The 57,671-nt window shown below is 32.9% G+C and carries 52 protein-coding genes, 5 tRNA genes, 1 rRNA gene and 1 riboswitch (1 of these 59 running past the window's edge); of the genes, 35 read left to right on the top strand and 23 right to left on the bottom strand.

Features of this window, described 5'->3' with window-relative positions:
- Nucleotides 1–16 precede the first annotated feature (16 nt).
- Nucleotides 17–132: ribosomal RNA gene (gene rrf, locus ACZ5EP_RS08000) — 5S ribosomal RNA — on the top strand.
- Between the two features lie 535 nt (nucleotides 133–667).
- On the opposite strand, the gene ACZ5EP_RS08005 is transcribed toward rrf, so the two are convergent.
- The 5 genes from ACZ5EP_RS08005 to ACZ5EP_RS08025 all read right to left on the bottom strand — a co-directional run bounded on the left by ACZ5EP_RS08005 (nucleotide 668) and on the right by ACZ5EP_RS08025 (nucleotide 6,432).
- Nucleotides 668–1,432: an ABC transporter ATP-binding protein gene (locus ACZ5EP_RS08005; RefSeq protein ID WP_464508687.1), complete on the bottom strand. Its 765-nt coding sequence runs from the start codon at nucleotides 1,430–1,432 to the stop codon at nucleotides 668–670.
- Complete coding sequence (locus ACZ5EP_RS08010; RefSeq protein WP_464508688.1) at nucleotides 1,432–2,412, bottom strand: FecCD family ABC transporter permease; 981 nt, start codon at nucleotides 2,410–2,412, stop codon at nucleotides 1,432–1,434. Before ACZ5EP_RS08010 ends, ACZ5EP_RS08005 begins: the two co-directional genes overlap by 1 nt.
- Nucleotides 2,409–3,434: an ABC transporter substrate-binding protein gene (locus tag ACZ5EP_RS08015; protein WP_464508689.1), complete on the bottom strand. Its 1,026-nt coding sequence runs from the start codon at nucleotides 3,432–3,434 to the stop codon at nucleotides 2,409–2,411. Before ACZ5EP_RS08015 ends, ACZ5EP_RS08010 begins: the two co-directional genes overlap by 4 nt.
- Entirely contained in the window at nucleotides 3,382–5,181 is a 1,800-nt protein-coding gene (locus ACZ5EP_RS08020) for a radical SAM protein (RefSeq protein WP_464508690.1), read from the bottom strand. The genes ACZ5EP_RS08015 and ACZ5EP_RS08020 overlap by 53 nt, the downstream gene beginning before the upstream one ends.
- Before the next feature lie 96 nt (nucleotides 5,182–5,277).
- Nucleotides 5,278–5,398: riboswitch (molybdenum cofactor riboswitch) on the bottom strand.
- Nucleotides 5,399–5,478: 80 nt separating this feature from the next.
- Nucleotides 5,479–6,432, bottom strand: coding sequence for an agmatine deiminase family protein (locus ACZ5EP_RS08025; RefSeq protein ID WP_464508691.1), 954 nt, complete (start codon nucleotides 6,430–6,432; stop codon nucleotides 5,479–5,481).
- A gap of 98 nt (nucleotides 6,433–6,530) precedes the next feature.
- Between ACZ5EP_RS08025 and ACZ5EP_RS08030 the strand changes: the two genes are divergently transcribed.
- The 5 genes from ACZ5EP_RS08030 (at nucleotide 6,531) to pgaD (ending at nucleotide 12,998) form a co-directional block, all read left to right on the top strand.
- Nucleotides 6,531–7,004 carry a rhodanese-like domain-containing protein gene (locus tag ACZ5EP_RS08030; protein ID WP_464508692.1) on the top strand — a complete coding sequence of 158 codons (474 nt, stop codon included), beginning with the start codon at nucleotides 6,531–6,533 and terminating at the stop codon, nucleotides 7,002–7,004.
- Between the two features lie 139 nt (nucleotides 7,005–7,143).
- On the top strand, nucleotides 7,144–9,345 hold the full coding sequence (pgaA, locus tag ACZ5EP_RS08035; protein WP_464508693.1) for a poly-beta-1,6 N-acetyl-D-glucosamine export porin PgaA: 2,202 nt from the start codon (nucleotides 7,144–7,146) through the stop codon (nucleotides 9,343–9,345).
- The gene (gene pgaB / locus ACZ5EP_RS08040) at nucleotides 9,346–11,265 is read left to right on the top strand and encodes a poly-beta-1,6-N-acetyl-D-glucosamine N-deacetylase PgaB (protein WP_464508694.1); all 1,920 of its coding nucleotides are present in this window, start codon (nucleotides 9,346–9,348) and stop codon (nucleotides 11,263–11,265) included.
- A 1-nt stretch (nucleotide 11,266) separates the two neighbouring features.
- On the top strand, nucleotides 11,267–12,532 hold the full coding sequence (pgaC, locus tag ACZ5EP_RS08045; protein WP_464508695.1) for a poly-beta-1,6-N-acetyl-D-glucosamine synthase: 1,266 nt from the start codon (nucleotides 11,267–11,269) through the stop codon (nucleotides 12,530–12,532).
- 1 nt (nucleotide 12,533) lies between these two features.
- On the top strand, nucleotides 12,534–12,998 hold the full coding sequence (pgaD, locus tag ACZ5EP_RS08050) for a poly-beta-1,6-N-acetyl-D-glucosamine biosynthesis protein PgaD (protein WP_464508696.1): 465 nt from the start codon (nucleotides 12,534–12,536) through the stop codon (nucleotides 12,996–12,998).
- On the opposite strand, the gene leuC is transcribed toward pgaD, so the two are convergent.
- The gene (gene leuC / locus ACZ5EP_RS08055) at nucleotides 12,995–14,272 is read right to left on the bottom strand and encodes a 3-isopropylmalate dehydratase large subunit (protein ID WP_464508697.1); all 1,278 of its coding nucleotides are present in this window, start codon (nucleotides 14,270–14,272) and stop codon (nucleotides 12,995–12,997) included. The two genes, pgaD and leuC, sit on opposite strands and share 4 nt — an antisense overlap.
- 104 nt (nucleotides 14,273–14,376) lie before the next feature.
- On the opposite strand from leuC, the gene ACZ5EP_RS08060 reads away from it, so the two are divergent.
- The 4 genes from ACZ5EP_RS08060 to amrA are packed head-to-tail and all read left to right on the top strand — an operon-like array spanning nucleotide 14,377 to nucleotide 15,939.
- A complete protein-coding gene (locus ACZ5EP_RS08060; RefSeq protein WP_464508698.1) occupies nucleotides 14,377–14,586 on the top strand; it encodes a DUF2905 domain-containing protein in 210 nt (69 codons plus the stop codon).
- Nucleotides 14,583–15,053, top strand: coding sequence for an RNA 2',3'-cyclic phosphodiesterase (gene thpR / locus ACZ5EP_RS08065; RefSeq protein WP_464508699.1), 471 nt, complete (start codon nucleotides 14,583–14,585; stop codon nucleotides 15,051–15,053). Before ACZ5EP_RS08060 ends, thpR begins: the two co-directional genes overlap by 4 nt.
- A complete protein-coding gene (locus tag ACZ5EP_RS08070) occupies nucleotides 15,028–15,309 on the top strand; it encodes an EscU/YscU/HrcU family type III secretion system export apparatus switch protein (RefSeq protein ID WP_464508700.1) in 282 nt (93 codons plus the stop codon). Before thpR ends, ACZ5EP_RS08070 begins: the two co-directional genes overlap by 26 nt.
- A 57-nt stretch (nucleotides 15,310–15,366) precedes the next feature.
- On the top strand, nucleotides 15,367–15,939 hold the full coding sequence (amrA, locus tag ACZ5EP_RS08075; protein ID WP_464508701.1) for an AmmeMemoRadiSam system protein A: 573 nt from the start codon (nucleotides 15,367–15,369) through the stop codon (nucleotides 15,937–15,939).
- Here amrA and ACZ5EP_RS08080 read toward each other — a convergent pair.
- The 7 genes from ACZ5EP_RS08080 to ACZ5EP_RS08110 form a co-directional block, all read right to left on the bottom strand.
- Nucleotides 15,909–16,766: a nucleoside recognition protein gene (locus ACZ5EP_RS08080; protein ID WP_464508702.1), complete on the bottom strand. Its 858-nt coding sequence runs from the start codon at nucleotides 16,764–16,766 to the stop codon at nucleotides 15,909–15,911. The two genes, amrA and ACZ5EP_RS08080, sit on opposite strands and share 31 nt — an antisense overlap.
- A gap of 72 nt (nucleotides 16,767–16,838) precedes the next feature.
- Nucleotides 16,839–18,422 carry a GGDEF domain-containing protein gene (locus ACZ5EP_RS08085; RefSeq protein ID WP_464508703.1) on the bottom strand — a complete coding sequence of 528 codons (1,584 nt, stop codon included), beginning with the start codon at nucleotides 18,420–18,422 and terminating at the stop codon, nucleotides 16,839–16,841.
- Nucleotides 18,423–18,454: 32 nt separating this feature from the next.
- On the bottom strand, nucleotides 18,455–20,143 hold the full coding sequence (gene ilvD / locus ACZ5EP_RS08090) for a dihydroxy-acid dehydratase (RefSeq protein WP_464508705.1): 1,689 nt from the start codon (nucleotides 20,141–20,143) through the stop codon (nucleotides 18,455–18,457).
- A gap of 89 nt (nucleotides 20,144–20,232) precedes the next feature.
- Nucleotides 20,233–20,748: a hypothetical protein gene (locus tag ACZ5EP_RS08095; RefSeq protein ID WP_464508706.1), complete on the bottom strand. Its 516-nt coding sequence runs from the start codon at nucleotides 20,746–20,748 to the stop codon at nucleotides 20,233–20,235.
- Complete coding sequence (locus tag ACZ5EP_RS08100; protein ID WP_464508707.1) at nucleotides 20,745–21,713, bottom strand: MlaD family protein; 969 nt, start codon at nucleotides 21,711–21,713, stop codon at nucleotides 20,745–20,747. The genes ACZ5EP_RS08095 and ACZ5EP_RS08100 overlap by 4 nt, the downstream gene beginning before the upstream one ends.
- Nucleotides 21,710–22,459 carry an ABC transporter ATP-binding protein gene (locus ACZ5EP_RS08105; RefSeq protein WP_464508708.1) on the bottom strand — a complete coding sequence of 250 codons (750 nt, stop codon included), beginning with the start codon at nucleotides 22,457–22,459 and terminating at the stop codon, nucleotides 21,710–21,712. The genes ACZ5EP_RS08100 and ACZ5EP_RS08105 overlap by 4 nt, the downstream gene beginning before the upstream one ends.
- Entirely contained in the window at nucleotides 22,456–23,526 is a 1,071-nt protein-coding gene (locus tag ACZ5EP_RS08110) for an MlaE family ABC transporter permease (protein ID WP_464508709.1), read from the bottom strand. The genes ACZ5EP_RS08105 and ACZ5EP_RS08110 overlap by 4 nt, the downstream gene beginning before the upstream one ends.
- A 59-nt stretch (nucleotides 23,527–23,585) precedes the next feature.
- On the opposite strand from ACZ5EP_RS08110, the gene ACZ5EP_RS08115 reads away from it, so the two are divergent.
- Nucleotides 23,586–24,683, top strand: a complete 1,098-nt coding sequence (locus ACZ5EP_RS08115) for a hypothetical protein (protein ID WP_464508710.1) — start codon at nucleotides 23,586–23,588, stop codon at nucleotides 24,681–24,683.
- On the opposite strand, the gene ACZ5EP_RS08120 is transcribed toward ACZ5EP_RS08115, so the two are convergent.
- Complete coding sequence (locus ACZ5EP_RS08120) at nucleotides 24,661–26,364, bottom strand: ABC transporter ATP-binding protein (RefSeq protein ID WP_464508711.1); 1,704 nt, start codon at nucleotides 26,362–26,364, stop codon at nucleotides 24,661–24,663. The genes ACZ5EP_RS08115 and ACZ5EP_RS08120 overlap by 23 nt on opposite strands.
- 21 nt (nucleotides 26,365–26,385) lie before the next feature.
- On the opposite strand from ACZ5EP_RS08120, the gene ACZ5EP_RS08125 reads away from it, so the two are divergent.
- The 3 genes from ACZ5EP_RS08125 to ACZ5EP_RS08135 are packed head-to-tail and all read left to right on the top strand — an operon-like array spanning nucleotide 26,386 to nucleotide 31,013.
- Nucleotides 26,386–26,766 (top strand): rhodanese-like domain-containing protein, encoded by a 381-nt coding sequence (locus ACZ5EP_RS08125; protein WP_464508712.1) that lies wholly within the window; start codon nucleotides 26,386–26,388, stop codon nucleotides 26,764–26,766.
- Nucleotides 26,767–29,514: a DEAD/DEAH box helicase family protein gene (locus ACZ5EP_RS08130; RefSeq protein WP_464508713.1), complete on the top strand. Its 2,748-nt coding sequence runs from the start codon at nucleotides 26,767–26,769 to the stop codon at nucleotides 29,512–29,514.
- Complete coding sequence (locus ACZ5EP_RS08135) at nucleotides 29,511–31,013, top strand: hypothetical protein (protein WP_464508714.1); 1,503 nt, start codon at nucleotides 29,511–29,513, stop codon at nucleotides 31,011–31,013. The genes ACZ5EP_RS08130 and ACZ5EP_RS08135 overlap by 4 nt, the downstream gene beginning before the upstream one ends.
- 83 nt (nucleotides 31,014–31,096) lie before the next feature.
- Here the strand turns inward: ACZ5EP_RS08135 and ACZ5EP_RS08140 are convergent.
- The 8 genes from ACZ5EP_RS08140 to folE form a co-directional block, all read right to left on the bottom strand.
- Nucleotides 31,097–31,181 (bottom strand) — tRNA-Leu (locus ACZ5EP_RS08140).
- A gap of 11 nt (nucleotides 31,182–31,192) precedes the next feature.
- A tRNA-Arg gene (locus tag ACZ5EP_RS08145) sits at nucleotides 31,193–31,269 on the bottom strand.
- 25 nt (nucleotides 31,270–31,294) lie between these two features.
- Nucleotides 31,295–31,371, bottom strand: a tRNA-Arg gene (locus ACZ5EP_RS08150).
- Between the two features lie 17 nt (nucleotides 31,372–31,388).
- Nucleotides 31,389–31,465 (bottom strand) — tRNA-His (locus ACZ5EP_RS08155).
- A gap of 44 nt (nucleotides 31,466–31,509) precedes the next feature.
- A tRNA-Pro gene (locus ACZ5EP_RS08160) sits at nucleotides 31,510–31,587 on the bottom strand.
- 44 nt (nucleotides 31,588–31,631) lie between these two features.
- Nucleotides 31,632–34,112, bottom strand: a complete 2,481-nt coding sequence (locus ACZ5EP_RS08165; RefSeq protein WP_464508715.1) for an EAL domain-containing protein — start codon at nucleotides 34,110–34,112, stop codon at nucleotides 31,632–31,634.
- A 30-nt stretch (nucleotides 34,113–34,142) separates the two neighbouring features.
- Nucleotides 34,143–35,441: a flagellar protein export ATPase FliI gene (gene fliI / locus ACZ5EP_RS08170; protein ID WP_127681918.1), complete on the bottom strand. Its 1,299-nt coding sequence runs from the start codon at nucleotides 35,439–35,441 to the stop codon at nucleotides 34,143–34,145.
- Nucleotides 35,442–35,502: 61 nt separating this feature from the next.
- A complete protein-coding gene (folE, locus tag ACZ5EP_RS08175; protein WP_127681916.1) occupies nucleotides 35,503–36,081 on the bottom strand; it encodes a GTP cyclohydrolase I FolE in 579 nt (192 codons plus the stop codon).
- Nucleotides 36,082–36,131: 50 nt separating this feature from the next.
- Between folE and tig the strand changes: the two genes are divergently transcribed.
- The 9 genes from tig to ACZ5EP_RS08220 all read left to right on the top strand — a co-directional run bounded on the left by tig (nucleotide 36,132) and on the right by ACZ5EP_RS08220 (nucleotide 44,684).
- A complete protein-coding gene (gene tig, locus ACZ5EP_RS08180) occupies nucleotides 36,132–37,418 on the top strand; it encodes a trigger factor (RefSeq protein ID WP_127681914.1) in 1,287 nt (428 codons plus the stop codon).
- On the top strand, nucleotides 37,418–38,008 hold the full coding sequence (gene clpP / locus ACZ5EP_RS08185; RefSeq protein ID WP_127681912.1) for an ATP-dependent Clp endopeptidase proteolytic subunit ClpP: 591 nt from the start codon (nucleotides 37,418–37,420) through the stop codon (nucleotides 38,006–38,008). Before tig ends, clpP begins: the two co-directional genes overlap by 1 nt.
- A complete protein-coding gene (locus ACZ5EP_RS08190; RefSeq protein WP_464508716.1) occupies nucleotides 38,008–39,018 on the top strand; it encodes a GGDEF domain-containing protein in 1,011 nt (336 codons plus the stop codon). The genes clpP and ACZ5EP_RS08190 overlap by 1 nt, the downstream gene beginning before the upstream one ends.
- A complete protein-coding gene (gene def, locus ACZ5EP_RS08195) occupies nucleotides 39,018–39,542 on the top strand; it encodes a peptide deformylase (protein WP_127681908.1) in 525 nt (174 codons plus the stop codon). Before ACZ5EP_RS08190 ends, def begins: the two co-directional genes overlap by 1 nt.
- Nucleotides 39,506–40,981 (top strand): YifB family Mg chelatase-like AAA ATPase, encoded by a 1,476-nt coding sequence (locus ACZ5EP_RS08200; protein ID WP_464508717.1) that lies wholly within the window; start codon nucleotides 39,506–39,508, stop codon nucleotides 40,979–40,981. Before def ends, ACZ5EP_RS08200 begins: the two co-directional genes overlap by 37 nt.
- Before the next feature lie 91 nt (nucleotides 40,982–41,072).
- Nucleotides 41,073–41,885, top strand: a complete 813-nt coding sequence (locus ACZ5EP_RS08205) for a metallophosphoesterase family protein (protein WP_464508718.1) — start codon at nucleotides 41,073–41,075, stop codon at nucleotides 41,883–41,885.
- 2 nt (nucleotides 41,886–41,887) lie between these two features.
- Nucleotides 41,888–42,598, top strand: coding sequence for a hypothetical protein (locus ACZ5EP_RS08210; protein WP_464508719.1), 711 nt, complete (start codon nucleotides 41,888–41,890; stop codon nucleotides 42,596–42,598).
- A complete protein-coding gene (locus tag ACZ5EP_RS08215) occupies nucleotides 42,595–43,233 on the top strand; it encodes a metallophosphoesterase family protein (protein ID WP_464508720.1) in 639 nt (212 codons plus the stop codon). The genes ACZ5EP_RS08210 and ACZ5EP_RS08215 overlap by 4 nt, the downstream gene beginning before the upstream one ends.
- A 71-nt stretch (nucleotides 43,234–43,304) precedes the next feature.
- On the top strand, nucleotides 43,305–44,684 hold the full coding sequence (locus tag ACZ5EP_RS08220; protein ID WP_464508721.1) for an NAD(P)H-hydrate dehydratase: 1,380 nt from the start codon (nucleotides 43,305–43,307) through the stop codon (nucleotides 44,682–44,684).
- On the opposite strand, the gene ACZ5EP_RS08225 is transcribed toward ACZ5EP_RS08220, so the two are convergent.
- Entirely contained in the window at nucleotides 44,676–46,376 is a 1,701-nt protein-coding gene (locus ACZ5EP_RS08225; protein ID WP_464508722.1) for an ABC transporter ATP-binding protein, read from the bottom strand. The two genes, ACZ5EP_RS08220 and ACZ5EP_RS08225, sit on opposite strands and share 9 nt — an antisense overlap.
- A 57-nt stretch (nucleotides 46,377–46,433) precedes the next feature.
- Between ACZ5EP_RS08225 and ACZ5EP_RS08230 the strand changes: the two genes are divergently transcribed.
- The 12 genes in view from ACZ5EP_RS08230 to waaF are tightly spaced (each overlapping or abutting the next) and all read left to right on the top strand, a layout consistent with a single transcriptional unit that may run on beyond the window.
- A complete protein-coding gene (locus tag ACZ5EP_RS08230; RefSeq protein ID WP_464508723.1) occupies nucleotides 46,434–47,351 on the top strand; it encodes a glycosyltransferase family 9 protein in 918 nt (305 codons plus the stop codon).
- Nucleotides 47,341–48,210 carry a lipid A biosynthesis lauroyl acyltransferase gene (locus ACZ5EP_RS08235; RefSeq protein WP_464508724.1) on the top strand — a complete coding sequence of 290 codons (870 nt, stop codon included), beginning with the start codon at nucleotides 47,341–47,343 and terminating at the stop codon, nucleotides 48,208–48,210. Before ACZ5EP_RS08230 ends, ACZ5EP_RS08235 begins: the two co-directional genes overlap by 11 nt.
- Nucleotides 48,203–48,910, top strand: a complete 708-nt coding sequence (locus ACZ5EP_RS08240) for a glycosyltransferase family 2 protein (RefSeq protein ID WP_464508725.1) — start codon at nucleotides 48,203–48,205, stop codon at nucleotides 48,908–48,910. The genes ACZ5EP_RS08235 and ACZ5EP_RS08240 overlap by 8 nt, the downstream gene beginning before the upstream one ends.
- Nucleotides 48,907–49,965, top strand: a complete 1,059-nt coding sequence (rfaQ, locus tag ACZ5EP_RS08245) for a putative lipopolysaccharide heptosyltransferase III (protein ID WP_464508726.1) — start codon at nucleotides 48,907–48,909, stop codon at nucleotides 49,963–49,965. Before ACZ5EP_RS08240 ends, rfaQ begins: the two co-directional genes overlap by 4 nt.
- A complete protein-coding gene (locus ACZ5EP_RS08250) occupies nucleotides 49,962–51,029 on the top strand; it encodes a glycosyltransferase family 4 protein (RefSeq protein WP_464508727.1) in 1,068 nt (355 codons plus the stop codon). The genes rfaQ and ACZ5EP_RS08250 overlap by 4 nt, the downstream gene beginning before the upstream one ends.
- Nucleotides 51,026–51,964 carry a glycosyltransferase family 9 protein gene (locus tag ACZ5EP_RS08255; protein WP_464508728.1) on the top strand — a complete coding sequence of 313 codons (939 nt, stop codon included), beginning with the start codon at nucleotides 51,026–51,028 and terminating at the stop codon, nucleotides 51,962–51,964. Before ACZ5EP_RS08250 ends, ACZ5EP_RS08255 begins: the two co-directional genes overlap by 4 nt.
- Nucleotides 51,961–53,043 (top strand): glycosyltransferase family 9 protein, encoded by a 1,083-nt coding sequence (locus tag ACZ5EP_RS08260; protein ID WP_464508730.1) that lies wholly within the window; start codon nucleotides 51,961–51,963, stop codon nucleotides 53,041–53,043. The genes ACZ5EP_RS08255 and ACZ5EP_RS08260 overlap by 4 nt, the downstream gene beginning before the upstream one ends.
- Nucleotides 53,033–53,593 (top strand): acyltransferase, encoded by a 561-nt coding sequence (locus tag ACZ5EP_RS08265; RefSeq protein ID WP_464508731.1) that lies wholly within the window; start codon nucleotides 53,033–53,035, stop codon nucleotides 53,591–53,593. Before ACZ5EP_RS08260 ends, ACZ5EP_RS08265 begins: the two co-directional genes overlap by 11 nt.
- Nucleotides 53,590–54,735 (top strand): glycosyltransferase, encoded by a 1,146-nt coding sequence (locus ACZ5EP_RS08270; protein ID WP_464508732.1) that lies wholly within the window; start codon nucleotides 53,590–53,592, stop codon nucleotides 54,733–54,735. The genes ACZ5EP_RS08265 and ACZ5EP_RS08270 overlap by 4 nt, the downstream gene beginning before the upstream one ends.
- Nucleotides 54,719–56,041: an O-antigen ligase family protein gene (locus tag ACZ5EP_RS08275; RefSeq protein ID WP_464508733.1), complete on the top strand. Its 1,323-nt coding sequence runs from the start codon at nucleotides 54,719–54,721 to the stop codon at nucleotides 56,039–56,041. The genes ACZ5EP_RS08270 and ACZ5EP_RS08275 overlap by 17 nt, the downstream gene beginning before the upstream one ends.
- Nucleotides 56,019–57,026: a glycosyltransferase family 4 protein gene (locus tag ACZ5EP_RS08280; RefSeq protein WP_464508734.1), complete on the top strand. Its 1,008-nt coding sequence runs from the start codon at nucleotides 56,019–56,021 to the stop codon at nucleotides 57,024–57,026. The genes ACZ5EP_RS08275 and ACZ5EP_RS08280 overlap by 23 nt, the downstream gene beginning before the upstream one ends.
- Nucleotides 57,010–57,671 carry the 5' portion of a lipopolysaccharide heptosyltransferase II gene (waaF, locus tag ACZ5EP_RS08285; RefSeq protein ID WP_464508735.1) on the top strand. Its footprint extends 220 nt past the window's final position, so only the first 662 of its 882 coding nucleotides appear in the window; it begins with the start codon at nucleotides 57,010–57,012; the stop codon falls past the right edge of the window. Before ACZ5EP_RS08280 ends, waaF begins: the two co-directional genes overlap by 17 nt.

The following is a 57,671-nucleotide window of genomic DNA, read 5'->3' on the forward strand; positions in this document are numbered from 1 at the left end:
AGTATATAGTATCAATCCTAGTGGGAAAAGCGTAGGGGAAACACCCAGTTCCATTCCGAACCTGGCAGTTAAGCCCTACAGCGCTGATGATACTGCACCTTTCAGGTGTGGGAAAGTAGGTCCCCGCTAGGATTTATAGTATATACTGTAAGTCCAAAAGCTGCCTATTCATCAACTCTTTTTAATAACCTATATATGGGTCTGGCACCTTACTGATACCATCAAAAATACTTCATCTTTAATCGTTAATGCTTGATAATGAATATTTGAGAGAAAAAGAGTAAAAATAATTGTTAAATAATGTTAAATGTTGATTTTAAATTTTAAATACATAACTGAAAAATATAATATATATACTTAAAACTATTAGATGTCCTATGCTGATCTCTTACTTTTTAAAATCTTAAAACATTTTGTCTCTAATAACTAATACACAAATATTCCAATAACTAGTAATCATTTATGTTATAACATTTACAGTTTTACATTTTTAATATGCTTTTAATATTTCTGGCTGATTTTTCTGACTACATATACATTTAAATATTAACTTTTCAAACTTTTTAACTCAAAAATTAATAATTTTACTAACTTTATATCTATAATATACAAATAACTATTACTAATGACCATTAACCATTAACCATCTCACTTTTCTTATATTTTTCTATATCGTAAAGAATGCTTCGTTTTCCAATTTTATTTTTCTTATTTTATGCTTATATAGATCATTTAAAATATCTTCGTTTAATATTTCTTTTGTATTGCCTTGTTTTATTAGATTGCCTTGATTAATAAGAAGAGATTTTGTGCTGTATTTGTATGCTAGATTGGGATTGTGAAATGTGATTATACATGTTATATTTTTTGCTTGTGAAATTTCATATATTTTTTCAAGTATCATATACTGATTTTTGAAATCCAAATGATTAGTAGGTTCGTCTAACAGTAAAATCTTTGCATTTTGTGCTATCGCCCTGGCAATCAGAACCATTTTTTTCTGACCTCCGCTTAAAAGCGAATAATCTTTATTTGCCAAATGCTCTATTTTCAGAAATTTTAGTGCGTTATGTGCTATTTCTTTGTCTTTTTTTGATGGTTTATTAAGAAATCTTATGTGCGGATTTCTACCCATTATAACCATATCCGTTACTGAAAAAGGAAAATAAAAATTTGATTCCTGTGGAAGAAATGCGATTTTTTTTGCTATCTCGGTTCTTTTTAATTTTTTTATGTTTTTGCCTTCTATATATATTTTGCCGTTATATTCTTCGAGCAGATTGTTTATACAGCGCAGAAGGGTTGATTTGCCGCTTCCGTTAGGGCCTAACAAGGCTGTAATGTCACCTTGTTTTATATTAAAAGATATATCGTTTAGGATTTTTTCTTTTCCGTATGAAAAGTTTAGGTTTTTAACCTCTATTATATTCATCATGATACCGTCCTGTAAATTTTTCTGTATATATACGCAAATATAGGCGCTCCGATTAAAGATGTCAGTATTCCTATGGGAAGTTCGCCGGAAGTAAGACTTCTTGCAAAATCATCCGATATCATAAGGAATATACTTCCGAAAAGCATACTTGCGGGGATTACTTTTGTATTATCAGCGCCTGTAATAAATCTGCTGATATGAGGCGATATAAGGCCTATCCATCCTATTATACCGACAATACTAACACTTGCCGATGTTACCAATGTGGATAATGAAATAATAATAATTTTCATAATCAATGTATTGCTTCCGAGTGATTTTGCCTCTTCTTCTGTTAAAGATGCGATATTTAACTGCCATCGAAACATATATAAAAACAATATGCAAAAGAGTATAACCAGCATTGTGCTTAAATTGTTCCATCCTACGTTGGCAAAACTTCCAAGCATCCAGAAAACTATTTGAGGCAGCTGGTTTTGAGTGTCTGCGAGATACTTTATTATTCCTATTAAAGAAGTAAAAAAAGCTCCTATTACTATACCTGAAATAATCAGTCCGAGGATTGGTATTTCTTTTCCTTTTTTTGCAAGTAAAAGAGTCAGTATTACGGACAGTATTCCAAATAAAAAGGCGAAAATCTGAATATAATATAAGTTAAGATTCAAAAGTATGGCAAGCGCAGCTCCGAAAGCGGCTCCCGAAGCCACTCCCAGAATATCGGGAGAAACAAGAGGATTTTTAAACAAAGCCTGGTATGACGCTCCTGCGGCGGAAAGGCCGGCACCTACAAGAATATCCATAATTATTCTCGGTAGTCTTATTTGCAAAATAACAGTCTGGTATATATGGTTGCTGTCTGCTCCTATTAAGGTAAGAAAGACTTTTTCGGGAGGTATATAGTATACCCCGGAGCATAGCGATATTATAAACACCAGTAAAAAAGCCGTCAGCCCTAAAAGAAGTGTTTTTTGTTTCACAGACTGCTTCCTTTGAGCGTAATTTCTTTTAAATCAAGTCCCCAGAATTTTTTATAATATAACTGCGCCTGTTTTATAAGATTCAGGTTTTTAAACGAATGGGGATGAAGAATTTTGGCCAGCCATAAAATACCCAAAGAGGACTCCTGAGGCGCAAACCAGTTTGAATATTTGGTTTTGCCGTCATAAGGAATTGTATATATTCGGTGGTTTTTAACAGCGTTTACATATTTGAGTTTAGAATTGTTATATAAAGTTTTTGCGGATACGCCGGGAGCTAAAATAATATAATCCGGATTCCATTTTAATATATCCTCATCGGATATCTGTCCGAAAAATCCGGGAACGTTTTTTGATACGTCAATTCCTCCGGCTGTGGTAATGATATCGTTTATATAAGTATCAAATTTTCCTCCGGAAGTCAGTCTGTTGCCTTTCGGACCTTCGTAGCTTAAATATAAAACTTTCGGTTTATCAGAGTTTTTAACTCTGTTTTTTACAAAATTTACGGTATGTAGATAATAATTTATAAACTTTTGGGCGTTTTTAGTATGTCCGGTTGCAATTCCTATGACTTTTACACTTTCGATGAACTGTTTAAGATTTCCAAAACCGAATGTTGTTTTTAACACAGGTATATTAAATTTTTTTAACTCTTTATTTGTGATTTTCGCAAACATTACGTTTACGGCAAAATCAGGATTTAATTTTATTATCTCTTCTATATTAATCATTTTAGGATATCCCACGTCTGCTACTCTTTTTTTAAAATCCGGGTCAATTTTAAGAATTAAATTTCCGGAATAATACGGAGTTTTGTGTGTGCCGAACCCCGGATAGCCTGCAATTAATTTCTGGGCTTTTAGCATATAAAAAAACGGAAGCGCCTGAGGAAAAATAACTACGCATTTTTTTACCGGTTTTTTAATTTTTACGGTATGGTCGAAGTTTTTAACAATTATATATTTATCAGACGCTAAAAGCAGAGTTAACGACATTATCAGTATGTTTATAATTTTCATTGCTTTCTCCTTTTAAAAACTTATTGTAAAACGAGTGGTTTTGAGGCTGTGAGTTTGAATCATATACTATTTCATAGAAAGTCTGTTTTTCTTTTTCTATATCAAAATCGTAAATTTCAGGATATGCGCTGTTGGCCATATACATTGTGCCGAGTATCCAGTTAAGAGAGGAAAAGTCCCAGCCGATAGGGATTTTGCATATTTTTTTATCTGTCAGATTTGTAATTTTCTTATTTTTTACATAGTTTAAAAAGTCACTTTCGGGAATGGAAATGAATCCTGAAATAAAAACAATATCGGGGTTTAAACCGTTTAATTCTTCCCTGCTGATTGAAAATCCCGGTTTTCCTTTTTTAGTGAAATTTAAATTTCCGTTTTCACATCCTATAAATTCCGCGCACAGACATTCTATTCTTTTGGAATTAAGCGCAAAAAGAGGATATCCCATACAGTAATAAAAAGTTTTTTTGTTTTTTATCAATTTTCTTTTTTCTTCTATTGTTTTCAGTCTGTCGGTTATATATTGTTTTATTTGCATTGCTTTTGAGTGTTTTTTTGAAAGATTTGAGAGTTCGTCTAAAATATCCAGATATTCATACAAAGAAGCGCCGCCTTTGTTATCTATCTTTTCGTGAAATCTGAGCATAAAACTTTTGTCTTTTAGTACTTTTGAAAGTATGTCGTTGATTTCGGCGGGATTATAAATTCCGAGAGCATTTAAGATACCTATAATCAGTTCGATTGCCCTTGTGATTCTGTATCCTCCGAAAAATCCGCTTTCAATATATTCTTTTTCATTTATGTGTCCGGTAATTGATGAGAGGGGAGTTTTTTTGATGGTGAAATCTTTTATGTGAGAACCCATAGGCCCGTAAAAATCTCTTTTTATTTCTAAATCTTCCGTAGCGGTATTTAAATATTCTGTTCCCGGAGAATTAAACAGATACACATGATTTAAATATTTTTTGATTTCTTCCACTAAAAGTTCTGCTTCTTTAATAGTGGGTTCAAGTTCTATATCCGCTTCGCCGAACGGAATAAATCTCATAATCTGGATAGGAATTTCAGGAGATATTTCAGAAAGAAATTTCGCGGTGTTTATCACCTCTTCATTTTCACCTTTTACGAAAGGAATGGAAACTTCGATATGAACGCCGTGTTTGTGAAGCAGTTTGATGTTTCTGAATACGGGTGAGGATGAAGGGACTTTGCATATCTGTTTATAGATTTTATCGCTAAATCCTTTAACGCCCACATTTACGAAATCAATGTATGGAATTAATTCCGAAAGTCTTTTTTCCGTAAAGTACAGATTGCTTGAAAAACCGATTAATAATCCATTTTCTTTTGCTTTTTTTGCAAGTTCTTTAAAACTGAAAAAAGACACAATCGGGTCGTTTATCCCAAAAGATATGCCTTTACAGTTTTCTTTTTTTGCTCTTTGTATGATTTCTTCTGCGCAGAACTGTTTTAGGGTTTTGTTTACACTTTCTAAATTTGAAATCAGCACTTCGGAAATGCAGCCTTTACATTTAAAGTTACAGCCGATTGTGCTGATTTGTAAAAACTTGTGATTTGGATAGAAATGAAGCATCGGCTGGGTTTCTATGGAAATAGGAAACGTAAAAAGATAATGATTTTTGAAACGTTCCAGCAGCTTTCCTTCAACATTTATATATTTTTTGCATGCACCGGTTTTGTTTTCTTTGATTTTACATTTTAGCTCGCAAATATCACATTCAATCATGATTAAATCCTTTTTTTGAAATAAATAATTAATAACAACGGTAATAAATGAAATATATACAGGCGGAATGATTATTTACGAGCTGTTAAGAAGTAATTTATGAAGCATGAGACCTCCTTTCCAATTCGGGAGGCATAAGCGTTTCCACTTATACCCTATCGGCCTGCTGCCCATAGCGGTTGCCGTAGGTCAGACAGGCTCGGAGAAATTTATTTTAAGTTTTTATCAAGAAACGATTATAATACAAGGAGATCTTTTTGTCAAGTTTATGTACGGTTTTTAATATTTGTAAAAAAATTAGATTGAATGAAAATATTCTTTTGTAATACAGTGGATTGAGCCGTGCTGTTTTATAAGTGTGTTTGCGTTTATAGGGAGGATTTCCCTCTGTGGAAATATTTCGCAAAATATATCGTAAACATATTTGTCGTTTTTGTCTTCATATACTGGCAGTAAAACCGCATTGTTTATTATTAAAAAGTTGGCGTAAGTTGCAGGCAGTCGGTGATTGTCCCATATTTTAGGCTCGGGAAGCGGTAGAGGAATTAGGTTAAAGCCGGTTTTTTTAAGCTCTTTTTCCATTTTTGTAAGTTCTACATAATGAATATCGTTTTTATCTTCACATTTGCAGTAAAGAATAGTGTTTTCATTCGCAAATCTTGCCAGGGTGTCTATATGCGAATCGGTATCATCTCCTTCCAAAAAACCGTGGTTTAGCCAGATAATTTCATTTACAAAAAGTTCTTTTTTTAAAAAGGTTTCTATTTCTTCTTTTGATAACGGATAATTTCTGTTCGGTTCTAAAAGACACTGTGACGTAGTTAGTAATGTTTTACCGTTTGTGTCTATGCTTCCGCCTTCAAGTACAAAATTGTAGCTTTTGTGAATATTGAAAATTTGCCGGGATATCTGATTGTCAAAATTTGCCGGAAATTTTAATCCCCATCCGTTGAATTTGAAATCCAGAAGTTTAACTTCATTATCGGTTTTTACACTTATAGCCCCAAAGTCTCTTGCCCAGGTATCGTTGTTTTTTACTTTTTTAAAAATAAAATTTTTATGTTTTAAATATGAAACAGTATTTTCGTCTTCATAACAGATAAGAACTTTTTCATACTGCGCGATTGCATAGGCTATTTCGGTAAATGTGTTTATCGCCTCTTCCAAACAACACGCCCAGTCGGTGTTTTTATGCGGGAATACCAGCTGGATAAATTCCTGTTTTTCCCATTCCGGAATCAAATAGTCCATTAGATACCTTTATAGTTTTTATAATTTTATCTAATATTGACCGTTGTCAATGCAGTAAGCTTATTATTTGGTTATTATTTTCAAAAAAAGGAAAAAGAATGAAAAAATTATTATTGGCAGGATTATTAAGTGTAGGTGTATTATTTGCATATAATCCTTTAAACGGAGTAAAAGCTCAAAAAGCTGAAGCTGTTAAAGTTGTAGGAAATCATTTTATTACGGTAAAAACACTTAAAAAGTGGATGAAAAACAATAAAAATTTTGAAATAGTGGATGTAAGAGAACCTGCCGAGTGGAATGCGGGACAGATTGATTATATTGAAACTATAAACTTGCCAAGAGGAGTATTATACGCAGGCGTTAAAAAAGGAAAATTAAAGCCTAATAAAACATACGTATTTGTGTGCAGAACAGGACACAGGGCTTTATTGGCGGCAGCAACACTGTATAAATGGTATGATTTCAAAAACGTATATGTTTTAAAAGGCGGAATCAAAGCATGGATTAAAAGCGGAGGATTAGTAACTAACGCAATGCATTTGGGGCCTGTAAAAATTCAACTTCAAAAATAACTTTCCTTCTTTTCTTCTTATTTGTCATAATTATCGGATTATGAGCTTTTTTGTCATGGTAAAAAAAATATAAATGTGTTAGAATGTATTAAATATATATTAAATAGACCTTAATATATAATTAAAAAGGTTCTAACTTATGAAAAAAATAGTTTTATTACTAAGTTTATGCTTTATCTTTATAAAAGCAGAAGCGGTAATTATAGATAATCAAAATTTTTCAGATAAAAATTTTGAATATATTGCCAAAATATGGAGAAACAGCGGACAATATAAAAAGGCTGTTTATTTTTATCAGCTGTGTTTAATTCAAAACAGTAAAAACATAAACTGTAAATACGGACTGATTTTATCATTGGTAGATAATAAAACACCTAAAACCGCCGCATATTATTTAAACGGGATTAAAAGCAATTATTATTACTATTTTTTAAAAGGATATATTTTAGAAAATGAAAGCAGATATTATGATTCTTTTGTTAATTATCAAAAAGCGCTTGAATTAAATCCAAAATGTAATGATGCTTTAAGGGGTCTTGTAAGAATGCTGGACAGGTTGGGGCTGCCTTATTTGGCGTACAGATATATGGAAAAAAATCCAAAAATATTTAATAAAAATTATATCTATAGGTTGAAAAAAGATAAGATTGCTTTCAAAATAAGATGGGGTGAAATGAATCTGCCTGATAATAAAAACAGGTTTAAAGAAACTGATGAAGCTCTGAAAAAACTCGACAGTTTAATTTCAAATTCAAAAACTAAAATGAAAAATGAAAATTTTAATATTTTAAAAGCCAGGTTTGACAAAATTGTTGCACTCAGGGACAGATATTATATGAAAGAAGTGATTAAAGAATATAAAAAACTAAAAAAAGAAAATATAAATATTCCCTATTATACGTTAAGTGCTGTAGCGGATGCTTATTTATACAATAAAAAACCTGAACAAGCTTTAAAATGTTATACGGAGGCATTAAAAAAACATCCTAAAGATTTTGAAAGTAAATTAGGGGTTTTTTACTGTTATGTGGAAATGTTTAAATTAAATAAAGCAATTAAATGGATTGATAAAGTTAATGCGAATCAGCCTGTATGGATTAAAGGAAAATTTGAAAATCCTAATAAAGTTGACAGTGCCACTGCGGCGGCTCTTGCAAGATATTTTGCGGATTATATGAATGAAGCCCAGAAAAGATTTGAAAAAATGTGCAGTATTGCGCCTGCTAATGTAGACCTTAGAGCAACATTGGCGAGTGTTTATAAAGACAGGGGATGGGGAAGGAAAGCTATAAAAAAGTGTGATTTTGCAATTACTTATAATCCAAAAAACAAAAGCGCAAATTTAATAAAAGCCCTTGCGCTGCTGGATATTCAAAAATTTAGAAAAAGTGAAAAAATAATTAACGGCTTATATAAAAAATATCCGGAAGATCTGCAGGTTCAAAGAGCAAAAAAACTTTTTGATATATATAAAAACAGATATGAATTGACAGTTGAAGCTGTTTTCGGGGCGAGCAACGGTATAAATTATGGTAAGAATTATTATCATGTTGAAACAAAATTATATTCTAAACCTATAAATTACAACTACAGAGTTTACCTTTTGGGATATTATTCAAAAGGAACAGTGGAAGAGGGTAAAGAAATATATAAAAGACTCGGACTGGCCTTAGAATACAAAAAAAGCAATTTAACTTCTAATATCGGTATCGTGAAAAATAAAAACGTAAACAAAAACAGCTGGTTTATAGACGGTAAATATTTTTTTACTGATAAATGGATACTATTCGGCAAATATGAAAGTTATGCTCAAAACACACCTTTAAGAGCTTTAAAAAATAATATTTATGCCAATAGATTTGATGTTGTGTTAACTTATAGAAGCAGTGAAAGCAGACAGACGGATATTGAATTTGAAAAAATGGATTTTAACGATTCCAATATAAGAAGAAGTATAAGTTTGTCTCACTATGAACGACTGGTTACCGGTCCTTATTATAAACTGAATACGACTTTTTCATACGCTATATCTTCAAATACAAAACAGGACGCTGTATATTTTAATCCGGAAAGAGACAGATATATAGGCGTTGATTTTGAAAATATTTGGCATCTTTACAGAAGATACTCAAACGCTTTTTCACATGTTTTAGGAATCAGTATAGGGAATTATTGGATTGAAAATTATTCCTCTCATTCGGTATGGGCGATCAGATACGAACATAGATGGGATATAGGAGATAGCTTTAATTTAATATACGGAATTACCAGAAGTAAAAATTATTACGGGGATATAGAGTATGACACATCTTTTTATTTTTCCCTTGATAGGAGATTTTAAATGTTTAAAAAGATATTGATTATTTTGATTTATATTGTCAGTCTTTATGCGGGAGATAAATTTATGGTTCTTTGTTATCATAATGTAGAAGATAATCCCAGAGATCCTGATATTATGACTATTTCCACGGCTAAATTTTTACAGCAGTTAAACTGGCTTAGCGCTCACGGGTATCGCCCTGTAAGTATTGATGATTTGATAGCCGCAAAAAAAGGAATTAAAAAACTTCCTAAAAAAGCAATTTTATTAACGTTTGACGATGCTTATCAAAGTTTCTACACCAGAGTGTATCCAATTTTGAAAGCGTATAACTATCCTGCAGTTTTGGGTGTTGTAGGTAAATGGCTTGAAGCTAAAAAAGGTGAAAAGTTTTTATACGGAAACAAATTAAAAAAAAGAAGTCTTCTTTTGAGTTGGAAAGAGATAAAAGAAATGAGCGATTCCGGACTTGTGGAAATAGCTTCCCATACTTATAATCTGCATTACGGAGTGTTAGCAAATCCACAAGGGAATAAAGAGCCGGCGGTAACTAGCAGGATATATTATCCTAAAACTAAAACATATGAAAGTGATGCGCATTATAAAGAAAGAATAAAAAAGGATTTGGAAAAAAACAGCGAACTGATATACGAAAAAATAGGAAAAAGACCAAGAGTAATCGTATGGCCGTTTGGAGAATATAATGAAATAGCCTTAAATATAGCTAAAAAATTGGGAATGAATATAGCTTTTACGCTAAATGACGGTTCTAATACGTTAAATGATTTAGACAGATTAAGAAGAATGCTGATTTTTTCTACAGATAAATTAAACGATATTGTGTGGAGAATATATAAGCCTGATGCAAAGAAAATCCAGAGGGTTGTGCATGTGGATTTGGATTATATATACGATCCCGATCCGGTTCAGCAGGAAAAAAATTTAGGCAGGCTTTTAGACAGGATTAAAGCTTATAAAATTACTACGGTATATCTTCAGGCTTTTGCCGATCCTGACGGAGACGGTGTGGCCAATGCCCTTTATTTTCCAAACAGATATATGCCTGTAAGAGCGGATCTTTTTAACAGGGTTGCCTGGCAGTTAAGAACAAGATGCGGTGTTAATGTTTATGCCTGGCTGCCTGTAAGCGGTTTTGATTTGGGGAATAAAGGTGTTTATGTAAAAAGTTATGATCCCGTAACGAAAAAAAGTTTTATAAATAAAAAATATTATAAGAGACTTTCAATATTTGACATCGATTCAAGGAAGATAATTAAGGGAATATATGAAGATTTGGCAAAATACACCTCGTTTAACGGTATTTTGTTTCATGATGACGGATTTTTTACGGATTATGAAGATGCAAGCAGTGCCGCTTTGAAAGTTTATATGAAAAACGGTTTTCCTGATTCAATAGCAAAAATAAGACAGAATAAACTGTTGTTTAAAAAATGGACGGATTTTAAAACCGATTCACTGATAGCATTTACCATGGAGTTGAAAAAAGAAGTGCAGATATACAGACCAGAGGTGAAAACTGCAAGAAATATTTATGCAAGGCTGATAATGCATCCTGAAAGCGAAGCCTGGTTTGCACAAAATTTTCAAAAATTTTTAAACAGTTATGATTATACGGCAGTAATGGCGATGCCATATATGGAAAACGCCAAAAATGCAGATCAGTGGCTTTTGAAATTAATCAAAAACGTAAAAAAATATAAAGACGGAGTGAAAAAATCCGTCTTTGAACTACAAAGCAGGAACTGGAAAGAAAACAGAATGATAAAATCAAAAACTTTAGCCAGTCAAATGGAACTGTTGCAGATAAACGGTATATTAAACTACGGTTATTATCCGGATGATTTTTTACAAAACCAGCCGAAATTCAGAACGATTTATTCGGTAATGTCGCTGCAGCATTATCCGTTTGAGAGGAAATAATATGTTTACATCAGATTTTTTTATAAAAATAATAGAACAGCTTATAAACTATTCTTATTATTATCCTCTTTTTATGGCTTACATATGGATGATAGGGGCTGTGTATTATTATTTTCACTGGGAAAGAGGTACAGATCCTGACAGTCCTCCAAAACTGGACAAATATCCGTTGGTAAGTATTTTAGTGCCTTGTTACAATGAAGAAAATCATATACAAGAAACTATTGATTATCTTTTAAAAACCAATTATCCGAATTTTGAAATTATAGCCGTGAATGACGGCAGCAGTGACAACACCGGAAAAATATTAAAAGATATACAAAGTAAACATAAAAATATAAGAGTTATCGAATTTGCAAAAAACCAAGGTAAAGCCATAGGATTAAATTCTGCGGCAATGATTTCAAACGGAGAATATCTGATATGTATCGACGGTGATGCTATATTAGACCCGAATGCCATTACATGGATGATGTCACATTTTTTAAACGGGCCCAGAGTGGGAGCCGTTACAGGTAATCCGAGGATTAGAAACAGATCTTCTCTTCTTGGAAAGATACAGATAGGAGAATTTTCGGCAATTGTAGGTATGATAAAAAGAGCACAGAGAATTTACGGAAGAGTATTTACCGTGTCTGGAGTGATAGCTGCATTCAGGAAATCGGCAATCCATAAAATAGGCTACTGGCATACGGATATGGTAACTGACGATATTGATATCAGCTGGAGATTAGAACTTAATCACTGGAATATAAGATATGAACCGAATGCAATCTGCTGGATGCTGGTTCCGGAAACAATGAAGGGGCTTTGGAAACAAAGACTGAGATGGGCCCAGGGAGGAGCTGAGGTATTGAAAAAATATTTTAAAAATATATTTGATTACAAAAGCAGAAGAATGTGGGGAATTTATGCGGAATATTTTTTAAGTTTAGTATGGGCATATTCTGCAATTTTTACATTAATTATATGGATATTAGGTCATTTTATAGACATGCCCGAAGGCATGAAAGTGCCTACTTTAGTTCCGTCAATTTACGGTACTTTTTTAGGAATTACTTTTTTATTGCAGTTTGCTATAAGTCTTTTTATCGATTCAAAATATGAAAAGGGTGTAGGCAGGTATTATTATTGGATAATCTGGTATCCTTTTGCCTTTTGGATAATAAATGTATTTACGACAACAGTCGGATTTATAAAAGCTATGTTTAAAGAAAAAGGCAAAAGGGCAGTGTGGGACAGTCCGGACAGAGGTATAGGAGATTAAAATGTTGAATACAGATAAAATTATTATAGAAAATCCTGAATTTTTAAATAAAACTACTAAAGCAAGGGATAAAATAATTACTTTTTTATTCTGGGCTTTTTTAATTTATATATTCAGGCCGCTATTTGCTTTGATATTATGGCTTTTGTTTGAGATTCATGTATTTAGCGAAGATGTTTTTAACATGGATGTATATGAGGAAATTGTAAAATTTTTAATAAAAAACAGTTTTACTATTTTTGCGTTTGGAGTTATTTTTATATCTTGGGCACTGTATAATAAGATAACTTATGGTAATTTACACAGAAGAAAACCGATTCCTGAAGTTACAGATGAAGAGATAGCTGAATATTTTAAAATAAATATTGCTGATTTAAAAAAATGGAAAAACTCAAGATATATTAAATTTGATATTGAAGAAACGGATAGAGGAATTAGTATAAAAGAATATAAAAAGAGAAATTAAATTTCTCTAGGATCGGCTATTTTACCTGTAATCGCACTTGCAGCCGCAACTGCGGAGTTACTTAGGTATACTTCGCTGCTTCTGCTTCCCATTCTTCCTCTGAAGTTTCTGTTTGTAGTGGCTACGGCTCTTTCTCCGTCACCGAGAATACCCATATATCCGCCAAGGCAGGCACCGCATGTAGGGTTTGCCACAACTGCACCGGCGTCGATTAAGATATCAAGGATTCCTTCGTGTTCAGCCTGTTTGTAAATTCTCTGAGTTGCAGGAGTAACGATTAGTCTTACTCTTCTGTGAACTCTTTTGCCTTTAAGTATTTCAGCGGCGATTCTAAGATCGCTGAGTGTACCGTTTGTACAGCTTCCGATATATACCTGGTCTATTTCGATATCGTCTTTTACAGCCTGGCTGATTGGTTTGCCGTTGCTTGGAAGGAAAGGATACGCTACAAGAGGTTCGAGTTTGTTTACGTCTATTTCAATTACCTGAGAATAGTTTGCGCCAGGATCTGAATAATGGATTTTAGGCTCGCTTCTTAAAGGATTGTATTTTTTAACTTCTTCTAAAAACGCTTCAGTGATTTTGTCGTATGCGACAATTCCGTTTTTAGCTCCCGCTTCAATAGCCATGTTACAAAGGCTCATTCTGTCATCCATCGGAAGGTTTTCAATAACTTCTCCCGTGAATTCAAGAGCTTTGTATAATGCTCCGTCAACGCCGATTCTTCTGATAAGTTCTAAAATCAGATCTTTTCCGTATACGTGCTGCTGTCTTTCGCCTTTAAATACAACTTTGATGCTTTCGGGAATTTTAAACCAGCTTTTACCTGTAATCATGCAAAATGCGATATCGGTAGAACCCATACCCGTAGAAAATGCTCCTAAAGCCCCGTGTGTACATGTATGAGAATCCGCACCGATAATAACGTCTCCCGGAATTACAAGACCTTTTTCAGGTAGTAATCTATGCTCGATTCCCATATCTTTTTCGTCAAAAAAGTTTTTAAGATCGTGTTTATATGCAAAATCCCTGTTGATTTTAGCCTGATTTGCGCTTGCAATATCTTTTGGCGGGATAAAGTGGTCTAAAACGATTGCAAAATTATCAGGTTTTGCAAGTTTTTCGGCACCGCTTTCATTAAAAGCTCTGATTGAAATAGGTGTTGTAATATCGTTTCCGATAGTCATATCCACATCGCACATAATAATTTCACCGGGTTTAACCTCGCGGCCTATGTGCTCTGCAAAAATCTTTTCGGTTATTGTCATAGGCATAATGGTCCTTTTTTAATGAAATTATAGCTAATTTGATATAATTAAAAAAAGGTTGAAGGATACAGGGTAAAGGAAGAAGGCAATAAGTTTAAAAAAGGAAAAAAATGGCGAAAATTTTTATATTTATAGGTCTGATTTTTATTTTAATAGGCGTTATTTTGTATCTGTTTAAAGGTTTTCCTCTTTTTAGACTTCCGGGTGATATCGTAATAGACAAAGGAAATTTTAAATTTTATTTTCCTATAACGTCTTCAATCATTATAAGTATTGTTTTAAGTGTACTGTTCAGTATTGTTTCAAAGTTTTTAAAATGAGACTTTTTATAGCTACACCTGTGCAGTTCCCGATATACGGGGCTGTTAAAAATTCCCTTTCAAAATATGTTGAGGGTAAGTGGGTTGAAGGGTGGAATTTACATTTGACCCATAAATTTATAGGTGATGATGAGCCTGAGAAATATAAAACAAAATTAAAAATTAAAAATGAAAAGTTAAAAGTTAAAGGAATAGGAACTTTTGGCGATCGGGTGCTGTATTTAAAAGCCGATATTGACGATGATATAAACAGACAGATTAATGAAAAGTTTGGCTTAACGAACGACAAGCCTTTTAAATCTCACATAACGCTTTGCAGAATAAAAAACATTAAAGACAAAAAGTTTTGGGACGAACTGCAACAATGGGAAAACATTGAGTTTGAAGTACCTCTTGAAGTGTATCTTTATAAATCTACACTTACGAAAAAAGGCCCAGTATATGAAAAAATCTACAAATACCAATAAAGCCGTAGCGTTAAAATATAAGGCTTATGAACAAAATGCTCCGAAAGTAATTGCAAAAGGCAAAGGAGAGCTTGCGAGGAAAATTATTGAGAAGGCAAAAATATACGACGTGCCTCTTTTTCAAAACGAAACGCTTGCTGATATGCTTTTGAATGTTGAGGTGGGAGAGGAGATACCTCCTAAAATGTATCAAGCAGTGGTAGATGTATTTATATGGCTTTATAAACTTGAGGAAAAAGCGCAACTGAGCAAATAGTTTAGTTAAATTGACTAAAGAAATATGATATAATATATAAAATATAAGGAGGGGAAAATGGAAGATTTAAGAGTATTATTGAAACTTGCGAGAATGTCAATTTTAGAAGAATTTGAGGGAAAAAAGCTTATAGACAAAGAAGAATGGATAAAAAAATATCCTTTTTTAGCAGAAAAGAGAGCGTGTTTTGTTACGCTTAAAATGAAAGACAAACCAAGAGGGAGTAATCTTAGAGGATGTATCGGCTCAATCCTACCGTACAGACCATTAATTGATGATGTTGTGGTAAATGCTAAAGCTGCGGCTTTTGAAGATCCGAGATTTTCTCCTCTGACTCCTGAAGAGTTTGAAAAGGTTAAAATAGAAGTAAGCGTACTTACAATTCCTGAAAAACTTGAATATGAGGATAAAGAAGATCTGATGAGAAAAATACGCCCCGGAGTTGACGGGGTAATCTTACAGCTCGCGAATCATCAGGCAACATTCCTTCCGAGTGTATGGGAAGAACTGCCGGCGTTTGAGCTGTTTTTTGCACATCTTTGTATGAAAGCGGGATTACCGGGGGACTGTTTGATGTATCATCCGACAATTTATACGTATCAGGCTGTTGAAGTGGAGGAGGAAGAATAAAGTTTAACAATAAGATAGGAAAAAATCATTGCAAGTAATAGTCTTATTCCGACTAAGACCCAGAAATTTGCTCCAAAAAGTACAAAAAGCAGAGGGTCTTCGATTAAAGAGTGGGCAATCATAAGAAATGTCCCTACGAATAAAAGCTCTTTTTTTGTTAATTTGTCTTTTTCGGCAATAAGTATACCTGCACCGTATGTTATTCCTAGAATTATTCCTGTAATAACGGAAAAGGACGCGCTGAGATTTTTATTTTTAAAAATTTTTGTTTTAATAAAATGCATTATAAAAATGATTATCGTAATTAAAATAATAATTTTTAAAGCTAAAATAGAAGCATTATATAATGATGTGCCTATCATGTCCCAAAATGAGCTGTAATGAGGCAGGCTTATCTCTTTTTGCAGGGTTTTACCTTCAATGTGTATCGGAAGAACTCTTAAGATTAGAACAGCCAATATACCCATGCTTATTCTAAGAACAGTTGAATACCAGTGAGGCATGCTTAATTTTTTCATAATGGTATTTTCTACGGGAAGGGCATGTGCAATTCCTAAAAACAGTCCTAAAATTGTCCATTCATACGGTGTGAGTCCAAGAGGGGCAGCGAAAGCGATTGCCGCATATAGATTAAATAAAACTCCGGCGGCAATGGATAACGACACTTCCGGGTTTAATCCCATAATAGATGTTATCGGCTCAAATATAAAAGAAATTTTTTGCAAGATGCCGAAATAGATAAGTATATCTGCGAGTAAATAAAAAGGTATAACAAGTTTAATAATTAAAACGGTAGTTTTTAAAGCCGAATTTATCAGTTGTTTCATATAAGCTCTTTTTGTAGAAATTATATAAAAAACATTCTTTTTTTGAAAATCAGATACAATAAGAACTGATTATTAAAACTCGACTCTGTTTTTACCGTTTCTCTTTGCTTTGTATAGATTGATATCTGCTCTTTTAATCGCATCGTATATTGATTCGTCATCCGGATGTATTTCGCTTATTCCCAGGCTGATTGTAAACTCAAGATGTTTTTCGCCTATATCAATAAAGGTTTTTTCTATTTCCTGTCTTATTTTTTCTGCAATTTTATATGTATTGTGTATATTTGAATTAGGTAAAATTAAAATAAACTCTTCTCCTCCGTATCGTATAAAAACATCTTCTTTTCTTATAAGTTTTTTGATTTTTTGTGCAAGTGTTATTAAAACCAAATCTCCTATATCATGACCGTAAGTGTCGTTTATTTTTTTGAAGTTGTCTATATCCAGCATTATAATACCGACTTGAGATTTTGAAAGTTTATATTTTAAAAACAGTTCATTTCCTTTTTCTTCTAAAAATCTTCTGTTGAATATATCAGTCAAGCCGTCTTTATATGCTTTGTTTGAATATTTTTCAACTTTTTGAGTCAAAAGAGAAATATAAGTTTTTATATCGTTTGCCATATCTATTAGATTGTTTTTATATTTATCTAATTCGTCTTTTGGGACTGTTTTTTTTGGAATTTGATTAAAATTTTGATTTTTAATTAGAGATAAAATATAGTTCATTTCGTTTAATTTGTCAAAAAGCCATTTGAATAAAATAAATATTACTATAAATATAAATAAATAACTGAATATTTCTAAAGCGAGTTTATTTAAAGTTCTTATTTTTAATACGTTTATACTTGTAGAAATATCGTCTTTTATAATTAAATATGCCATTGTATGATTAAAAAAATCATTTATTTTGATTTTAGTGAATACGTAGCCGTTTTTTATTTCATAACCTGGGATAAGTTTTATACTGTAAATATTTCCCATGATTTTCCAGTTTTTATAAGAAGGCAGATTTTTAAAAAAAATATATTTTTTTGTTGTAAGGGAATTTTTTAAAATGTTATTATTTAAATATATGCTAATATCTTTTACGCCTAGCTGTCTGAACAGTTTTGCAAAAGTATTAATATGAATGCCAAACGATAAGCTTCCTAGCAGTCTGTCTTTATAAATTATAGGATAAGTGGCTCTAAATCCTGGATAGAGTCTGCATACGTAAAAATGCGTAGAAGGGGTAAACGAAGTATTGATCCAAACAATATCTCCTCTGGCTTTGCTTACGTCAATATTATAAGCTTTTAAATTTGCGAAATTAACGAAGCTTATAGCTGGTCTTTTAAAAAAATGAATCTCTTCTAATAATCCTGAAGCATGAAGGTTTTTATATAAAGGCATTACGAAATTTATCAGTTTTGTTCTGTTGTTTTCAAGATAAGCTTCAATAACCGGTTTAGAAGTACTCAAAAATTTTGCAAAGGAATTAAGAAAATTTTTTTTATCATTTAATATTACTTTATATTCTTTTGTTCTGGTTTTAAAAACTTCTTTTGCTTTTTCTTCAATTAAAATTTTTGTACTTTGATTAGTATAATAAACGGAAATGCCGATTACGATGCAGCACATAACAAAAATTGAAATATATATTTTAAATCTCAATAGTTACCTTTAGTCCTCAAAAGGAGGAGAAATTATTCGGCTTTTAATATTGCACCGTTGCTTGCGTTAGTTACTAGCATTCTGTATTGTTTAAGCCATCTGCCTGGTACTTCTTTTTTGATAGGAGTAAACTCTTTTTTTCTTTTTTCGATTTCTTCAGGTGACAAATCGACATTTATTGAGAAATTATCAACATCTATTTCAATAATATCTCCGTCTTTAAGAAGACCTATCATTCCGCCTTCTGCTGCTTCAGGGGAAACGTGTCCTATGCTTAAACCTCTTGTAGCGCCGCTGAATCTTCCGTCTGTAATAAGCGCCACTTTGTCTCCGAGTCCCATACCCATAATCAGGCTTGTAGGTGCCAGCATTTCCTGCATTCCTGGACCGCCCTTAGGACCTTCGTACCTGATTACCACTACATCGCCTTCTTTTATTTTTCCTGAAGTAATGCCGTCAATTGCTTCTTGCTGGGAATTAAAGCATACGGCCTTTCCTCTGAATTTTTTTTCACCCGTAATACCGGCTGTTTTTACTACACAGCCTTCTTCTGCAAGGTTACCGAATAAAATAGCAAGTCCTCCGACTTTGCTGTAAGGTTTTTCTATAGGGTGGATGATGCTTGTATCTAATACTTTTGCATCCTTAATTCTTTCTTCTACCGTTCCGCCTTCTATTACCGGGTTGTCGAGATAAAGGATTGTGTCGCTTCTTTTGCTTATTTCTTTCATAACGGCGCTCATTCCGCCCGCTTTATGGATGTCTTCCATATGAACAGTTTGAAGTGAAGGGGAAATTTTCGCAATGTGTGAAGTGTGTTTTGCAATTTCGTTAAGTTTGTGCAGGTCAAAATCAACTCCCGCTTCTTTAGCTATTGCAATAGTATGTAAAACGGTATTTGTGCTTCCTCCCATTGCCATATCCACTACAAATGCGTTGTGAATGGCTTTTTCGTTTATGATATTTCTTATTTTATACTGTTCTCCAAGCTCTTCGTTTTTAGCCAATTCGCATATTCTTCTGGCGGCTTTTCTTAAAAGCTCTTCCCTTTCAGGCGTAAGGGCTAAAACAGTTCCGTTGCCTTTAAGAGCTATACCCATAGCTTCAATAAGGGTATTCATGGAGTTAGCCGTAAACATACCCGAACAGCTTCCTCCTCCCGGACATGCTACGCATTCGAGTTCATAAAGTTTTTCTTCGCTGAGCTCTCCTTTTTCGAATTTACCCAATCCTTCAAATACCGTAGCCAGATCCACAGGCGTTCCGTCTGATAAATGTCCGGCTCTCATAGGTCCGCCTGTTACAAATACAGTAGGTACATTGACTCTAAGCGCACCCATAACCATACCCGGAGTAATTTTGTCACAGTTCGGGATACAGATAAGCGCGTCAAGTTTGTGGGCGTTCATAACTGTTTCGATGGAGTTTGCGATAATTTCACGGCTAGGAAGCGAATAAAGCATTCCGTCATGTCCCATAGCGATACCGTCGTCAACTCCGATAGTGTTAAATTCGAACGGAACGCAACCGTTTTTTCTGATTTCGTCTTTTACGATTTCGGCATATTTATTTAAAAAAAAGTGTCCCGGAATAATTTCTATAAACGAGTTTGCAACACCGATAAACGGTTTGTCGAAATCTTCGTCTTTAAGTCCTGTAGCTCTGAATAAACTTCTGTGAGGGGCCCTGTGCCATCCTTTTTTTACTTCGTCACTTCTCATTTGTATTGTCCTTTTTTTCCTTATTTTATCACAAAATTATTACAATAATATTAGAATAGTTAAAACAGCGGCAATTTGACGGAAAAAGACTACAGCCAGTTTATGAGGTCTTTTTCAAACAATTTAACCGCACTGTTAAACGCTTCTACTGCGCTTTTTGCATTTTTTTTACATGGAATTTTATAATAAAAATCTTTTGATTTGCTGTTAACGTAAGCTTTTATATCCAAAATTACATAAGATTTGTTTTTGCTTACAACATGTACGGCGTTGGTAATGTAAAGTTTGAGATTTATATCCGCTTTTTTATTGAAATAGACGTTTTTGAATTTACCTGAATTAAAAAGCGCGTTATATACGCTGATTTTGATTAAATTGTCGAAATCGTCTATCCACTGTGAATAAAGGTACGGGTTTTTTGAATAGTTTTTTTGCCAGAAAATTTTCCTTGTTTGTAAAATCGGCACGGAGTTTATTTGCAGCGATAAGGTTTTTTGGGTGTTTTTTGCCTGTATTTTATATGAGCTGATTGTGTAGTTGGTAATAACCTGTCTGGTTGCGCATCCTAAAAATATAAAAGGAATTAAAAAAATCAGTTTTTTCATTCTCCGGGTCCTTTCGGCGTAGTCGCTTTTTTGAATATTATATCGCTTGGAGAGTTTTCCAGTTCGTTAATCATATTTTCTAGTTTTATCGTTGCTTTTTGCAGTTCTTTGCTGGTATTGTCAATCGGTTTGAAGCTTTGTATTAAAGCGTCTTTAAAATTAAACTGTCCTTCGGCGGCTTTGTTTTTAAGCTCTGTAATAAGCTCATTAGTATTTTTTGACAGATTAATAAAGCTGGAATTGAGTTTTGAAATATTCGCCGTTAAATTGTTTTCTGCCGAAACGGTTTTTTGAGTTAATTTATGGAAATCATGTTGGATTTGGATTACCGAACTATTAAGATTTTTTTGAAGGTTATTGAAATTATTTACGCTTTGCTTTAAAAGATATTTGTTTTTGTCTATATATGCCGAGATATTTTCTAAATGAATCAGCGTATTTTGCAGATGAGAAGCTTTTTTAGGGTTTAGGATCGTGTTTAAATTATCTAAAAGAGTGTTTAATTTGTCTGTTGTTTTTGAAAGAGCTTCAAAAAGTTTTGCTTTAAATGAAGGAATGGTTTGAATTTTTGCCGGGTTGTTTTTTGAAGTGTGTAAAACTGGAGAGTTTTTACTTCCGCCTTCTATTTCTATATATTTTAGTCCCGTTATTCCTTCAAGCTCCAATACCGCGTAGCAGTTTTTTCTAAGGGGTATGTTTTTATCGACTCCAAACGTTACTATTACCGAATTAGGCTCATTTGGATTAAGGGTTATTTTTGTAACGCTTCCGATATTGACACCCATGTATTTAACAGGTGAGGCTATGTTAAGTCCTGAAACGGATTCGTGAAAAATCGCCTGATAGTAACTTTTCGGTTTGTTGTTAGAACTGTATCTGCCAAGCCAGTATATAAAATATATCAGTCCGGCTGAAAGCAGTATGGTAAAAACGGCCAATATAATATAGTTTACTTTTCTGTTCATTCTATCTCCATTAGTATCGGTTTCATAAATTTCTGAACTTTTCTGTTTTGCGATTTAACCGCTTCTTCGAATGTTCCTTCAAAAACCACTTTTTTGTCTATCAGTATACAGAATCTCTGCAGTACGTGGGCGATTGTCTGAGGATCGTGTGTAACCATTACCACGGTTTGATTAAAAAACGAATGCAGCTCCAGAAGCAGTCTGTCGAACTCTCTGGCGCTTACCGGATCAAGACCGCTTGTGGGCTCGTCCAAAAACAGCATTTCCGGATCAAGAGCCAGTGCCCTGGCAAGAGCCGCCCTTTTTATCATTCCGCCGCTTAGATTTTTAGGCATTAAATGGGCTGTTTCTTCTTTTAAACCGGTAAGCTTTAGTTTTGACAAGGCGGTTATCGTTATAAAATCTTTTGGCAATTCGGTGTATTCTTCCAAAACGACACTTATATTTTCAAGTACGTTCAGTGAAGAAAAAAGAGCTCCGAACTGAAACAAAACGCCCCATTTTTTTTTCAGTTCTATTTCTTCTTCTAAAGAGAGTTTTGTTATGTCTTTGCCCATTATTTCTATTAAACCTTTGAAACTGTGCTCAAGCAGTATAATTTCCCTTAAAAGAGTGCTTTTACCGCTTCCGCTGGCGCCTAAAATACCGTATATTTCACCTTCGTATACTGTAATGTCTATATTGTCGTGTACGGTTTTGTCGCCGAATTTTGTTGTCAGGTTTCTTACTTTTATTATTTCTTTCATATTCCGAACTTTGATAATAATATTGAAATAACCGCATCAATCGCAATTACCCAGAATATTGCGTTTACCACGCTTTTGGTTGTGTATTTTCCTATATCCTGAGTGGAATCTTTTACCTGAAAGCCTCTGTATGTTCCTATAAGGGCTATAACTATACCGAATAAAGGCGCTTTTCCGAGTCCTATTAATACTTGGGTTATTGATAATACGTCCCGGGTTCTGTTTAAAAACATGTCAAAACTTACGTCTAATGTAAGATTTGATATCAGCATGCCTCCAAACACTCCTATTATATCGGCAAAAAACACTATCAAAGGCATTGCTATAATCATGGCGGACACTCTTGGAATTACCAAAAACCAGAAAGGCTCAAATCCCAGTGTTTTCATTGCGTCGATTTCTTCTGTAAGTTTCATGACTCCTATTTCGGCGCTGAATGCGGATGCGCTCCTTCCGGCTACTACGATAGCGGCAATCAGCGGCGCCAGCTCTCTGAAAATCGAAATATCAAGCATATCTACAATGTAAATATTCGCTCCGAATTTAGACAGCTCTATTGCCCCCTGATAAGCCATTACGACGCCCACCAAAAAAGAAGTAAGTCCGACGATAGGCAGTGCCTTCGCTCCGGCTTTAACGATAACGGCAGCCGTTTCTTTGAATCTGAATTTCCACGGATGTGTAATAAGAAAAAGTAAAAAATAGATAAATTCTCCAAAGAACAGTAAAAAATTAATACCGTTTTCTTTCATCGAAACAGCGATTTCTTTTATATACTCACGGGCATAAAATAAAAGGGTTCTGTTGTCTTCAATAATATTTAGATTTTTTATATTCTGTAAAACGAATTCATACAGCGGTTTAATGTTTTGGTTTATGTTTGTAAGAGTGTTGTTTTTTGAAAGTTCGGCTAAAAACAGGGCTCCTTCGTAATCTATAGATTTTACTTTGCTTAAATCTATTATCATATTTTTTACTTTTAACAGATAATAAATTTCAGTAATTGTGTTTTTATCAACAGTGCCGGCGATTTTTGCCAAGTGTTTGTCAATTTCTATTTTAACCATTATTCTCCGTTCGGTTTCTTTGATATAATTATACTAAAAAATATTAAAGGTTTCAGTTTATGTTTTATTTACCGAGTAAAGATGAATGTGATAATATAGTATCAAATTCTAAACAGTTTTTTTGTAAAAATTTTACGTATAAAAACAGAGAAATTGCCGTATATCACTATAAACAGGGAAATTTCGAAGAATTTGAAAAATTTAACGCATGGGAATTAAGGGGTATTACGTTTGTAAAAGAGGAAAACGGGTGGAAAAGATTTCCGGCTATTCATAAGTTTTTTGAGCTGAACCAGGCTTCCGGATGGATGGAAGAAGACTTGAAAGATAAAAAAGTTATAAAAGTCAGCGAAAAAATAGACGGCACATTCGTTCATCCCGTTATAATCGGAAGAGAAGTCTGTTTTAAAAGTAAGCTCAGATTTGATTCGTATCAGGCGTTGAGGTCTCAGGAAATTTATGAAAACAGTGAAAATATAAAAAAGTTTGTGAAATACTGTTTTGATAATGGACTTTTTCCGATGTTTGAGTATATTTCCGAAAAATCCCAGGTTGTAATGGATTATAAAAAAGAGGCTCTGATTCTTACGCAGGTGAGGGATGAAAAAGGCAATTATCTGCTTGATTTTGAAAAACTCGCGGATAAGTTTGGTGTAGAATACGCCGGTATATGTGAAAACAAACCTTTAAGCGAATACATAAAAAACAAAGGCGTATGTGTCAGCAAAGAAGGTTGGATTCTGATATTTGAAGATATGAAATTTGTAAAAGTTAAAACGGACGAATATTTAAAAAGACATAAAATCCTCGGAGATATCAAAGAACATAATATCATCCAGATGACGCTGAGCGGTGAAATAAAAAAGCTGTTTGAAATACTGAATCCCAAAAGCGAAAAATATGAGTTTGTAAAAGAGATACACGACAGATTTAATGAAAAATACGATAATCTGCAAAAAGATCTTTTGGGAATAATAGATTCGTTTGAGGGGACTTTGAAAGAGTTTAAGGAAAAGTATCAAAACCATCCGTTTTATGCAATACTCAGTGAAGCATACAAAAAAAGAAAGAAGCAGCCGCCTCACCTAACGATAAGGCAGTGGGTGGAAAACAACACCAAAAAGCTCAAAAACGCTAAGAGGTTTTTAGGGTTATAATTTCCCTGTTTTTAATCATAATAATATCTTCCGCTTTTGCAATGGTTTCAGCTCTGTGGGCTATAATTATCGAAGTTCTCTCTTTTAAGAAACTTTCAATGTTTTTGAAAACCTTCTCTTCCGTATCTATATCAAGGGCTGAAGTTGATTCGTCGAGTATGATAATTTTAGGCTTATGAAGCAGGGCTCTTGCTATTGCAACGCGCTGTTTTTGTCCGCCGCTGAGTTTAACTCCGTTTTTCCCGACATAGGTGTTCAGTTTTTCAGGCCAGTTTTCTACAACATCTTTAAGCTCGGCCAGTTTCAGGGCTTCCCATATTTCATTTTCTTCAAACTCTTTTCCAAGGGTCAGGTTGAATAAAAGCGTATCGTTAAAGAGTCTTGTTTCCTGCAGTATCAGACTTACGTTTTCTCGGATTTTATCAAGTCCGATTTCTTTGTAACTTACATCGTTGTACCTGATATCTCCTTCATTAAGAATGAAAAATCCGGCTATTATTTTGGCAAGTGTAGTTTTGCCGCCTCCGCTTGCACCGATGAGTGCAGTTATTTTTTTAGGTTTGATTGTCGCACTTGCGTTTTGTAAAATCCATTCGCTTTCATTATATTTGAAGGAGATGTTTTGGATGTCTATTTGTACCGGTTTATTGAAAGGATTTTGTTTATGAGGGAACTTCGGCTCTTTTGTTAATGTCAGCGTTTCGTTTATACGGTCAAGCGCGGCTTTTGCGGCGAAATAGCTGTACTGGATGGAAATAATGTCCTGAATGGGAGTCATCATAAACCAAAGATAACTGTAAACCGCCAGCATAAGCCCAATTGTCAGGTTGTCGTAGGCTACGGCTAAAATTCCTGCGGCTCTGAATATTTCAAATCCTATCAGGAATATTAAAAAACTCAATTTGTTAAACGCTTCGACTTTATAGCTGAAATCAAAGGCTTTTTGCTTTAATTCTTTTGTAAGGACAAAGAGTTTTTTAAAAAAGAAATTTTCTTTGTTGTAGGCCTTTATCTGCTCAAAAAGCTCCAGCGTCTCTATAAGCGCTTCTTGAAATACTGAAATAGAACGGTTTTGCTCGGTTTTGTATTTTTTGACTTTTCTGGCTATTTTACCCGAGAGCACAACCACAAAAGGGTTTAATATCAAAATAAAAAGCCCTAGTTTCCAGTTGATAAGAAGTAAAACTATTGCAACTCCAATAAGAGTAAGGGCGGAGATTACAAATCGGGATACCGATTTGATCAAAAACTCTTCAACCGTATTTACGTCACTAATAAGACGGCTGGCTATATCTCCTGTTTTCAGGTTTTCGTATTCGTTTATTGAGAGGTGTTTTAAGTGGTTCAGCACTCTTATTCTGATTTTGTAGGTAATATCTTTTGTTATTTTTTCAAAAAAATATGTCTGTGCTACATTCAGCCCGACAAAAAGAGATCTTAATATCAAAACTATACTCAAAGTGACTATAACGTAACAAAACGGCGAACAGCTGCCGAATATTTTACTTATGCTTTCAACCCATATTCCGGGCTTTTTAAGCAGAACTTCGTCGATTAGAAGCGGCATAAGCATAGGTATGGGAATAGAGATAACCGTGGCGATTAATGCTATAATTTGAGCCGTAATAAATTCTTTTTTATATTTTTTAATTTCTTTTATCAGATGTTTGAACGTGTACAATTTTTGCCTTTAGGAGTTTTTATGAAAAAAATTATACTATTAATTACGGCGGTTTTGGTATTTGGTTTTGAGTCGATGCCTGCGACCGTTGCTAATATTAAGAAATTAAAAGCGGAACATATTCCTATTGTGGATATAAGAACACCTGATGAATGGATGCAGACAGGTGTAATTCCGGGAGCCATTAAAGATACTTTTTTTGACAGATACGGACGGGTAAATTCAAATTTTTTGCGTAAACTGCACGGAATTAAAAAATTTGCTGTTATTTGCAGAACCGGTCATAGAAGTAAATTAGTTGCTGAAATTTTAGAAAAAAACGGTATGCAGGTGATTGATTTGGAAGGCGGTATGTTTTATCTTATGAGAGATATGCTTCATAAAGAGTTTAAGAGAAAATAAATGTATTTAAGCAGCGAAGTAAGAGCGTTTTTGGATGGAATTAACAAAAAAGGTCTTTATCTTGTATCCATTCCGACTGGATTTGGAAAAACGACGGGTGTTAGAGAGTTTATTAAAAACACCGAACAAAAGGTTATTTATACGGTTCATTTAAAAGATCTGTTAAAAGATGTGAAAGACGAAGTTGATTTTATATTAAAAAGCGATATCGACACCGTCAGGGAAAATATCTCAAAAGTGAAAAAGAACAGTGTTTTAGAGAGTATTGAGTCTTTCAAAAAAATAAAAGAGCTTTATAACGTAAAAGGTGCGGAGGAGAGCTTACAGTTTTACATCAGCAGGCTTCAAAGGGATCTGAAACAGAGGTATCTTAAAGGCGAAAATATAATAGGTGATGTTGAGGTTTTGTTTCCGAGTGTAAGAATAGAAAAATACCACAAAATCGCAACCACCACGCAAAAACTGATAAGCGGGTTTTTTCATTTTAAAAGAGGCACGTTTTTAAAAAACGAGGATTTTAAGGATGCGTTTTTATTTATAGACGAATTTAACCTTCAAAAGTCGAAGTTTTTGGATGTTTTGGCGAGAAAAGAGAACGAATGTGAAATTATTGAACTTTACAGAAGTTTCAAAAGCGCTTTGGAAGACGGGATACTTGAGAAGTATGATGTTTCAAAAGAGAAAATAAAAGATATAAAAAAGAAATTTAAAAAAAACTATCCTCAGTATACAAGCAGAGAAGATTTCGGAATTTATACAAAAAAAGAAGTGAATTTTATTGCCGATAAGTTTTTGTTTGAGAGTTTTTATGAAAATATTGATTCTTTTAAAGAAATAAAAACGGCAGTCAATAGTTTTTTGGGTGTTTTAAGAGAGATTTACAGAAAGGATATAGGAGAGGGGTTTTGCAAAATTTTGACCCAAAGCGTAACCACTAAAGAAGAGGGTAAAAATTACAGATATGTGTATAACTTTTTGCAAAATCTTCTAAAAACAAAGCCCCCTATCGGCACTACACTGCTTGAAGATCTGTATGAGGATGGGTTTAATCATTTACGGGTGCAAAAAGACAGCGGTCTTGATGAGTTTTATCTGCATTCGTTCAGCCTTACGCCGGAGAAGTTTATAAAAGATCTGTCCGAATGGTATAAAGTGGTGGGAATTTCCGCAACTGCTCATATTAAGAGCATTGTCAGAAATTTTGATCTTGATTATTTGGAGGTAAAAGAGAGTTTTAAACATATTGATTTGAATATAAAAGACAATACGGAAGTTGAGGTAATAAAGCCCGAAGAAGTTGATGATGTTTTTATAATGGATTCAATCTCTTACAGGGATGAGTATCTGCAAAAAAGGTTTTTAAAATTTTGCAATGTTTATGAGAAATTTTTGCAAAGCGATATGAAGTCGTTTTTGTATCTTCAAAGCAGCTATTTGGATAACGAATTTAAAGATCTGATCAAAACCGCAAAAGAAAGGCTTAACAAAAAGCATTCAAAAGAGTGCGAAGTGTTTATTTTAAGGGAAAAGGATAAATATGAAGAGTTTGTAAAAAATATAAAAGAGGAAAAGTTTTTTATAATTTCCGTGTATCAAAATGTAGGTGTCGGGGCCAATTTGCATTATAAGCATAAAAACGAATTAAAAGATATCGACGGGATATATCTTGGTGAAATTACCAATCTTATACCTACCGGGAATAAAATTTCGAGTATTTATTATCTTTTGTCCTTATATCACAAAAACGATTTTTCAAAAAAAGATCTGAAAAAATCCTTAAAAAGTCTTTTTACCATGGAGAGTCCTCATATTCATATCATTCCTGCATACAAAAAAAGCGATGATTATGTAAATGCGGTTATGGATTTTGTAATTCAGGCAATAGGCAGGCTGTTTAGGGTGAGTAAGGAAGCCAAAAAATATATTTTTATATCTCATGAGCTGTATGAGCAGATTGAATATTTTGAGTATGACGGAATAACTCTTCCGGTTATTAAAAAACTTACAAAAAAAAGAAAACCTCCGAAAACCGACAAAGAGCTGATTAAAAACAGTTTGGATGCATGGAGCAAAATAAATTATATGATTTCCTCTCTTGAGGGGTGCAAAGAAGAGTATACAAATATCAGGGAATATATTTTTAAACATCCTTTTTGCGACAATCCTGAATATAAGGTTTTTTACGCAAAAACCGGGCGTTATTTTTATAAAGAAGATAACGATTACAGGCAAATTGATATAAGTTTTACTAAAAAGGACGGATATATCGAGGTGTCAAAAGAAGCCGGAAAAATTGAACTTATTAATGAAATGTTCGGATTTGAAATACAAAGTGAGGGGGAATATGCACTGATTCCGATAGCTTGGAATAATTTTTTTAAGGGAATTGTGGGCGAGAAGATCGTAAAAAGCGTATTCAGTGATTTGGGTATCGAACTTGAGGGGTTGGAAGAGGGGTTTGAAAAGTTCGATTTTAAATATAAGGATTATTTTTTCGATGCGAAAAACTACTCTCAGATTAATATAGAAAGCAAGGATATAAAAGATCTAATAGCAAAATATGAAAAAAGATTGAGAAGTTTAAATGGCAAAAAAGGGTTTATATTAAACATATTCGGATATGCGCCCGATTATAAAATAAACAAAATCCAAAAATTCGGGGATATAATCGTTGTGCCTTATTTGATAGATGTGGAAAAAAAGGAGCTTAATAAAGTTGCGATTAATTATTTAAGGGAGCTTTTATGACAAACAGGGTGATTATCAGCGATATCGATAAGGGTGAATTTTACAACAGGTTTAATTTTTATCAAATGAAGATTGAAAACAACTACCGTGATACGGTAAGTAAAATCAGAAAACTAAAGCCGCTGTTTTTTATTCAAAAAAAGGGCAGATATATTATAGCTTCTAAAAAAGAGCTTGATTTGCAGAAATTTTCACTCAGTGAATTTAAACAGCTTAATAATTACACGATATTCGATATGGCTCTTAGGGCTTTGGCGGCTGTCGAATACGGGGAGGACTTTTTTTCATCGAAGCTGTATTATGTGATTAAAAAGTTTAAATATAAAATTGTGGCCGTTGTGTTTAATTTGAAGTATGACGTATTGAGTTTTGGAGTCAGAACTTTTATGTATAAGCCTAAAATAAAAGGCACATACGGATATGAGTTAAAAGGCAATAAAATAGTGCCGAGCGAATCAAAAAAAGAGGTGTTTATAACAGAGTCGGACGGGAAAAACAGTGTTGATTTTTTCAGGTTTTATAAAGATAAAAATTTTTCAAAATCAAAAATGTATGCACTGTATGAAGTTACAAAAAGACTTAAAAAAACGTTTCCTGAAATTAAGTGGGAGTTTGAAAAGGTTAATTTTGAAACGTACAAAGTAAGCGAGTATCTTAAAAAAAAGAAAACTGATAAATTAAAAGATCTTTTTAAAAGGGAAATCAAAAAAATCAATATCGTAAATTATACGGACTACAGTATTGAGATGTTGGAATTTTTATTGAAAAAAGAAAATATTGAATATGAAATAGGCTCTAAACTGAAGTCGGGATACAATATTACAATTACCAAATCAAAAGGTGAATATAATGAAGGGGAAGATCCGTACCATAAAGGTGAAACTCAAGATATGTATATTCAAAATATAACCGATGAGGTGTTAAAATCACTCTCACCGAGCGTTTTTGAAACGATATTAAAAGAACTGATTATTCAAAAAGAGATTAAAACGAAAAAACTGCTTTTGCCGGAGCATAAACCGTCAAAAAAATTCCGCTTTTTTGAAAAAATAAATGATGATATTTACGGTGTGGAGATAGATAATGGAAAATTGACGTTTAATATAACGCCTCCTGAGCTGAATCTTGAAAAGGGTGAATTTGCGATAATAATGGATGAAAATATAAATATAATAAAAAATAGCGGAATGCATTTGATATTTGATACGGAAGTATTGGGTAAAGCTAAAGAAAAAGATAATTTAAGAAATAAAAAATTTGGAATTATTGATAAATTAAACGGTATAAAATACAAAAATAATCTTTATGCAGTGGGAATTGTGGGTAATCCTCAAACTATTCTTAAAAAAGGTTTTCCAATAAGAAAAATAGAAGTATTAAAAGGGATTATTTTAAGAGATGAAATATTAGGGATGTTAAAAGAGTTTTTTGTAAGATATAAAAATATTACGGTGTATCCTTATCCTAAGAAATATATCAGGGAGTATTATAAAAAATAAATACTTCTCTTTTTTTATTCATAAATTAATTGGTTAAATACAACTTATATAGTGCCAGACACTAAATGTAGTAATTTTTAAAGTGGTGCGGGAGAGAGGACTCGAACCTCCACGCCTTGCGGCACTAGATCCTAAGTCTAGCGCGTCTGCCAGTTCCGCCACTCCCGCTGACTGAAAAGTGGTACGCCCTGCAGGACTCGAACCTGCGACCTACGGCTTAGAAGGCCGTTGCTCTATCCAGCTGAGCTAAGGGCGCTTATTTTGAGAGCTTTTTAGTTGTTTGGTGCGTCCGGTAGGACTCGAACCTACAACCTACGGATCCGAAGTCCGTTGCTCTATCCAATTGAGCTACGGACGCTCAATTAGATAGAACAATGGGGTGGATGACCGGACTCGAACCGGCGACCCCCAGGGCCACAACCTGGTGCTCTAACCACCTGAGCTACACCCACCACAAGTGGGAAGCTCAAAAGCTACTCACTTATAGTGGCTTAAATGGTCGGAGTGGAGGGACTCGAACCCCCGACCCCCTGGTCCCAAACCAGGTGCGCTAACCAAACTGCGCTACACTCCGTAAGCGTTTGTGGACTGAAATTATATGTAAAAAAAAATCTTTTGTCAAGAATTTTTGTGAGATTTTAAAAATTTTTGTAAATCCTCAAAAGGCATAGGTTTTGCGAAGTAATAACCCTGTAAATAATCGCACTTTAATTCCTGTAAAATTTTGACCTGATTTTCAGTTTCAACACCTTCGGCTATAGTTTGTAAATTAAATCTGTGAGCAAAATTAATAATTGTTTCGACAATTGCAAGGTCTTTGTCTGATTTTTCAATATTTCTTATAAAAGACATATCAATTTTCAGATAATCGGTAGGTAAATCTTTTAAATAAGTAAGTGATGAATATCCTGTTCCGAAATCGTCAATAGAAAGTTTGAAGTTTTTGGATTTAAAGAATTCGAAAATTTCTTTTGTATATTCTATGTTACCGGCTATTTCTCTTTCTGTTAATTCGATAATAATAGGAAGATTTGAGATATTGCTAAAAAGCTGTCTTATATGTATTTCATCTGTTAAGGATTTGCCTGATATATTAAATGACAGCGGGATATTTACTTTTTTTAAAAATTCTAAATATTTAGGGAACATTATTTTTTCGATTTCTTTTATATATCCGCTGTTTTCTGCAAAATCTATAAAAATATTAGGATAAATAATTTCATTTTCATGATTAATTCTTAAAAGTGTTTCCGCTCCTACTATTTTGAATGATTTAGCATCTACATAAGGCTGAAAATGATAAATAAATTCATCATTTTTAATGGCAGTAACTAAAAGTTTTTTTACATCGGAATATTCTATGATTTTTTGATTTATGTCAGGGTTAAAAAATTCATAAGTAAAATCGCCTTTTTCTTTGGCTATTTCAAGCGCCAAGAAGGCTTTTTCTATCAGTTCCGTAATATTGTCCGCATCTTTTGGATATAAGGAAATACCAACATTAACAGAAATTTTGTTATGAAAATCTTCCAGATGTTTTATTTTGTAAATTATTTTATTAATTACCGCATAAAGATCATTTATGGAATGGTATCTTATAAAAACGGCAAATTCATCCCCTCCTATTCTGGAAATAACGTCGTCTTCATAAAAAATGGTTTTTAAAAAGTCTCCAAATTTTCTTAGAAGATAATCTCCCGCATTGTTTCCGTTTAACTGATTGAATATTTTAAAATCTTTAAGATCTAAAATAATACATGCATATTTCTGGTTTTCTTTCAAAGTTTCAGATATTATTTTTATAAATTCATTTCTGTTTGGCAAATCAGTTAGAATGTCTTTTTTTAATTTATTTTGGAGTGTTTTTTCATGTGTGATGTCGATTGCCAGAGAAATATAATATTTCTTGCCGTCCGGTGTAAAAACAGGAACTATTTTATCTTTTAAATAAAATAAATTGTGGTTTTTGTCTTTATTTATAAGTATTGTTTCTACAACTTCGTTATTTTGCAGTTTTTCCCACAGTTTTTTATAAAAATCGTTTGAGTGGTATCCTGATTTAAATACTCTTGGATTTTGACCTAAAAGTTCTGTTAATTTATATCCGGTAATTTCTTCAACACTTTTGTTGGCATATAAAATATTAGCGTCTTCATCTGTAATTACCACCCAAGAGTACGCTTTGTCCAGGGCTTCTTGTAAAAGACGAAGATATGAAATGTTTTCGGTCTTTTTTATAGCAAATTCTATGTCCTGTTTGGCTTCTTCGAAAATAGAAATTGAAATATTGTCAAAATCATCTATATATTTAGAGCAGATACCTATAGAAGAATAAAGTTTGTTGTTTTTAAAAATAGGGAAGAAAAGTATGGATTTAAAGTTTCTTTTTAAAAGAGTGTCTAAAAGTTTTTTATTCGGAAATTCTATTTTTGTCAGGTCGTTAATAACCATAAATTTATTTTCAAGCATATATTTTGTAGCCATGCATTTGTCGGTATAAGCAGGATCTGCTTTAAAAATTGTTTTTAAGAAATTTAAAAACTCTTCGTCAAAATTTCCAATGCAGTATTTTGGTTCAAGTTCAGTATTTGATGGATTCTTGATGGAGGCACAAGCGAATTCATATCCGCCTTTTGTATAAATTGCTTTTACGATATTCTGATATATTTCAGATTCTTTTTCTTTTGTAATTATTGTTTGGTTTATTTCTTTTAATATATCTATTAAAAATTCTTTTTTAAATTCGTCGGTGACGTCTATACCTAAAACAAACCCGGCATAATCTCCGTCGTCTAATTTAATTGTTTGAGTGAAAAATTTCATCATCAGGCGTTTGTTGTTTTTATTTAAAACTTCGAAAGGTTCATATGTCGCGGGGAACTCTTCGCCTTTTAACCTCCTGGCAACCACTTCTTTAATTTTTTCCCTTGTTTTTCCGGGAGGGAAGATACCTTCCGCAGGGAGTTCAAGGATCTCTTTTTGATTATATCCTAACAGTTCCTGAAGTTTTTTGTTTGCATAAATTATTTTTTCTTTGTATAACATTACTGCAACGTACGGCTGTTTATTAAAAATTTCAAGAATCTGTTGGAAGTTCATAATCACCTTTGATTTACAATTTTACAAAAATTATACAATATTGTTTAAGATATTTAAAGTTTCATCAAAAGGAATTAGTTCGTTTGGAGACTGTTTTAAAAAGTTTTCCATAGCCTGTTTTTTGTTAATGGCTTCGTCAAGTTCAGGATCTACGCCTTTTTGGTAGGCACCTATACGGATAAGGACTTCGTTTTCTTTTAAAAGTGAATAAAGTTTTTTAAATTTTTGTGCTTTTTTAAGATGTTCTTCACTAACTACGTTACTCATAACCCTGCTGGCGGAATTTAATATATTTATTGGAGGATAGATACCGCTGTCAGTCAGTTCTCTGCTTAAAATAAAATGTCCGTCAAGGATTGATCTTGCCTGGTCGGCAATAGGATCCGCAGATGTGTCATCGCCTTCTACCAAAACCGTGAAAAAGGCTGTAATCGAACCTTTGTTTTTTTCTTTTCCGGCTCTTTCCATTAATTGAGGCAGAAGCATAATTGCGCTTGGAGGATACCCTTTGCTGGTAGGAGGTTCTCCCATTGCAAGTCCTATTTCTCTTTGGGCCATTGCAAATCTTGTAATACTGTCCATTAAAAACAAGACGTCTTTATTTTTATCTTTGAAATATTCAGCCACTGCCATGGCGCTGAATGCCCCGTATTTTCTCATAAGGGCAGAATCATCCGAAGTTGCTACAATTATTACCGTATTTGTTAAATCTCCTCCGAGCTGATGTTCTATGAATTCAGGAATTTCCCTTCCCCTCTCACCAATTAGGGCGATTACTTTAATATCAGCACTCGCACCTTTTACAATCATACTCATAAGAGTTGATTTACCGACACCGCTTCCTGCAAAAATACCGAGTTTTTGTCCTTTTCCGCATGTTAAAAGTCCGTCGATTGCTTTGACCTTTGTTTCGAATACTTCATCAATAACACCTCGTTTCATAGGTGAGATAGGTTTAGTCATAATAGGATATTTCTTTTCAAAAAATATTTCCCCTTTGTCATCAATAGGGTTCATAAAAGGATCTACGACTCTGCCAAGTAGACCTTCGCCTACCGGTATCTGCATACCGTTTTCGTCGATGTAAATTTTATCGCCGATTTTAAAGCCTTCAAGAAATGAAAAAGGTGTAACTATAAAAGAGTTTTCGTCAAGGGCCGTCACCATTCCGAGTATTTCATGGTTTCCGGAACATATTTTGACTATATCGCCGATAGAAGGATTTAATCCTGTGGCTACTAAATTTGTCGGATTGATTTTTTTGACAATGCCGAACGGTTTTGAAAGCGGTTTTTTACCGATTTTGTCTTTTATGCTGCTAAGAGCCATTTATTTCCTTTAAGGAGAAAAATTTTATAATTTTTCACTTTCACTTTTAATTTTTCACTTCTCAAAAGTGTGTCTGTACAGGTGCATTTATAATGTTGAAAAATTCTTCCCTTGTTTTTTCCTCTAAGAATATTCCTCTAAGCGCGCTGCTTGAAGTATATGAATGTTTAGTTTCCACACCTCTCATTTCCATACACATATGTCTTGCGTGAATCACGACTCCCACGCCTTTTGGCTGCACTACTTCCATAATGGCATCGGCAATCTGTTCTGTAAGCTGTTCTTGGATTTGAAGTCTTCTTGCGAATACGTTTACCATTCTTGGAATTTTACTTAAGCCCACTACCTTTTTATCAGGTATATAAGCCACGTGTACCCTGCCGAAGAACGGTAAAATATGATGTTCGCACATTGAATAAAATTCTATATTTCTTACTACCACCATTTCATTGTTTGTACTTTCAAATAGTGCGTCGTTAAGTACTTCTTTTGGGTCTTTAAAATATCCGCCGCAGATGTATTCGAAACTTTTTGCAACTCTTTTAGGAGTTTTTACAAGCCCTTCTCTGTTAACGTCTTCTCCTATTGCTTCAAGAATCATTTTAGCTGCCAATTCCAGTTTTTCTAAATCAACGCTCATTGTTATCCTTTAAAATTTTTGGTATTATACCCTTTAAAAAAAGGATTTTAATGTTAGAAGTTAAAAAAATTGATTCTGCTAATAGTATAATCAAAGCTGTGATCGAAAATCAAGATTTAGAAGCAAAAAAAGACAAAATTGCTAAACAAATCGCAAAAAAAGCGAAAATCCAAGGGTTCAGACCCGGAAAAGTGCCTGTAAAAGTAGTAAAAAAAATGTATGCTGCCGATATCGAACAAGACGCAATCAGCGAAGCAATAAGAGAAGTGCTTGATAAAGGCGTTAAAGAACTTGGTGTAAGCGATATGATTGCTGAGCCTGAAGTTACTAAATTTGATAAAAAAGACGACAAAATTGAAGTTGAAATTAAAGTTTTCACAAGACCTGAAATTGAAATCGGAGACGAATACAAAGAATGTGTTCCTGAAGTTGAAGTTCCTGAAGTGACTGATGAAGAAGTTGAAGAAGAAATCAAAAAAATCGCGGAAGCTCAAGCTGAAACTAAAGTTTCAAGAAAAAGAATTTTAAAAGAAGGTCTTATCGGTGTAATCGATTTCACAGGTTATATCGACGGTGAAAAAATGGAAAACGGAAGTGCTGAGGCGTATCCTCTTGAAATCGGAAGCAACTCTTTCATCCCTGGTTTTGAAGAGCAGCTTGTAGGAATGAAAGTAGGAGAAAGCAAAAAAATAAAAGTTACTTTCCCTGAAAACTACGGAGCTAAAGAGATCGCAGGAAAAGAAGCCGAGTTTGACGTAACTTTACAGGAAATTCAAGAAAAAGTTCCTGCTGAAATAAATGACGAGCTTGCTAAAAAATATATGGCAAAAGAAGATGCAACTTTAGATGATCTTAAAGAAATGATAAAAACTTCTATTCAGGAAAGAAAAAAAGCGGAAGCTTTTGCACCTAAAAAAGAGGAAATTCTTGAGTGTTTAGTAAAAAAATACGAAATTGATTTACCTGATAGCGTAGTAGAAAAAGAAGTGGAAATTATGATTAATAATGAAGCTGAAAAAATGAGTCCGGCGGAAATTAAAGAACTTCAGGAAAATCCTGAAAAACTTAAAGAACTTAGAGAAAAACTGCTTCCTGAAGCAAAAGACAGAGTTAAACTTACATTTATTATTGACGCAATTGCTAAAAAAGAAGGTGTTGATGTAAGTGATCAGGAGCTTACTCAGATATTATATTACGAAGCAATCATGCAGGGACAAAATCCTCAAGATGTGATAAAATATTATCAGGAAAACAATTTACTGCCTGTAATTAAAATGAACTTAATTGAAGATAAACTTCTAAATAAACTTTTAGAGGACAAAGTAAAAGGTAATTAATGAGTATTTTAATTCCTACCGTTATTGAAAAAACCGGAAGAGGAGAGAGAGCTTACGATATATACTCTCGTCTTCTTAAAGACAGAATTATTATGCTGCAAGGCGAAATAAACGACCATGTATCTAGTATTATTGTTGCCCAAATGCTTTTTTTAGAAGCTGAAAATCCGGAAAAAGACATCTATTTATATATTAACTCTCCGGGGGGAGTGGTAACAAGCGGTATGGCTATTTATGATACAATGAATTATATTAAGCCTGATGTTGTAACGATTTGTATGGGGCAGGCTGCAAGTATGGGCGCGTTTTTATTAAGCAGCGGCGCTAAAGGCAAAAGATTTGCGCTTCCTCATGCAAGAATTATGATTCATCAGCCTCTTGGCGGAGCACAGGGGCAGGCTACCGATATTGAAATCCATGCAAAAGAAATATTAAGAATGAAAAAAGAACTTAATAAAATCCTTGCTGAGAACACAGGTCAGAGTATTAGAAAAATAGAAAAAGACACAGAAAGAGATTTCTTTATGAGTGCGGAAGAAGCTCTTAAATACGGACTGATTGACAAGGTACTAAAAAAAAGAGATAACTAATGATAAGTAAAAAAGACGATAAATTTTCTACTGTTGAAGTTGCTGGTTTAAACGAGCCTTCTTCTCCTCTTGAGGAGTTTGCCAAAAAAGTTTTTGACAAAATGCTTGAAGAAAACGTGCCTCCGATACCTTATTATTATAAAATGTATTTTTTAAATATGCTTGATGAAGAACCGGAAAGTTTTAGAAATCAGGTTTATGAGTATATAACTTTAGAAGAAACAAACGAGCTTGAAAAAGACTTGGAAATTGAAAAAAAACTAAAACAGTCTTTTAAATATTCCAAAGAACTTTTACAGCATACTGCAGTTTTATATAAAAACTCTCAGGCTATTAAAGATATTTTTGAAAAATATAAAAGCGAAACCGCACATATTGCCAATCCGAAACTTTTTGAAAGACTTATAAACGGTTTTGAAGAAAGACTTAAAAAAATAAATGAAAAACTTGATAATGAGCTTAACCATATAAAACAGTTATATTCTAAAAACGTAGAAATTTTGAAAGATATTGAGAGTAATTCGATTTTTGATGCAAGATACGGTATTTATAACAAAAACTTTTTTATAAGAGAACTTAAAAAAGAAATAAAACTTATTGAAAAATTTAAACATAAAAGCAGTGTAGTCGTTTTGAAAGTGAAAGACAGCGTGTTCGCTTCTTTGAAATCTGAAAAATCTAAAATTCTTTTAAACAGAAGTGTTGCAAAGATAATGCTCAAAACATCCAGAAGAACGGATATTATTGCGCATTTGGGGGACGGTGTTTTTGCAATGCTTCTAAAGCATACGGACAGAATCGGAGCATGTAAAACGGTTGAAAGACTTTCAGATATTATCAGTAATTCTGCTATTTTTCTTGAAGGTGAAGAAATTAATATCAAAATAGTTGCAGGAATAGTAGAAATACTTAGTAACGAAGATGTTGAAGTATTGGTTTCACATGCATTGATGATGATGGAAAAAGCTCAGGAAGACGACGTTTTATATTATATATACGAAGGAAATTGATGGCGGTATTAGATATTGTTACTTATCCGAATAAGGTTTTGAAACAGATTTCAAAGCCTGTTGAAAGATTTGATGGAGAACTGCATAAATTATTGGATGACATGTATGAAACTATGATAGCTAAAAACGGCGTAGGCCTGGCTGCAATCCAGGTGGCCGTTCCTATTAGAGCTTTATTGATAGATATTGGCGATGAAGAAGGTAAGCAGAGTAAAGACACACTAATAGAAGTAATAAATCCGGAATTTTTAACATGGGACGGAACGCAGAAAGATACAGAAGGATGTTTGAGTGTTCCTGATTATTTTGACGAAGTTGAAAGATACAAAAACGTAAAAGTAAAGTTTTTTGACAGATTCGGAAAAGAACACATTATGGAAGCCGAAGGCTTGCTGAGTGTTGCTTTCCAGCATGAAACAGACCACCTTGACGGGCATTTGTTTGTAGAAAGACTTGATTATATTAAAAGAAAGAAGTTTGAAAAAGAGTGGAAAAAACTGCTAAAACAAAAACGAAAAAAATAAACTCCGCTACGCTTGAAGGATTTGAAGCCCAAAAAGTAGAAGTTGAAAGTTCGTTTACAAAAGGTCTTCCCGGATTTGCTATTGTAGGACTTGGCTCCCAGGCGATTCAGGAAAGCAAAGAAAGAATTAAATCGGCTCTTTTAAATAACGATTTCGAATTTCCCCCTCTGAAAATCACTATTAATTTAGCTCCTGCGGATTTGCCAAAATCGGGCTCGCAGTTAGATCTTCCCATAGCTCTTAGTATTCTGTATCACAAAAAAAATATTGATTTAAGCGAATATCTGGTTTTAGGAGAGCTCGGGCTGGACGGTAGTTTGAAAGACACCAATTCAATATTTCCTATTATTCTTTCACTTAAACCCAAAAAAGTGATTATTCCTAAAGAGAGTGCCGAGAAAGTGAGCAAAATTCCGGGTGTTGAAGTTTATGCTTTTTCGCATATTAAGGAGTTTGAAGATTTTGAGCCTAAAAAGGTGGAAAATAACGGTTTTAACTACAGCCATATAAAAATAGACGGCAAAAAGTATTATTATCTTGAAAATTTTGAACTTGATTTTAAAGATGTGCTGGGACAAAACCAGGCAAAAGAGGCTGCTTTGATTTCTGCGGCCGGGTTTCATAATATTCTGTTTGAAGGAAGTCCCGGAGTCGGAAAGTCTATGATAATCGGCAGAATGAGATATATTTTACCTCCTATGAGTCTAGAAGAAATACTTGAAGTGGAAAAGTATAATTCACTTGAAGGTAAAGAAGTTACGTTTAAACCGGTAAGACCTTTCAGGGCGCCTCACTATTCGTCTACAAAGGCGGCAATATTCGGAGGCGGCAGCAGGGGTGCGAAGATAGGGGAGATTGCGTTTGCGAATAAAGGAATGCTCTTTTTTGACGAGCTTCCTCACTTTCAAAAAGACGTGCTTGAGAATTTAAGGCTTCCGTTACAGGACAGGAAGGTGCTTATCAGCCGTGTAAATTCAAAAATTGAATATGAGACAGATATACTTTTTGCAGCCGCTATGAATCCGTGTCCATGCGGGAATCTGTTAAGTACGAACAAAGAGTGCAGATGTACGGATTTGGAGATCAGAAGATATAAAAACAGAATCAGCGAACCTTTATACGACAGAATAGAGATATACCTGCAGATGACCGAGGACGACTCGAAAGACACTGTTTCAAGTAAAAAGATGTTTGAACAAATTTTAACGGCATTTGAGATGCAAAAGGGCGAGTTTAACGCAAACCTTCCTGAAAATTATCAATTTGACATTGAAAACGGTGCTTACGAGATACTGAAAAAAGCCATTGGTAATTTCGGGCTTAGCAAAAGAAGCGAATTTAACCTGCTTAAAGTTGCCAAAACCGTTGCCAATATAAACAAAAGAAATAAAATTCAAAAAGAAGACCTTCTTAAAGCGCTTCAGTTTAGAAGACGTTAAATCAAAATAATATTAAACTCATTTTTTTTAACTGTAATAATTTATACTATAATAAAATTACTTGTTTTAATTTATGAAAATAAGGAATAAAGTGACTCTTGACATTATAAGCGATATACATTTGGATTTTTATTCAAGGTTTAACAGAGTAAAAACGCAATCTTTTGCAAAAAAACTTATTGACAGCAAAAGAAACAAAAATTTTGAAATTTTGGTAATTGCAGGAGATATAGGACATTATAACGATGATAATGTTTATATGATTGAGTTGTTAAGCAGATATTATGAAAAAGTGTTTGTTACATTCGGTAATCATGATTTATATTTACTCTCTTCCGAGTATCTGGAAAAATATAACTACAACTCTTTTAACAGACTCAAAGAATTTAAAGAAATGGTAGAAAAAATAGATAATGTAATCTTTTTGGACGGACAAAAAGTCGAATATAAAGGTGTAACCTTTTGGGGCAGCGGCTTGTGGTATGAAGTAAACAGTGTAAAACACTGGTCAGAATACATGAATGATGCAAGATACATATATGACAGAAAAGAAAGTTACAAAATCGTATTCCCGTATGATTATTATCCGGTTAAATATAATTTTAATGTGTTTTCTTTATACGAAAAAGAGTTGGAAAAAATCAACCGATTAGATAAAACCGATATAATAATATCCCATATGCCGCCTGTTGTTTTATCAAATGTTTACGATATAAGCAATACATACTTTTTTGTGCCATACGGTGAAGAGGTGATTGAGAGGGTTAAACCTAAAATGTGGATATTTGGACATATTCATTCTAAGGTGTATAAAAAGTTTAACGGCTGTGAGCTGATATGTAATCCTTTGGGATATCCGGAAGAGAATGAAAAATTCGTAATAGAATCTATTAAGGTTAATTAAAAATGCGCACAATAAAAACCAGATATATAGACTATATTATCGGAAGAGAAGAGATAGAATCGCTTTTGCAGGAAAAGGAATTTAAAAAGCATCTGCTGATTTCAATTATAAACCCTGATGATAAATATGAAATTATAAAAACACAGATAGTGACAATAGAGAATTTCTTAAATTCTAACGATCAAGAATTAATCTTTCCTTTTTATATAGGCGCAGGCAAATTTAAAAAAGAAATATTTCTCAAAGATCAAAAAGAGAGTATGAAAAAATTAAAAAAAACTCTAAAAAGTCTTAAAAATTATCTAAAAAGGAAAAATACAAGAAAAGATCTTAATGCAAAGCCGATAGATAAAACTTTAAGAGATAAATTTTTTGACAGTTTAACTGTTAATTTTTGGGATGTGGATAGAGATTTATTATTTTACAAGCCGATTGAGAGCAGAGAAGCAAAAGAAATAGCCAGGTTTATATATGAGCATAAAAAAAATGTGCTTAATAAAGGATTGAAATTTGTAATCCACTGTTCTGCCGGTATTTCAAGAAGTGCGGGAGTCGGCATGGCACTGCATTGCTGTTTGGATTTTGGAGGGAATACGGAACGTTTCAAGAAAGAAAACTGCAAGATTCTTTTTCATGGCAGATACAGACCGAATGAATATGTTTTTAATGCAATTTGTAATGAATATAAAAAATTAGAAGGAATATTAAAGTGAAAATAATATCAGATACACATTTTGGGCATACAAATATGCTGCTTCATGAACCTTCGAGAATGCAAAAAGCGAGAATGGAAGGCTATGAGGATTTTGACCGATTTTTAATTGAATATCTTAACTCTTATATTTCAGAGAACGATGAAGTGCTGCATTTGGGGGATGTGGCTTTTAGAGACAAATATAAACTTGCAGAAAAACTGAACGGTAAAATTACGCTTATCAAAGGCAATCACGACAAACAAAAACCCATTGAATTTTATAAATCAATAGGCTGGGATATAATTGAGGATCTAAGAATAGAAATAGATATAGACAAAAGCTGGTTTGAATATTTAAAATATAAGTATGATACAAAAACCCTTGCAAAAACAGCCTGTCTGGTAAAAGAGATTAATGGTAAAAAGGTACTTTTTTCACATTATCCTGTATTTAACGACAATCCTTACGACGAAAAATTTCAAAACATCTCTAATCTTCTTGAAGAAGTTTTTACACTTTGCGGCTGTGATATTAATATACACGGGCATACGCACTCATATACGGTTGCGGATAAACGGTGTATAAACGCCTGTTTGGAAGTTAACGGTTTTAAACCTGTTGAAATCGCTGATATTTTATACGGACTTTGTTGAAAATAAATATAAACTTGTTACAATAAAGCAGGAAAACTTTTTAAATCTTTCTATGCCTCTAAGGAGTAAATATGAAACCCGCGTTTAAAGAAGTCTATTCGTTCGATAAGAAGTGTTATGAAGAATATAAACTTACGGAAGATATATTGATGGAGCATGCCGCATACAGTATGGCTTTGGAAATTTATGAAAAAATTCCGAAAAATTCAACGGTAAATATTGTGGCAGGACCCGGAAACAACGGTGCAGACGGTGTTACTCTTGCAAGAATACTGCTTGGTGATTATCATGTTAACCTGTATATGCCTCTTGGCGCAAAATCGGAAATGTGCAAACTTCAGCTAGAGAGATTTACAGCCGTCGGAGGACATATCGAAACGGTGTATAAAAACTGCGACTGTCTTGTGGATGCGATATTCGGAAGCGGTTTGAAAAGGGATTTAAGCAGCGAACTGGTTGCAATCGTAAATAAAATGAATAAATTAAAAGCATATAAAATCGCATGTGACGTTCCTACGGGAATTGACGATAAAGGCAATTTAAGACCTGCGGCTTTCAGAGCCGACGTGACAATTACAATGGGTGCGGAGAAAATATCTCTTTACGGCGATGCGGCTAAAGATTATGTAGGTGTGATAAAAAAAGCCGATCTGGGGGTGAGTTTTACTAAATATATAAATAAATGCTGTTATTTTGTTTTGGAAAAAGACGATCTTATTTTGCCTCTTAGAAACAGACAAAATACCCATAAAAGAACATACGGACATTTGGGAGTATTGGTGGGAGATAAACCCGGAGCCGGAATTCTGGCTTCACAGGCGGCATTTAATTTCGGATGCGGTCTTGTTAGTATAATAACCCGTGAAAAAGTAGATGCTCCTTATGAAATAATGCAGACCGGTAAAATAGGAAATTTCACAGCCTTGGCTTTCGGAATGGGTATGAATAACCATTTCGACGATATAATGGATGATATAATTTCTTTGGATATTCCTATGGTTATTGACGCGGATATGTTTTATAAAGAAAAAATAACATCATTTTTGAATAAAAAAGCCGTGCTTACGCCTCATCCTAAAGAGTTTGCTAGTTTGCTCAAAATAGTTGGCCTTGGAGATTACACTACAAAAGACGTGCAGGCAAACAGATTTGAACTGGCGGAAAAATTCAGTGAAAAATATCCTCAGGTAGTGTTGCTGCTTAAAGGTGCGAATAAAATAATAGCTTACAATAAAAAACTGTTTATTGACCCGAACGGTAGCGTTTCTTTGGCAAAAGGCGGAAGCGGAGACATACTGGCCGGGCTTATAGGCTCACTGCTGGCGCAGGGATGGCATCCTTTAAAAGCCGCCATTCACGGAAGTCTGGCACATTCTCTTGCCGGAAATTACGAGCCGAACTATGCCTTGACCCCTACAAAAATAATTAATAATTTAGAAAAATTAATATGATTTTTGATAGAGTTTTTTAAACTCTTCGCATTTTTCCAATAGATCTTCTTTTTTCCCTGAACATTCTATTTTACCGTTTTTGAAAACAAGTATTTCATCGGCATTGTCGATTGTATGAAGTCTGTGGGCGATTATGAACACTATCATGTCTTTGAGGTTGTTAATGGCATCCATTATAACCGCTTCGCTTTTGTTGTCAAGCGCGCTTGTCGCTTCATCTAGTATTAAAACATCGGGATCTTTATAAAGGGCCCTTGCTATTGCGATTCTTTGTTTTTGTCCTCCGCTGAGGTTGCTGCCGTTTTCATGCAGTACTGTATATATACCCTCAGGCAGGCTTTGGATGTATTCCAGTAAATTGGCCTTTTTAAGTGCGGTTTTAACTTTTTCTTCGTCAATTTCCTTGCCGTATGCGACGTTTGCAGCAATGGTGTCGTTAAATATATGGACGTTTTGAGGAATATATGCAATTTTTTCTCTTAAGTCTTCCAGGGAGTAGCGTTTCATGTTTTCACCGTTTATTAATATTTCACCGCTGCTCGGATCGTAAAATCTCATAATGAGACTTACAAAAGAACTTTTTCCTCCTCCGCTGTCGCCAACAAGGCCGACTTTCACAGGTTTTTCGGCGGTATAGGTTATATTTTGAAGAGCCGTATTGTCTCCGTATTTTAACGATACATTCTTAAATTCTATTTTTTCTATATTATCAAGCTTTTTATCTCCAGATACAATCTGAGGTTTGAGGTGGAAAATTTCTTTTAACCTTTCGTTTGCAGCAATGGCGTTTTGTAGGTTGGAGTATGTGTTTGATGCTCTTTTGATAGGCTCGGTCATCATAAAAAGAGCCGTCATAAAAGAAAAAAACGCACCGACACTCATCTGTCCCGTAATTACTTCGTGACCTCCTACTATAATAACGATTGCGGCAACCGTTGCGTTCATAAGTTCGAGTATAGGATTTAAAAGTGCGGAAGTTCTGACTGTTTTAAGATTGATTTTTAAATATCTTAAATTTTCTTCTTTAAATTTTTCATATTCGAATATTTTGGCATTGTATGCTTTTATTGTTTCGATGTTTTTAAATATTTCGCTTAAATGTTTGTTTAAATCCGCAGTTTTGGCCTGTGACTGTTTTGAGAGGTTTTTCAGTTTTTTGGCTATTTTACCTATCGGATAAATAATAAGCGGCATAATTATGATCGCAAAAAAAGCTAACTTAGGGCTTTGATATATCACAACTCCTAATAAAAACAGGGCCATTAAAACATCTCTTATAAAGTTTGCCAAATCGTGGCTTATGGCGCTTTGTATTCTGTTGATATCGTTGATTATTCTGCTGACAAGTTCGCCTGAATGTGTTTTTTTGAAGTAATCCATATCAAACGTCAAAATATAACTTAAAAACTTGTCTCTTATCTGTCTTACTACGTCTTCGCCTATGTATGTAACGTAATATGTCTGAATATACCTTCCGACTCCTTTTATGAAGTAGATAATAATAATTCCGATCGGAAGCAGGTATAAAAGATGTTCGTTTTTATCAATGAATATTTTGTCAAGAACCGGTTTGATAATATACGCAATGGCAGCGGTGGATACTGATACCATTATCATCCCGATTACAGCTAAAAATATCTCTTTTTTGTAATGTTTATAATAAGGGAGGTATTCTTTAATAAATTTCCACAAAATCTAAACCTTTCATTTGTTATAATTTTACTATCTTATCAAAATTTAAAGGAAACAATGGATACGATAATAAAACTGAGTTCTTTAGGTGATATTATACATTCTTTGGTTGTTTTGCCAAAACTTGAAGAAAAAATAGATTTTGTGGTGGATGAATCATTTAAAGATATTTTACAAAACAATCCTTATATTAATAACATTGTGCCTGTAAATTTAAGAGCCGCTAAAAAAGATAAAAAGCAGCTTTGGAATATTTATAAAGAGCTAAGACAAAAAACATATCAAAACGTATACGATTTGCAGGGGCTTATAAAAAGCGCTCTGGTTGCGAGAATAATAGGAAACGAAGTAATAGGGTACGCAAATCCGAGGGAAAAGATAGCTTCAATTTTTTATGATAAGAAAATAAAATCAAAAAAGAAGTTTGCCGTTCAGAGATATTTGGAGCTTTTTGAAATGGAAGATGACGGTTATTTGATTAATCACCCGAAACTGCTGTTTTACAAAGACAGGGAATTTGAATGTTTAAGCCGTGAGAGAAAAAACATAGTTTTTATAATAGGTGCGAGCTGGGAGTGTAAAAAAACGCCTCTTCACGTCTGGACAGAGCTTGCTGAATATTTTAAAAACGAAAATATAATAGTTCCGTATGTAGGCGAAAATGAAAAAAAAGAAGCGTTTTTTATAGCCGATAAGGCCAAAAACGTTACACCCGTAAGTTTAAACCTGAATGATTTAAAGGCTTTGATAGATAAAAGCGATTTGTTAATCGGAAACGATACGGGGCCTAGCTTTATAGCTTGGGCGAATAATATTAACAATGTTATTTTATACGGATGTACTTATAACAATAAAATTTTAGAAAACAGGTATTCTAAAAGTGTAGAAATTCAAAACAAAGAAATAAACAAGAGGTTAAACGTGATGGATAAAATGGATGTTAAAAACATAATAAAGAGAACAGATGAATTTTGATAATATGTTTTATTACGGATATCTGTTTTTAGAAAAATTACTAAAAATATGTCCTGATTTTATGAAAAAATATTTAAAAAAAATATTGACGTTTCTGTTTTATAAATTTGATTCAAAAAGAAAAAAGATAGTATTTGTCAATCTTGATTTAGCTTACGGAGATACTCTTTCAAAAAAAGAAAAAGAAAACATAGCAAAAAAAGTTTATGAAAACTTCGTAAGCAATCTGTTTGAATTTATCGAACTTTCGAAAATGAGTAAAGAGGATTTGGCCAAAAAAGTTGAATTTGAGAATCTCGAAACGGTAAAAAATGAACTTCAAAAAGGACCTGTAATTTTTACAGGGGCACATTTTGGAAACTGGGAAATCGCGGTTTTGGCAATAGGCGCTTTTGTAACTCCCATCAGTGCCGTTGTAAGAGAGATAGACAATCCGAAACTGAACGAAAGAATTAAAAAAATTCGTGAAAAATTCAATGTAAAAATATACGGTAAAAAAGGCGCTCTTAAAAATTTAATGAGAGATTTGAAAAACGGAAGAAGCATAGGAATTTTAGTTGATCAGAATACATCTAAAGAAGAAGGGTTAGATACCGAATTTTTCGGTAAAAAAGTTCTTCAGACACCAAGCGCTGCTCTTCTTAGTAAAAAACTGAAAGTTTCTGTTGTTATGGGTTTTGCAGAAAAAAAAGACGATAAATGGGTTATAAGCTTTAAAGATGTGTTTGTTTGTGATGATATTCAAAGCTGTGTTGATAGGCAGTCTAAAATAATTGAGGAAGAAGTTAAAAAATATCCGGAATTATGGTATTGGTTTCACAGAAGGTTTAAGCATTATTACGAGGACAGATATGAATAAGCTGAGTGTCGTAATAATTACGAAAAACAGTGCAAAATTTATAGAGGGCGCGGTTAAATCCGCTTTGTTTGCCGATGAGGTTTTGATACTTGACAGCGGAAGCAGTGACAATACATGTGAAACGGCTAAAGCTATGGATGCGAGAGTTGAATTTCAGGAATGGCTCGGATTTGGAAAACAGAAACAAAAGGCTGTCGATTTAGCAAAAAACGACTGGGTTTTTGTGCTTGATTCGGATGAGAGGATAACCGCTGAACTTCAAAATGAAATAAAAGCCATATTGAAAAATCCGGAATTTAACGCGTATTATGTTCCGAGAATAAATGTTTTTTGGGGCAGGGAAATAAAGCATTTAGGGCTTTATCCTGATTATTCCGTAAGACTTTTCAATAAAAAAAAGGCAAAATTTAACGAAAAAGAAGTCCATGAAAGCGTTGAATGTGAATGTGAAATCGGGTATTTGAAAAATCCTATGAAACATCTGGCGTATGAAAGCATTGAGGAATTTATCGATAAGCAGAACAGATATTCAACGCTTGGGGCGAAACCGAATAAATTAAAAGCTTTTATTTCTCCTTTATGGACGTTTTTTAAGCTGTATTTTATAAAGCTCGGATTTTTGGAAGGCTGGGACGGCTTTGTAATCGCAAGGCTTTATTCACAGTATACTTTTTGGAAATACGTCAAGGGGAAAAAATGAAAATTTTGGTTATAAAATTCAGAAATATAGGAGATGTTCTTTTAACTACTCCTTTAATTAAAAATCTGAAGATGAATTTTCCCGAGGCACGGATTGATGTTGCGGTAAATAAAGGCACGGAAGCCATGCTTAAAGGGAATCCGAATATAAACAGGATTTATACATATGACAGAAGCTATTATAAATCTCTTCCGAAATTAAAACGTTTTATTGAAGAATATAAATTTTTAAAAAGTTTTAAAAATTATGATGTGGTGATCAATACAACTGAAGGAGACAGGGGCGCTTTTATAGCAAAATTCAGTAATGCAAAGATAAAGATCGGTTATAAAGTCAATAAAAATATTATGTTGAAAAAAGCATTTAATTTTATAATGCCAAAGCCGCCACTTATGAGACATATTATTGAGAATAATTTGGATGCTTTAAGGATTATAAATAAAGATATATATGAAAAAAAAGTCGAAATTTTTTGGAGTAATGAGGATATTGAGAAAGTAAAAAAGTTAATACCGGATAATTTTATTCATATTCATCCCGTTTCGCGTTGGCTATTTAAATGTATAGATGATAAAATTATGGCAGATATTATTGATTTTTTATATGAAAAAGGTCAAAAAGTTGTAATAACGGCGAGTCCTGATAAAAAAGAAATAGAAAAAGTTAATAAAATTTTATCTTATTGTAAAAATAAGCCGATAAATTTAAGCGGAAAACTCAGTTTAAATCAGGTGGCATATCTTTCAAGCATAGCTAAACTGTTTATAGGAGTAGATACGGCTGTTATGCATATGGCGGCGGCTGTAGATACTCCCGTTGTGGCGTTTTTCGGTCCAAGCGGGGCGTTTAACTGGGGACCGTGGGATAATGAGCTGTTTGAGAGTGGATATACGAAAAAAAGCGGAATTCAAACAATGGGAAAACATACGGTTATACAGCATGACTGGGATTGCATCCCATGCGGAAAAGACGGTTGTAACGGAAGTAAAGTGAGTGAGTGTTTAATGCAGTTTGATATGGAAAAAATTTTTAATATTATTGAGGAGAAACTGTGAGGATTTTACATACGGAATGGTCTGACGGATGGGGAGGACAGGAAATCAGGATAATTTCTGAAATGGAAGGTGTAAGAGAACAGGGAGTTGATGTAATGCTTGCCTGCAGGGAAGGAAGCAGGATAAAAGATGAAGCTTTAAAAAGAGGTTTTAAGGTTTATACGTTGCCGTTTAGAGGTAATTTGGATTTTAAAACGCTTTTTGAGTTAATGAAAATCATAAAAAGAGATAAAATAGATATAATTAATACTCATTCCGGAAAAGATACGTGGGTTGGTGGAGTTGCCGCAAAGCTTAGCGGAGCAAAGTTTATAAGAACAAGGCATCTAAGCAACAGAATAAACCCTTCAAGGACCAATTTTATTAACGAACTTGCGGATTTTATTATTACAACGGGTGAGAGTGTTAGGGAAGATATGATTAAATATAACAGAATAAACCCTGAAAAGATAATGTCAATTCCGACCGGAATAGATGATGAAATATTTGATCCTCAAAAGTATGATACAAATGAGTGCAGAAAAATTTTCGGTTTGGATGATAATAAATTTTATATCGGAATAGTGGCAGTTTTGCGTTCATTTAAAAGACACGATTTTTTTTTGGATATTGCCAATTATTTTAAAGATAATGAAAATATTGAATTTGTAATAGCCGGTGAGGGACCAAAAAGAGAAGAAATAGAAAAGAAAATAAAAGATTTAAACTTAAAAAACGTAAAACTTTTAGGACATATTACAAAAGTGCCCGAATTTTTAAAAGCTATAGATTTGCAGCTGTTAACATCCGATTCTAAAGAGGGAGTGCCCCAAAGTGTGATTCAGGGTCTTATGATGCAAAAAGATATAATAGCCGGCAATGTCGGAAGTGTGAGGGATTTATATAAAGACAACAACTTTTTAATGCTTAACGGTTTGGATTTAAACAAATGGGTTGAGGGTGTTAAAAAAATTTATAATAAAGAATTGCAGTTTAATAAAGACAGAGATTATATTGTTGAGAATTTTTCTAAAAAAGCGATGGTAAATAAAGTGCTTAGCGTATATGAAAAGGTTCTTAAATGAAAATACTCTTAATAAGAAACGATAATCTAGGTGATTTGATATGTACAACACCTGCAATTGAGGCTTTAAGAAAAAAATATCCAAATGCTCAAATTGATATCGTGGTTAACAGTTATAATTTTTTGGGGATCAGAAATAATTCTTTTGTAGACAATATATATGTTTATACTAAACCTAAACATGTAAACGGAGTTGGGGAAAAGTTAAAAGCTCTGTTTGGAAAAATTAAAATATTTAACGGTATCAGAAAAGAAAAATATGATGTAAGTGTTGTTTTTAGAAGTGAATATTCGCCGTCTGCGGAGCAATTTAGTAATATCAGCAAAGCTAAAATGAGAATAGGGGTAAAAGATAAAAAAGGAAGAGATAAATTTACGATTCATATAAAACCGGATAATAACAAACATGAAATAGAGTTTTGTTACGATTTCTTAAAACCTTTAGAAGTTGAATATAATAATGAAAAACCTTACTTTTATGTTGAAAATGAATATATTAAAAAATATAAACACTTAAAAAGCGCAATTCATTTTCATATTTCTTCAAGACTTAAAGAAAATCAGTACTCCAAAGAAAAGTTTAAAAAAATTATAGATAACTTAAAATATGAAAAAATAATAATTACTGCGGAACCTAAAGATTTTGATGATGCTGAGTGGTTGGAGAAAAACACCAAGGCTTCTTTTATAAAAACCAAATCATTACTAGATTTAGCTGGGATTATTTCAAATGATAAACTGTTTGTAACACTTGACGGAGGAGCTTTACATATAGCCCCGGCTCTTGGAATTAAAACAATAGCTATAAGCGGAAAGACAAATATGAATAAATGGTATCCGTGGGGATATAAAAATTTAGTAATTCAACATGAAAGTAAAATAGCCGAAAATATTGAACCAGAGACTATTATTAAAAAAATAGAGGAAAATATATGAGAATATTTAAGTATATTATTCCGTATATTTTACCTGAAAATCAAATTATAAAAACAGATTTGGTTCCTATGGAAGAAATTGATAAAATAGTCTGTTTCAGTAATACCGCAATTGGAGATACTCTTTTTAATACACCTGTGTTTAGAAGCTTGAAAAAACATTTTCCAGATAAAAAACTGATTGTGGTTATGAATCCTAATAATTATAAACTGTTTGAAAACAATCCTTATATTGATGATATTATTTTATATTCAGGGAAAACAAAACATTTTTTTAAAGCATTGAAAGAATTAAAAGAAATTAATCCTAAACTTATTTTAGCATTACATTCAAATGATCCTCAGGCCACTCCTCTTGCGGTTTTAAGCGGAGCAAAATATATAATAAAACTTCCAAATGATAAAAATCAGTTTACGAAATGGCATAGTAACGGTATAGTTTCTAAAAATCATAATGAGCATTTTATAAAAACAAGACTTAAATTTTTAAAATGGCTCGGAATTGAAGAAACTGATTGTCGAATGGATTTGTTTTTAAATGATGAATGGATTGAAGAAACAGAAAAAATATTGCCCAAAAATAAAAAGTTAATAGGATTTCAAATAGGGGCTTCTACAATTAGCAGAAGATGGTTTAATGAAAGATGGGTAGAACTTGGCAAAAAGCTTTTAAGTAAATACCCGGATATTAATATCATTTTAACCGGTGCCCCGAACGAAAAAAAGTTGACAGATGAAGTGGAAAGAGGAATTAACGATAAAAGAGTTTTAAATTTAGCCGGTAAATTTTCTTTAGGGGGAGCTGCGGCATTGATTGATAAACTTAATTTATTGGTTACGCCGGATACGGGTCCGCTTCATATGGCTATAGCTTTAAAGACTCCGACTTTAGGATTGTTTGTTGCGGGTGAACCTCAACAGACAAACGCCTGTTATGATTTGGATATTCATCCGTTTATTCAAAAGCCTAAAACATGCACACCGTGCATTGATAAAAAGTGTAAATATCCCGAGTGTATGAAACAGATTACTGTTGATGAGGTGTTGAAAAATGTTACAAGGCTGATGAATGAAATTTAAAGATTTTATATGGATAATGAAGCAAAAAAGAAACAGTAAAATATCATTGAAAATTTTTTTAAAAGGCAGTGAAAATATCACTATAGGGGCTCAATGTAAATTGCACAGATATTGCGAACTGGATGCTTCAAACAGAGGAAGGATTATTCTTGGAGATAAAGTAACTTTAAATCCGTATGTTTTTTTACAGGCTAATGTAAACGGTTATATTGAAATAGGAAATAATACTGAATTGAATAATTTTACAATTGTAAACTCAGGCGGCAAAATCATAATAGGTCAGAATGTTTTGATAGGACCGAAAGTAAATATTATTGCGTATAATCACTCATTTGAAAGTATTGATATTCCAATTAAAAAACAAAAGTCAAAAACAGCCCCAATAATTATTGAAGACGACGTCTGGATAGGAGCAAATGTTACAATTCTTCCTGGAGTAAAGATAGGTAAAGGAGCCGTAATAGGTGCCAACAGTATTGTTAATAAAGATATAGAACCTTTTAGTATTAATGTGGGAGTACCTTGTAAAAAGATAAAGGAAAGAAGATGAAAAAAATAGTTTTATTAAATGACAGTTTAATCGGAGGAGGTGCTGAGAGAATTACATTAAATTTAGCAAGAGGCTTTTTAAAAAAAGGATGTGAAGTTCATATAGTTTTAGTAAAAAATATCATCGAACATGAAGTTGATCAAAATATAAAAATACATACGTTGACCGATGACGGAGTTATATATAAAAATAAATTTTTAAATAAATTAGCTTTGGCTAAAAAACTTAAAAATACTATCCAAAATATTGAAAAAGACGGGAGAAAAGTTGATATGTATATCTCTAATGCAGAAGATATGGATTTACTCGGCAAAAAATTGAAACTTCCAAATTTTTATATAAGATACAGAAACTCTATGTATGAGTATTATGTAAGTAAATTTAAAAATAAAAAAGGCTTGAAAAAACTTTATCATAAATTCAGATTTAAAAGAAAATTTAAAAAAGTTTATGATAATGCTAATATTATTACAGTAGCCAAGGCTTTAGAAGACGATTTGATAAATAAAATGGGAATAAAACCAAAATTTATAAAAACAATATATAATCCTTTTGATTTTGAATATATAAGGAAAAAAGCAGAGGAAGACAATCCAAATATTCCTAAAGTGCCATATATTATTTATGCAGCTAAATTCGAGAACAGAAAAAATCAAAAATTATTGGTAATGGCATATAAAAAAGCAAATGTTGATATTCCGTTAGTATTAATAGGTAATACATATACGAAATCAGATAAAGAGTATTTAAATGAGCTTAAAAAACTGATTAAAGAATTGTCGTTGGAAGATAAGATTATATTTCCCGGATTTCAGAAGAATCCTTATCCTTGGATAAAAAATGCAAAATTATTTGCAATGTCTTCAAACAGTGAAGGTTTGCCTTTGGTTTTGGTTGAATCACTGATTTTAGATACTCCTGTAGTTAGTACGGACTGTCCTACAGGACCGAGTGAAGTACTTATCGGTGATTTAAAAGAATTTCTTTCTCCGGTAGGAGATGAGGATAAATTGGCACAAAATATTAAAAAAGCTTTAAATAATTATCCTCAAATAGACGATAAAATTTTAGAGAGGTTTAAACTGGATTATTCTATTAATGAGTATTTAAATTTAAAGGAAAATTATGATAAAATTTTTTAATGAATCTTTATTTTTGTATGTTTTTTTATTAGCAGTTATTTGGCCGCTTGGACATGTGATAGCTGTAAGAAATATATTAATTGGTTTAATTTTTATTAATTCCATTTTTTTATTTTATCTTAATAAAAAAAATGGAAATATTAAAAATTTCTATAAAGATAATGAAAGTTTAAAGTTAGGGATTTTATTATGCTTATTTTTTATATGGGTTCTAATAATTTCTATATTCTCTCCTTTTAAAAACTATTCATTGCATGAATATATACATCAGTTCTTTCCATTGATTCTTTTGGGTATTAGTGGATACTTTATAGTTAATTCTTTACAAAACTATAAAAAAATATTTGAAGCTATATTTTGGGGAATGTTTATATTAGTTATTTATCATGTGTTGTATTCTTTGCATTATTATATTTATTACAAGCAGTTACCGTTAAGAAGTTATGGTATAGTTGTTGGACTTGATGAAATTAATTTTATGATGCCATATATTTTTTCTTTTTTTGCCGTGGAATTTATTGCAAGAATTTTTAAACAGAAACACTTTTTACTTAATGTGTCTAATTCAACGTTAGTTTTTTTTATTTTATTATCGATATTTAGTATTATTGTACAAAATAAAAGAAATGGTTATATAAGTCTTATATTCTTAATTGTATCTTTATCTTTTTTTTACTATCTTTATAATATAAAAAATAATAAATTAAATTTATTTAATAAAAAATTGTTAATGACAGTTATAATTAGCATTTTGTTTTCAGTTACATTAGGTTTCATAGATTATAAATTGGATCCTAGATGGAAAGATTTTAAAAAAACTTTTAATATTGTTTTTATTCAGGATAATTTAGATTGGTATCAACATAAAATCCCTAAAGGAACAGATGATTCTACATACAGGAGAATGTTTTATTATAAAGAAAGTTTAAAATTTTTTAATGAAAACATTTGGGGATATGGTTTTGGTAGAAATATTTTTAGTAAAATAGCTTCTAAGAAATATAATATTAATTATCATGATCATGCTCATAGTGGTATTTTAAATATAATTTTAGGAGAAGGGTTTTTAGGATTTATTTTATTTAGTTTAATAATGTTTATATTAATGTATATAGGTATAAAAAACTTTTTATTGTATGAAAGTTTTTTTGGTTTACTGTTGTTTTATTTATCTACAAGTTTTTATTTTAGAAATTTTTTAGATGCATTGTTTAAAAACCATTATTTACAACAATTTGTATTTTTGGCTGTATTGAGTTTTTTTGCAATGAAAAGAGAAATGTATGAAAAAGATCACTCTTCTTAGGTTAAAGTCTTCTAAATTCGGGGGAGCCGAAGTTTATTTAAGCAGGCTTTCGGAGGAGCTTAAAAAAAGAGGAATAAAGTTTGATATCAAATATACATCTGCTCCTAAATTTTTATCAAGCTGGCTGAAAATCATTTGGTATAATCTTGAAGTTTGTCCATTTAAAGGTAATAAATTTTACTTTTCTTTGGAACGGGTAATTTGTCCTGATATTTACCGGGCGGGTGACGGAGTTCATAAAACATTTTTAAAAATTGAAAATAAATCAAAATTAAATCCTTTACACTTTGTTTATCTTTATATTGAAAAAAGAATGTTTAAAAATGCTAAAAAAATTATTGCAATTTCTAATATGGTAAAACGTAATATTATTGAAGAATATAATGTTCCGTCTGAAAAAATTAAAGTAATTTATAATGGAATACCTCTAAAAGAAAAAGTTCCTTTTGATGATATTAAAAAAGAATTTAATATTAATAATGAAAAAATTTTGCTTTATGTAGGAAGCGGATTTAAGAGAAAAGGCGTAAAAGAAGCATTGGATATTGTTTCGAAATTGAAAGGCAATTTTAAATTCTTTGTAGTTGGAAAAGAAAAAAATATTGAGTGGTATAAAAGCTATGCAAAAGAGCTTAATATAGAAAATAAAGTTATCTTTACAGGTCCGAGAAGTGATGTGGATAAATTTTATTCTATGGCGGATATTTTTATATTCCCTACAAAGTATGAGCCTTTCGGGAACGTGATTTTAGAAGCTTTGAATTTTGAGAATGTTGTTTTCACTACCGATATGTGCGGCGGCGGGGAAATATTGCCTGAAGAGTGGATAATAGATGATAATATTGTAAATAAAATCCAGGAACTTTTTGATGATAATGAAAAGCTTGAAAAGTTAAAGAAACAGGCAAAAGAAATTTCTAAAAATTACAGTATAGAAAAAAACGTAGATGAAACGATTAAGGTTATAAATGAAGTTATTAATTGAACCTCCCACATGGCTGGGTGACGCTGTAATGGCAAGCGGCGCGATAAAATCCGTTTTGGATGAGATTAAACCTGAAAAGTCTGTAATTTTCGGAAGTTTTGTAGCGACCGAGCTTTTGAAGGAATGGTTTGACGAGATGATAGTGATTGATAAAAAATATAAATTCAGGCAGTTTATGGATTTTCCGAAAGCCGATATGTTTATCAGTTTCAGAACCAGTATGTATTCCAAAATTTTGGGATTGAAGGCAAAAAAGAGTTTTTATTTTGACAAAAGTCTTTCAGGGCATATGGTTGAAAAATATTCGAAATATGTAAATACTATAATCGGAAAAAACGAAGTTTATTCGCCTGTTTTACCGTATAAGCCTAAACATTTTCAAAAACCGGTACTTGGAATAAATCCCGGTGCTACATACGGAAGCGCAAAGAGATGGTATCCGGAGGAATTTGCGAAAGTCGCAAATGCCCTGGGTGAGAAATATGACGTAATAATATTCGGAGGTCCCGGAGAAGAGGAAATAGCAAAGGATATTGAAAAAAACCTCACAATTTCAAACTATCAAAATCTGTGCGGTAAGTTATCCATTAAAGAACTTTGTGAACATATCGGAGGGCTTGATCTGTTTATAACAAACGACAGCGG

It is taken from the genome of Nautilia abyssi (assembly GCF_055388085.1).

Excerpts from the sequence above, each read along its gene's own strand:
- ACZ5EP_RS08005 (WP_464508687.1), bottom strand. The coding sequence starts at position 1,432 with ATGAATATAATAGAGGTTAAAAACCTAAACTTTTCATACGGAAAAGAA.
- ACZ5EP_RS08015 (WP_464508689.1), bottom strand. The coding sequence starts at position 3,434 with ATGAAAATTATAAACATACTGATAATGTCGTTAACTCTGCTTTTAGCG.
- ACZ5EP_RS08020 (WP_464508690.1), bottom strand. The coding sequence starts at position 5,181 with ATGATTGAATGTGATATTTGCGAGCTAAAATGTAAAATCAAAGAAAAC.
- ACZ5EP_RS08025 (WP_464508691.1), bottom strand. The coding sequence starts at position 6,432 with ATGGACTATTTGATTCCGGAATGGGAAAAACAGGAATTTATCCAGCTG.
- ACZ5EP_RS08030 (WP_464508692.1), top strand. The coding sequence starts at position 6,531 with ATGAAAAAATTATTATTGGCAGGATTATTAAGTGTAGGTGTATTATTT.
- pgaA (WP_464508693.1), top strand. The coding sequence starts at position 7,144 with ATGAAAAAAATAGTTTTATTACTAAGTTTATGCTTTATCTTTATAAAA.
- pgaB (WP_464508694.1), top strand. The coding sequence starts at position 9,346 with ATGTTTAAAAAGATATTGATTATTTTGATTTATATTGTCAGTCTTTAT.
- pgaC (WP_464508695.1), top strand. The coding sequence starts at position 11,267 with ATGTTTACATCAGATTTTTTTATAAAAATAATAGAACAGCTTATAAAC.
- pgaD (WP_464508696.1), top strand. The coding sequence starts at position 12,534 with ATGTTGAATACAGATAAAATTATTATAGAAAATCCTGAATTTTTAAAT.
- leuC (WP_464508697.1), bottom strand. The coding sequence starts at position 14,272 with ATGCCTATGACAATAACCGAAAAGATTTTTGCAGAGCACATAGGCCGC.
- ACZ5EP_RS08060 (WP_464508698.1), top strand. The coding sequence starts at position 14,377 with ATGGCGAAAATTTTTATATTTATAGGTCTGATTTTTATTTTAATAGGC.
- thpR (WP_464508699.1), top strand. The coding sequence starts at position 14,583 with ATGAGACTTTTTATAGCTACACCTGTGCAGTTCCCGATATACGGGGCT.
- ACZ5EP_RS08070 (WP_464508700.1), top strand. The coding sequence starts at position 15,028 with ATGAAAAAATCTACAAATACCAATAAAGCCGTAGCGTTAAAATATAAG.
- amrA (WP_464508701.1), top strand. The coding sequence starts at position 15,367 with ATGGAAGATTTAAGAGTATTATTGAAACTTGCGAGAATGTCAATTTTA.
- ACZ5EP_RS08080 (WP_464508702.1), bottom strand. The coding sequence starts at position 16,766 with ATGAAACAACTGATAAATTCGGCTTTAAAAACTACCGTTTTAATTATT.
- ilvD (WP_464508705.1), bottom strand. The coding sequence starts at position 20,143 with ATGAGAAGTGACGAAGTAAAAAAAGGATGGCACAGGGCCCCTCACAGA.
- ACZ5EP_RS08095 (WP_464508706.1), bottom strand. The coding sequence starts at position 20,748 with ATGAAAAAACTGATTTTTTTAATTCCTTTTATATTTTTAGGATGCGCA.
- ACZ5EP_RS08100 (WP_464508707.1), bottom strand. The coding sequence starts at position 21,713 with ATGAACAGAAAAGTAAACTATATTATATTGGCCGTTTTTACCATACTG.
- ACZ5EP_RS08105 (WP_464508708.1), bottom strand. The coding sequence starts at position 22,459 with ATGAAAGAAATAATAAAAGTAAGAAACCTGACAACAAAATTCGGCGAC.
- ACZ5EP_RS08110 (WP_464508709.1), bottom strand. The coding sequence starts at position 23,526 with ATGGTTAAAATAGAAATTGACAAACACTTGGCAAAAATCGCCGGCACT.
- ACZ5EP_RS08115 (WP_464508710.1), top strand. The coding sequence starts at position 23,586 with ATGTTTTATTTACCGAGTAAAGATGAATGTGATAATATAGTATCAAAT.
- ACZ5EP_RS08125 (WP_464508712.1), top strand. The coding sequence starts at position 26,386 with ATGAAAAAAATTATACTATTAATTACGGCGGTTTTGGTATTTGGTTTT.
- ACZ5EP_RS08130 (WP_464508713.1), top strand. The coding sequence starts at position 26,767 with ATGTATTTAAGCAGCGAAGTAAGAGCGTTTTTGGATGGAATTAACAAA.
- ACZ5EP_RS08135 (WP_464508714.1), top strand. The coding sequence starts at position 29,511 with ATGACAAACAGGGTGATTATCAGCGATATCGATAAGGGTGAATTTTAC.
- ACZ5EP_RS08165 (WP_464508715.1), bottom strand. The coding sequence starts at position 34,112 with ATGAACTTCCAACAGATTCTTGAAATTTTTAATAAACAGCCGTACGTT.
- fliI (WP_127681918.1), bottom strand. The coding sequence starts at position 35,441 with ATGGCTCTTAGCAGCATAAAAGACAAAATCGGTAAAAAACCGCTTTCA.
- folE (WP_127681916.1), bottom strand. The coding sequence starts at position 36,081 with ATGAGCGTTGATTTAGAAAAACTGGAATTGGCAGCTAAAATGATTCTT.
- tig (WP_127681914.1), top strand. The coding sequence starts at position 36,132 with ATGTTAGAAGTTAAAAAAATTGATTCTGCTAATAGTATAATCAAAGCT.
- clpP (WP_127681912.1), top strand. The coding sequence starts at position 37,418 with ATGAGTATTTTAATTCCTACCGTTATTGAAAAAACCGGAAGAGGAGAG.
- ACZ5EP_RS08190 (WP_464508716.1), top strand. The coding sequence starts at position 38,008 with ATGATAAGTAAAAAAGACGATAAATTTTCTACTGTTGAAGTTGCTGGT.
- def (WP_127681908.1), top strand. The coding sequence starts at position 39,018 with ATGGCGGTATTAGATATTGTTACTTATCCGAATAAGGTTTTGAAACAG.
- ACZ5EP_RS08210 (WP_464508719.1), top strand. The coding sequence starts at position 41,888 with ATGCGCACAATAAAAACCAGATATATAGACTATATTATCGGAAGAGAA.
- ACZ5EP_RS08220 (WP_464508721.1), top strand. The coding sequence starts at position 43,305 with ATGAAACCCGCGTTTAAAGAAGTCTATTCGTTCGATAAGAAGTGTTAT.
- ACZ5EP_RS08230 (WP_464508723.1), top strand. The coding sequence starts at position 46,434 with ATGGATACGATAATAAAACTGAGTTCTTTAGGTGATATTATACATTCT.
- ACZ5EP_RS08235 (WP_464508724.1), top strand. The coding sequence starts at position 47,341 with ATGAATTTTGATAATATGTTTTATTACGGATATCTGTTTTTAGAAAAA.
- ACZ5EP_RS08240 (WP_464508725.1), top strand. The coding sequence starts at position 48,203 with ATGAATAAGCTGAGTGTCGTAATAATTACGAAAAACAGTGCAAAATTT.
- rfaQ (WP_464508726.1), top strand. The coding sequence starts at position 48,907 with ATGAAAATTTTGGTTATAAAATTCAGAAATATAGGAGATGTTCTTTTA.
- ACZ5EP_RS08255 (WP_464508728.1), top strand. The coding sequence starts at position 51,026 with ATGAAAATACTCTTAATAAGAAACGATAATCTAGGTGATTTGATATGT.
- ACZ5EP_RS08260 (WP_464508730.1), top strand. The coding sequence starts at position 51,961 with ATGAGAATATTTAAGTATATTATTCCGTATATTTTACCTGAAAATCAA.
- ACZ5EP_RS08265 (WP_464508731.1), top strand. The coding sequence starts at position 53,033 with ATGAAATTTAAAGATTTTATATGGATAATGAAGCAAAAAAGAAACAGT.
- ACZ5EP_RS08270 (WP_464508732.1), top strand. The coding sequence starts at position 53,590 with ATGAAAAAAATAGTTTTATTAAATGACAGTTTAATCGGAGGAGGTGCT.
- ACZ5EP_RS08275 (WP_464508733.1), top strand. The coding sequence starts at position 54,719 with ATGATAAAATTTTTTAATGAATCTTTATTTTTGTATGTTTTTTTATTA.
- ACZ5EP_RS08280 (WP_464508734.1), top strand. The coding sequence starts at position 56,019 with ATGAAAAAGATCACTCTTCTTAGGTTAAAGTCTTCTAAATTCGGGGGA.